The 57,671-nt window shown below is 58.5% G+C and carries 51 protein-coding genes and 1 pseudogene (2 of these 52 running past the window's edge); 19 read left to right on the plus strand and 33 right to left on the minus strand.

Features of this window, described 5'->3' with window-relative positions; all coding sequences use genetic code 11:
- The 10 genes from AC5SEO_RS04745 to AC5SEO_RS04790 form a co-directional block, all read right to left on the minus strand.
- On the minus strand, positions 1–373 hold the 5' end (the start) of the coding sequence (locus AC5SEO_RS04745; RefSeq protein ID WP_035199242.1) for a sugar phosphate isomerase/epimerase family protein. It extends 425 nt beyond the left edge of the window; the window shows 373 of its 798 coding nt (coding positions 1–373); the start codon lies at positions 371–373; the stop codon falls past the left edge of the window.
- Positions 370–1,404: a hydroxyacid dehydrogenase gene (locus tag AC5SEO_RS04750; protein ID WP_035199240.1), complete on the minus strand. Its 1,035-nt coding sequence runs from the start codon at positions 1,402–1,404 to the stop codon at positions 370–372. Before AC5SEO_RS04750 ends, AC5SEO_RS04745 begins: the two co-directional genes overlap by 4 nt.
- Complete coding sequence (locus AC5SEO_RS04755) at positions 1,401–2,570, minus strand: SGNH/GDSL hydrolase family protein (RefSeq protein ID WP_495363758.1); 1,170 nt, start codon at positions 2,568–2,570, stop codon at positions 1,401–1,403. The genes AC5SEO_RS04750 and AC5SEO_RS04755 overlap by 4 nt, the downstream gene beginning before the upstream one ends.
- Before the next feature lie 15 nt (positions 2,571–2,585).
- Positions 2,586–3,335 carry an SDR family NAD(P)-dependent oxidoreductase gene (locus tag AC5SEO_RS04760; protein WP_035199236.1) on the minus strand — a complete coding sequence of 250 codons (750 nt, stop codon included), beginning with the start codon at positions 3,333–3,335 and terminating at the stop codon, positions 2,586–2,588.
- A gap of 18 nt (positions 3,336–3,353) precedes the next feature.
- Positions 3,354–5,684, minus strand: a complete 2,331-nt coding sequence (locus AC5SEO_RS04765) for an alginate lyase (RefSeq protein WP_495363759.1) — start codon at positions 5,682–5,684, stop codon at positions 3,354–3,356.
- A gap of 70 nt (positions 5,685–5,754) precedes the next feature.
- A complete protein-coding gene (locus tag AC5SEO_RS04770) occupies positions 5,755–7,284 on the minus strand; it encodes an extracellular solute-binding protein (RefSeq protein WP_003517573.1) in 1,530 nt (509 codons plus the stop codon).
- A 60-nt stretch (positions 7,285–7,344) separates the two neighbouring features.
- Positions 7,345–8,226, minus strand: a complete 882-nt coding sequence (locus AC5SEO_RS04775; RefSeq protein WP_003517572.1) for a carbohydrate ABC transporter permease — start codon at positions 8,224–8,226, stop codon at positions 7,345–7,347.
- Between the two features lie 11 nt (positions 8,227–8,237).
- Entirely contained in the window at positions 8,238–9,167 is a 930-nt protein-coding gene (locus tag AC5SEO_RS04780) for an ABC transporter permease (RefSeq protein ID WP_060642748.1), read from the minus strand.
- Entirely contained in the window at positions 9,164–10,279 is a 1,116-nt protein-coding gene (locus tag AC5SEO_RS04785) for an ABC transporter ATP-binding protein (RefSeq protein WP_003517568.1), read from the minus strand. Before AC5SEO_RS04785 ends, AC5SEO_RS04780 begins: the two co-directional genes overlap by 4 nt.
- Before the next feature lie 30 nt (positions 10,280–10,309).
- Positions 10,310–11,098, minus strand: coding sequence for a GntR family transcriptional regulator (locus AC5SEO_RS04790; RefSeq protein WP_003517566.1), 789 nt, complete (start codon positions 11,096–11,098; stop codon positions 10,310–10,312).
- A 364-nt stretch (positions 11,099–11,462) separates the two neighbouring features.
- On the opposite strand from AC5SEO_RS04790, the gene AC5SEO_RS04795 reads away from it, so the two are divergent.
- Both AC5SEO_RS04795 and AC5SEO_RS04800 read left to right on the plus strand, forming a co-directional pair.
- Positions 11,463–12,785, plus strand: coding sequence for an NAD(P)/FAD-dependent oxidoreductase (locus AC5SEO_RS04795; protein ID WP_495363760.1), 1,323 nt, complete (start codon positions 11,463–11,465; stop codon positions 12,783–12,785).
- A 15-nt stretch (positions 12,786–12,800) separates the two neighbouring features.
- Positions 12,801–13,502 (plus strand): SDR family NAD(P)-dependent oxidoreductase, encoded by a 702-nt coding sequence (locus AC5SEO_RS04800; RefSeq protein WP_495363761.1) that lies wholly within the window; start codon positions 12,801–12,803, stop codon positions 13,500–13,502.
- Here AC5SEO_RS04800 and AC5SEO_RS04805 read toward each other — a convergent pair.
- On the minus strand, positions 13,496–14,266 hold the full coding sequence (locus AC5SEO_RS04805; protein ID WP_495363762.1) for an IclR family transcriptional regulator: 771 nt from the start codon (positions 14,264–14,266) through the stop codon (positions 13,496–13,498). The genes AC5SEO_RS04800 and AC5SEO_RS04805 overlap by 7 nt on opposite strands.
- A 175-nt stretch (positions 14,267–14,441) precedes the next feature.
- Here AC5SEO_RS04805 and AC5SEO_RS04810 point away from each other — a divergent pair, with 175 nt between their 5' ends.
- From AC5SEO_RS04810 to AC5SEO_RS04840, 7 genes are read left to right on the plus strand one after another with little or no spacing between them, the layout of a single operon-like run.
- Positions 14,442–15,275 carry a transporter substrate-binding domain-containing protein gene (locus AC5SEO_RS04810; RefSeq protein WP_013761261.1) on the plus strand — a complete coding sequence of 278 codons (834 nt, stop codon included), beginning with the start codon at positions 14,442–14,444 and terminating at the stop codon, positions 15,273–15,275.
- 18 nt (positions 15,276–15,293) lie between these two features.
- Positions 15,294–16,010, plus strand: coding sequence for an amino acid ABC transporter permease (locus AC5SEO_RS04815; RefSeq protein ID WP_495363763.1), 717 nt, complete (start codon positions 15,294–15,296; stop codon positions 16,008–16,010).
- Positions 16,011–16,012: 2 nt separating this feature from the next.
- A complete protein-coding gene (locus tag AC5SEO_RS04820; RefSeq protein WP_003517556.1) occupies positions 16,013–16,825 on the plus strand; it encodes an amino acid ABC transporter permease in 813 nt (270 codons plus the stop codon).
- Positions 16,822–17,568, plus strand: a complete 747-nt coding sequence (locus AC5SEO_RS04825; protein ID WP_013761259.1) for an amino acid ABC transporter ATP-binding protein — start codon at positions 16,822–16,824, stop codon at positions 17,566–17,568. The genes AC5SEO_RS04820 and AC5SEO_RS04825 overlap by 4 nt, the downstream gene beginning before the upstream one ends.
- Positions 17,569–17,613: 45 nt before the next feature.
- Positions 17,614–18,930 (plus strand): NAD(P)/FAD-dependent oxidoreductase, encoded by a 1,317-nt coding sequence (locus AC5SEO_RS04830; RefSeq protein ID WP_003517554.1) that lies wholly within the window; start codon positions 17,614–17,616, stop codon positions 18,928–18,930.
- Position 18,931: 1 nt separating this feature from the next.
- Positions 18,932–20,392, plus strand: a complete 1,461-nt coding sequence (locus AC5SEO_RS04835) for an aspartate ammonia-lyase (RefSeq protein WP_495363764.1) — start codon at positions 18,932–18,934, stop codon at positions 20,390–20,392.
- A gap of 3 nt (positions 20,393–20,395) precedes the next feature.
- The gene (locus AC5SEO_RS04840) at positions 20,396–21,724 is read left to right on the plus strand and encodes an NAD(P)/FAD-dependent oxidoreductase (RefSeq protein ID WP_112350655.1); all 1,329 of its coding nucleotides are present in this window, start codon (positions 20,396–20,398) and stop codon (positions 21,722–21,724) included.
- Positions 21,725–21,895: 171 nt separating this feature from the next.
- On the opposite strand, the gene AC5SEO_RS04845 is transcribed toward AC5SEO_RS04840, so the two are convergent.
- From AC5SEO_RS04845 to AC5SEO_RS04860, 4 genes are all read right to left on the minus strand, one after another.
- Positions 21,896–23,719 (minus strand): ABC transporter ATP-binding protein, encoded by a 1,824-nt coding sequence (locus tag AC5SEO_RS04845; protein ID WP_495363765.1) that lies wholly within the window; start codon positions 23,717–23,719, stop codon positions 21,896–21,898.
- Positions 23,720–23,736: 17 nt separating this feature from the next.
- Positions 23,737–24,579 (minus strand): ABC transporter permease, encoded by an 843-nt coding sequence (locus AC5SEO_RS04850; protein WP_173995167.1) that lies wholly within the window; start codon positions 24,577–24,579, stop codon positions 23,737–23,739.
- Positions 24,576–25,523: an ABC transporter permease gene (locus tag AC5SEO_RS04855; RefSeq protein ID WP_013761253.1), complete on the minus strand. Its 948-nt coding sequence runs from the start codon at positions 25,521–25,523 to the stop codon at positions 24,576–24,578. Before AC5SEO_RS04855 ends, AC5SEO_RS04850 begins: the two co-directional genes overlap by 4 nt.
- Before the next feature lie 126 nt (positions 25,524–25,649).
- Complete coding sequence (locus AC5SEO_RS04860; RefSeq protein ID WP_025596081.1) at positions 25,650–27,179, minus strand: ABC transporter substrate-binding protein; 1,530 nt, start codon at positions 27,177–27,179, stop codon at positions 25,650–25,652.
- A 476-nt stretch (positions 27,180–27,655) separates the two neighbouring features.
- Between AC5SEO_RS04860 and AC5SEO_RS04865 the strand changes: the two genes are divergently transcribed.
- From AC5SEO_RS04865 to AC5SEO_RS04875, 3 genes are all read left to right on the plus strand, one after another.
- The gene (locus AC5SEO_RS04865) at positions 27,656–29,707 is read left to right on the plus strand and encodes a hydantoinase/oxoprolinase family protein (RefSeq protein WP_495363766.1); all 2,052 of its coding nucleotides are present in this window, start codon (positions 27,656–27,658) and stop codon (positions 29,705–29,707) included.
- Entirely contained in the window at positions 29,704–31,356 is a 1,653-nt protein-coding gene (locus AC5SEO_RS04870) for a hydantoinase B/oxoprolinase family protein (protein ID WP_495363767.1), read from the plus strand. The genes AC5SEO_RS04865 and AC5SEO_RS04870 overlap by 4 nt, the downstream gene beginning before the upstream one ends.
- 169 nt (positions 31,357–31,525) lie before the next feature.
- Positions 31,526–32,290 (plus strand): IclR family transcriptional regulator, encoded by a 765-nt coding sequence (locus AC5SEO_RS04875; protein WP_111782664.1) that lies wholly within the window; start codon positions 31,526–31,528, stop codon positions 32,288–32,290.
- Here the strand turns inward: AC5SEO_RS04875 and AC5SEO_RS04880 are convergent.
- Entirely contained in the window at positions 32,263–32,937 is a 675-nt protein-coding gene (locus tag AC5SEO_RS04880) for a TetR/AcrR family transcriptional regulator (protein WP_003517531.1), read from the minus strand. The two genes, AC5SEO_RS04875 and AC5SEO_RS04880, sit on opposite strands and share 28 nt — an antisense overlap.
- Before the next feature lie 159 nt (positions 32,938–33,096).
- Here AC5SEO_RS04880 and AC5SEO_RS04885 point away from each other — a divergent pair, with 159 nt between their 5' ends.
- Both AC5SEO_RS04885 and AC5SEO_RS04890 read left to right on the plus strand, forming a co-directional pair.
- The gene (locus AC5SEO_RS04885; RefSeq protein ID WP_495363768.1) at positions 33,097–35,190 is read left to right on the plus strand and encodes a hydantoinase/oxoprolinase family protein; all 2,094 of its coding nucleotides are present in this window, start codon (positions 33,097–33,099) and stop codon (positions 35,188–35,190) included.
- Between the two features lie 2 nt (positions 35,191–35,192).
- Positions 35,193–36,767: a hydantoinase B/oxoprolinase family protein gene (locus AC5SEO_RS04890; protein WP_495363769.1), complete on the plus strand. Its 1,575-nt coding sequence runs from the start codon at positions 35,193–35,195 to the stop codon at positions 36,765–36,767.
- Between the two features lie 165 nt (positions 36,768–36,932).
- Here the strand turns inward: AC5SEO_RS04890 and AC5SEO_RS04895 are convergent, their stop codons facing one another.
- Complete coding sequence (locus AC5SEO_RS04895; RefSeq protein WP_174072752.1) at positions 36,933–37,451, minus strand: Lrp/AsnC family transcriptional regulator; 519 nt, start codon at positions 37,449–37,451, stop codon at positions 36,933–36,935.
- 161 nt (positions 37,452–37,612) lie between these two features.
- Between AC5SEO_RS04895 and AC5SEO_RS04900 the strand changes: the two genes are divergently transcribed.
- Together AC5SEO_RS04900 and AC5SEO_RS04905 are read left to right on the plus strand one after the other, a co-directional pair.
- Positions 37,613–38,179 (plus strand): PPC domain-containing DNA-binding protein, encoded by a 567-nt coding sequence (locus tag AC5SEO_RS04900; RefSeq protein WP_060642750.1) that lies wholly within the window; start codon positions 37,613–37,615, stop codon positions 38,177–38,179.
- Complete coding sequence (locus AC5SEO_RS04905; RefSeq protein ID WP_003508265.1) at positions 38,166–38,573, plus strand: PPC domain-containing DNA-binding protein; 408 nt, start codon at positions 38,166–38,168, stop codon at positions 38,571–38,573. The genes AC5SEO_RS04900 and AC5SEO_RS04905 overlap by 14 nt, the downstream gene beginning before the upstream one ends.
- Before the next feature lie 38 nt (positions 38,574–38,611).
- On the opposite strand, the gene AC5SEO_RS04910 is transcribed toward AC5SEO_RS04905, so the two are convergent.
- The 11 genes from AC5SEO_RS04910 to AC5SEO_RS04960 form a co-directional block, all read right to left on the minus strand.
- Positions 38,612–39,505, minus strand: coding sequence for a PCC domain-containing protein (locus AC5SEO_RS04910; RefSeq protein ID WP_174072750.1), 894 nt, complete (start codon positions 39,503–39,505; stop codon positions 38,612–38,614).
- On the minus strand, positions 39,502–40,281 hold the full coding sequence (locus AC5SEO_RS04915) for an SDR family NAD(P)-dependent oxidoreductase (RefSeq protein ID WP_080866687.1): 780 nt from the start codon (positions 40,279–40,281) through the stop codon (positions 39,502–39,504). The genes AC5SEO_RS04910 and AC5SEO_RS04915 overlap by 4 nt, the downstream gene beginning before the upstream one ends.
- Positions 40,282–40,312: 31 nt before the next feature.
- Positions 40,313–41,953, minus strand: a complete 1,641-nt coding sequence (locus tag AC5SEO_RS04920) for an acyl-CoA synthetase (protein ID WP_495363770.1) — start codon at positions 41,951–41,953, stop codon at positions 40,313–40,315.
- A complete protein-coding gene (locus AC5SEO_RS04925) occupies positions 41,950–43,119 on the minus strand; it encodes an acetyl-CoA acetyltransferase (protein WP_111789152.1) in 1,170 nt (389 codons plus the stop codon). Before AC5SEO_RS04925 ends, AC5SEO_RS04920 begins: the two co-directional genes overlap by 4 nt.
- Positions 43,116–43,979 (minus strand): IclR family transcriptional regulator, encoded by an 864-nt coding sequence (locus tag AC5SEO_RS04930; RefSeq protein ID WP_003508275.1) that lies wholly within the window; start codon positions 43,977–43,979, stop codon positions 43,116–43,118. The genes AC5SEO_RS04925 and AC5SEO_RS04930 overlap by 4 nt, the downstream gene beginning before the upstream one ends.
- Before the next feature lies 1 nt (position 43,980).
- A complete protein-coding gene (locus AC5SEO_RS04935; protein WP_495363771.1) occupies positions 43,981–44,784 on the minus strand; it encodes an SDR family NAD(P)-dependent oxidoreductase in 804 nt (267 codons plus the stop codon).
- A 76-nt stretch (positions 44,785–44,860) separates the two neighbouring features.
- The gene (locus AC5SEO_RS04940) at positions 44,861–45,871 is read right to left on the minus strand and encodes a TRAP transporter substrate-binding protein (protein WP_003517515.1); all 1,011 of its coding nucleotides are present in this window, start codon (positions 45,869–45,871) and stop codon (positions 44,861–44,863) included.
- A gap of 65 nt (positions 45,872–45,936) precedes the next feature.
- Complete coding sequence (locus AC5SEO_RS04945; protein WP_013761236.1) at positions 45,937–47,814, minus strand: TRAP transporter large permease; 1,878 nt, start codon at positions 47,812–47,814, stop codon at positions 45,937–45,939.
- 756 nt (positions 47,815–48,570) lie between these two features.
- The gene (locus AC5SEO_RS04950) at positions 48,571–49,380 is read right to left on the minus strand and encodes a cyclase family protein (RefSeq protein WP_495363772.1); all 810 of its coding nucleotides are present in this window, start codon (positions 49,378–49,380) and stop codon (positions 48,571–48,573) included.
- Between the two features lie 300 nt (positions 49,381–49,680).
- On the minus strand, positions 49,681–49,839 hold the full coding sequence (locus tag AC5SEO_RS04955) for a hypothetical protein (RefSeq protein ID WP_162705506.1): 159 nt from the start codon (positions 49,837–49,839) through the stop codon (positions 49,681–49,683).
- Positions 49,817–50,233, minus strand: coding sequence for an organic hydroperoxide resistance protein (locus tag AC5SEO_RS04960; protein ID WP_065705489.1), 417 nt, complete (start codon positions 50,231–50,233; stop codon positions 49,817–49,819). Before AC5SEO_RS04960 ends, AC5SEO_RS04955 begins: the two co-directional genes overlap by 23 nt.
- Positions 50,234–50,813: 580 nt before the next feature.
- On the opposite strand from AC5SEO_RS04960, the gene AC5SEO_RS04965 reads away from it, so the two are divergent.
- Positions 50,814–51,062 carry a type II toxin-antitoxin system VapB family antitoxin gene (locus AC5SEO_RS04965; RefSeq protein WP_006313527.1) on the plus strand — a complete coding sequence of 83 codons (249 nt, stop codon included), beginning with the start codon at positions 50,814–50,816 and terminating at the stop codon, positions 51,060–51,062.
- A complete protein-coding gene (locus AC5SEO_RS04970) occupies positions 51,059–51,472 on the plus strand; it encodes a type II toxin-antitoxin system VapC family toxin (RefSeq protein ID WP_112401659.1) in 414 nt (137 codons plus the stop codon). The genes AC5SEO_RS04965 and AC5SEO_RS04970 overlap by 4 nt, the downstream gene beginning before the upstream one ends.
- Positions 51,473–51,486: 14 nt before the next feature.
- Here the strand turns inward: AC5SEO_RS04970 and AC5SEO_RS04975 are convergent.
- Positions 51,487–52,313: pseudogene (locus AC5SEO_RS04975) on the minus strand (site-specific integrase).
- Between the two features lie 696 nt (positions 52,314–53,009).
- Here AC5SEO_RS04975 and AC5SEO_RS04980 point away from each other — a divergent pair.
- On the plus strand, positions 53,010–54,113 hold the full coding sequence (locus AC5SEO_RS04980) for a hypothetical protein (protein ID WP_495363773.1): 1,104 nt from the start codon (positions 53,010–53,012) through the stop codon (positions 54,111–54,113).
- A 32-nt stretch (positions 54,114–54,145) separates the two neighbouring features.
- On the opposite strand, the gene AC5SEO_RS04985 is transcribed toward AC5SEO_RS04980, so the two are convergent.
- The 4 genes from AC5SEO_RS04985 to AC5SEO_RS05000 all read right to left on the minus strand — a co-directional run.
- Positions 54,146–55,462, minus strand: a complete 1,317-nt coding sequence (locus AC5SEO_RS04985) for an ATP-binding protein (RefSeq protein WP_174003033.1) — start codon at positions 55,460–55,462, stop codon at positions 54,146–54,148.
- Positions 55,459–56,199 carry a response regulator gene (locus tag AC5SEO_RS04990; RefSeq protein ID WP_495363774.1) on the minus strand — a complete coding sequence of 247 codons (741 nt, stop codon included), beginning with the start codon at positions 56,197–56,199 and terminating at the stop codon, positions 55,459–55,461. Before AC5SEO_RS04990 ends, AC5SEO_RS04985 begins: the two co-directional genes overlap by 4 nt.
- Positions 56,200–56,294: 95 nt before the next feature.
- Positions 56,295–57,341 (minus strand): alpha/beta fold hydrolase, encoded by a 1,047-nt coding sequence (locus AC5SEO_RS04995; protein ID WP_174003027.1) that lies wholly within the window; start codon positions 57,339–57,341, stop codon positions 56,295–56,297.
- A 201-nt stretch (positions 57,342–57,542) separates the two neighbouring features.
- Positions 57,543–57,671 carry the final stretch of an alpha/beta fold hydrolase gene (locus AC5SEO_RS05000; RefSeq protein WP_174037470.1) on the minus strand. Its footprint extends 630 nt past the window's final position, so the window shows 129 of its 759 coding nt (coding positions 631–759); the start codon falls outside the window, past its right edge; it ends in the stop codon at positions 57,543–57,545.

Here is a 57,671-nt window from a genome sequence, read left to right on the forward strand (position 1 = left end):
TGTCCAACAGGCCCGCTGCCTGTGTCATCTCATCCTGTCCCAACTGTTTGCCACCGTCGAAGATGCGCAGATAGGAAATCTTTGCGGCTTCCGCCCAGTCTATAAAGGGCTCGATGGCGGAAAGATCGGTGCTGCCGAACAGCCGAATGGATGTGTTTAGGGCGGCAACCTCGAGATCACTTTCGGCCAGAAAGGCTGCAAATCTGGAAGGAGTGGCAAATTCGGCAGTGAGTGCCGGGATGAGGTCGACCGTACCGGAGAGCGTGCGCAACTCCACATGCACGATGCCATGCCTCTGTGCCAGATCGGCCGCTTCGTGCAGGCTAAGTTCGGAGCAGCCAAGCGTTGAAAAACAATAATCGAAAGCGCTCATGCCATACGCTCCATATCCTGTTTATGGACCGGGTGAAGCGCGGCAAGCCCCGCGACGAAACGTTCGATCTCGGTAATGGCGAGATCGGAAAGCGCCCGCAATTCATTTCCCAGCGCCCCGGCAATGTGGGGGGTAAGCACGACATTGGGCAAATCGTAGAATGGGCTATCCGTCGGCAAGGGTTCCGGCTCCGGAGTATCGATCAGGATACGCAGCCGCCCGGAAAGTGCCTCGGCCAGCAATGCGTCGTGATCGACCAGCCAGCCCCTTGCCGTGTTGATGAAGATCGCATGATCCGCCATCAGCGCCAGTTCGCGGGCACCAATCATGTGGCGGGTTTCAGGCAGGATCGGCGCGTGCAGGGAGACCACATCGGACCAGGCGAGAAGCTCGTCGAGCTCCATTTTCGTAGCACCAAGTGCGGCCGCGTCTTCCACCGAAAGAAAAGGGTCGTAGGCGGCGATCTCGAATTTTCCGCGCGTCAGCATCTCCATGACAAGCCGACCAATCCGTGACGCGCCGACGATGCCGACTTTGCGGAAATGATTGCCGAGATAGGGTAGGCTCATGCCACGTCTGCTGCCAAAACCGCCGGTGCCGCGCTCTACCCGATGCTCGTCTCTCAGACGAAACACATCCTTGCCGCACATGATGATTGCCGCATAGGTAAACTCGGCAACCGGCACGGCCATGGCCGATGCCGCCGTGGTGATAAGAATATCGGATGTTTCCCAGAATTCGGCGGGAGCAACAGCGCGCACCGAGGACGCGGCATAAGCGACCATCCTGAGCTTTGGCGCACGGGCGAGGCGCTCGCGTGTCAGGGATGGCGCGCCCCAGGCGGCGAGGAGAATGTCCGCCTCGGCCAACGCTTCTGCTCCCGCTTCCGTGTCGAAATCCGTGTAGGGGAAACCCGGTATGATGTCGGTTACGGCATTCATGCGTGCCCATTCGCGCGAACCAAAGAAACCTTCGGGAAGCTCGTTCCGCATGGCGATCAACAGCCGTGGTTTGTCTTGAGATGGTCTCATTGGCGTACCGGACTTGAAACAGGTCGAACCTCGATGCGGTTGACGTCGATTTCGATCGGTTGAGAACCGGGCCGCAGGATCACATCGAGAAAAACTTCGGGAGGGGCTTCACCTGGCCTGAGTTTCAGGGGAGGAGTTCTGAGCGCCCCTGTCCATTGGGTGGCAGGGAAAGGAAAAAATGTGCCGTCTTCGGCACGGAAAGGCGCAAGTGCTACCGCCTCCTGTCCTTGGGCTGCAGCATCTTTCAGACGCAGCGATATTCCGAGTACGTCGCTATGCGCCGGCACATCAACATCGCATATGGCCTCCACCCATAAGCCTGTGCCCGGATGGACAAGCCGCCCGCCGAGACGGTGGCTTTGTTCACCTGTTTCCGTGACTGTCAGGGCTGAAAAATCAGCTGCCAGATTGCCTGCTGGATTGTTCACCGGGTCAAAACGATCGTCTGTCGCCAGGATACGGGCCGGCGCGCGCGGCATGATCGCCTCCAGATAGGTGGCAAGCAGCTTTCCTACGGCAAAAGCGCCTGTCACCGCAAAATGGGTGCCGTCGTCGGAATAGCCGGGATTAGGCTCGCCGAATTCACTTTCGGGATCGACCCATGCCGAGTTCCAGTCGAAGACATGGCAATTGGCATTATCTGCGGCAAATTCGATGCTCTGCCGGTTGATCCAGTGCGCTTTTGCCCGCTCTGCACCGCCAGCCGGCCATTTCCCGGTGCCACGGGCGAGGATCGGGAGCAGGATGACGGTTTTGCCTGCGTCGAGCAGAGCCGAAACGATCCGCGCCCGTGTATCGGCAATCGTCTGGCGTGTCTCCACCATCATGTCGTTGGTGCCGGCATCGACGATGACCAGATCGAAATCCGATTTCAGCAGTCGCGGTAGCCGCCGTTCGATCTCGATTGCCTTCTGGCCGGAAACTCCGAAATTGAGGCCGGAAAAGAACCGGCTGACACCCGGTCGATTGCTCGGTTCCCAGCCTGTTGGTGCTGATGGATCATGGTGGACAGGGCAGCAAAGTCTGCCATGCGACAATACCTCGGCCCAGCTCATCCAGCCGCGGGCCGATGTGGCAAGCGAGGACGCGTCGCCAATATGGTTCTGCTGGACGAGCGAAGTGCCGAGAACGGCAATCCGGCTCGCCCTTGGTAACGATACGGACATGGTTTTTACCAGATATCAGGAGAACAGGACGCCGCCATTGATGTCGTAGCAGGCGCCGGTGATATAAGCAGCATCGTCGGACGCAAGAAACGCCACCAGACCGGCAACGTCTTCGCTTGAGCCTTCGCGCTTCAGCGATGTGGCGCCTGCCACCTTTTCACGCACTTCGGGTTTGGTGAAGGTGTCGTGGAAGGTGGTGGAGATCATGCCGGGGCAGACGGCGTTGACGCGAATATTCGGGCCAACTTCCTTGGCAAGTCCTCGGGTAAAGGTCATCACTGCACCCTTGGAAGTGGCATAGGCGAGCGCGCCCGGCCCGCCGCCGTCACGGCCCGCCTGCGACGAGAAGGTTACGATCGCGCCGCCCTTTGCCATTTTGGGCAGTGCGGCCTTGGCTGTCAGGAACAGCGACGTCAGGTTGACGTCGAGGACCTGATGCCAGAAGGCTTCGTCCATGTCAGCGATTGTCTTGCGGGCGATAAGCCCACCCGCAACATGGACAAGGCCATGGATCTCGCCGAATTTGTCTGCGGCAGCAGAAATGGCAGCCTCTACTTCGCTTGCGTTTGTCAGGTCTGCCTTGATCGCCAGAGCCGAACGGCCAAGCTTTTCGATTTCGGCAACGGCCGTGGCCGCACCTTCAGCGGCTCCATTATAGGTGAGGACGACATTGGCGCCTTCCTGCGCAAAACGAATGGCGCATGCCCGGCCGATATCCCGGCCGGCGCCGGCTACAACAACGGTCATGTTGGTAAAACGCTGCATTTGAAGAACCTCGTATGGTTAGAATTGCTTGGGAAGGGAGAGCTTGAAACGCTCGTCGTCGACGTCGCTGAAATAGATGTCGGTCGAAAAACCCTGATCGTCTATGAAGCTGAAGATGCGCTTCGGCTCCTTTAAACTGTAAGGCACCAGAAGGGTGACCAGCCGATGCCGAGTTGCTGCTGGAACCGTGGCGCAGACGTGATGGTGGATATCAAGACCCTCGAACTCCTTGGGATCAATGTCGGGAAAACCTTCGACGGCCGCGATCTGCGGTGTGCCGGCTGACGAGAAGACAAACTGGCCGTAAAAGCCCGCCTTTTGGCCATTGTAGCGAAAGCTCGACTTGCCGGTCTGCGGTGACCCTGTGGTATGGCAAAGCCATTGCAGTTCCTGGGGCTCGGAGCACTCCACCTCATCGACAATCACGAAATAGCTGTCGTTGACGAAGTGCATTTCGCGCTGCGCTTTCATAACCAGCGGGTTCGCGACCTGATAGGCAGACGTCGCATCTCCGAGGATCCGGACATGTCCGGGATTTTCCTCAACCGATACGATACGGCCTGCAGCACGACGCGCGAGTGCCTTGTCCTTTTCCGCATATTGTCCCTTGCCGCCGATCAGGATGGCGTTTTTCGACCGTGTCTGACGGCGCCAGTTCAGATGCATCTGCGAGTTGAACGCCACGTAATAGCCGGACTGGATCGCCAGATCCTCGCCGTAGGCATAGAGGACAAAGGCATTCTGGTCGCCATGGCTGTGGCTTAGCGAACCGTAGGGACTGGATTTGAAGACGAATTGCAGATGCCGTTCCGGGTCTTCCATATGTTGCTGGATGGTCGCCCAACCGATATCATCGAAAACAGCGAGTGCCGGCAAGTCTGCAGGCGAGACTGCTTCCACCTGCTGATAGTCGTGACGATAGACGAGATCGTCGAAGTTCAGGTCCCACCAGCCGTAATTGTAGAAGGCCATTTCTGTGCCCGTCGCATCGGCCTTGATGTGATCGAAATACCATTGGTAATGGCCGTTGCCGGTAACGCCGGCAAATTGCCGAACATTGTAACCTAGTTTCAGGCCGGGAAGATCGCCAAGCGTGGAGTCGTCGCCAAAATTGGCGCGGCGGGTTCCCGGCGCCTTGGTATAAAGCGGGAAACGCCCGGTGTTCTGGAAAAATGGCCGTTGATAGAGGTCGTAGCCGATATAGGAGCGGATCAGATTGGCGGCCTCGATGAGGTAGGCCATACCGGTCATCCAGTAATGCGGCCCTTCCGCCCAGCCACCGTCAGTTCCAGCCCAGGGAGAATAGAGGGTGGCAAGGAATTCAACGGTATAATCGAGCCATTCGCCCGCCTCGTCGCTTTCGTCCTGAAGCGCGATACAGGCCGGCGTCAGTACTGCCGAAAGCGAACGTACGGCATGGCTGTCATAGGGAAACACGTGGATGCGGGCATGCGCAATGACATGGTCGGCGACCTCCCGCGTCCGTTCAAGAAGAACCGAGCGTACGGTCTCGCGCTCGTCTTCGCTCAGATAGTCGTATAGCCAGTCATAGCCCCAGGCGAGTGCCACGACGATACGGAACCCCGCCTCGTCATTATAGGCCCGGGAGGTCGCGCCTTTCGGATCCCAGCCAGCGACGGCCAGCAGCCACTTGCGCGACGCATCGAGTAGATCGTCGCGTCCGAGCACCCGACCGGCAATGGCCAGGTGCCGGATCGCATAGATCACTTCCTGGCAGTCGATATACATCTGTCGCCAGAGTCCTGCGACGCGCATATTGTTGGGATAAGGCTGAGGTTCCGGCATGACCGGCCGCTCAAGCCAGGGTTTTACCGATTTCTCGTAGAACTCGGACCAACTGCAATGATTGGGGTCCTTTGCCACCGCCTCCGAGAAGCAGCGCAACTGTTCCGGATTGAGCCAGAGCCGTGGATGGCTGGCATGCGCGGCTGCATGACGGGCCTGCCTGCTTGGTAGCGGCGTTTTCGGCAGCGAAGCGTCGATCTCGAAGCTGCGCACGGTACTCCAGTTGGAATCCGGCGTCGCGGACGTCGGGCCCCACAACGCATAACACCAGTGATAGCGGCCTTCCGGAAGGGCTTCGTCCGGCGTGAAGAAATTCCACGCGAGATCTTCAAAGACGAGCGTCTTTTTGTCTGCAAAACCGGGATCGGACGAAATCCGCAATACGTAGCTCGCACCGTCGTCGATGTCGGGCAGCCATGAAAAGCGCGGAGGGTTCTCCGTCGGCGGTACTTCTTCGCTCGGCTCGTAGCCAATGGTCAATGAACCCGGCCGGGGTTCATCGAGAAGTGTCTGTCGGGAGATTGCCGGGGCAGAGGGACACATTGCGCTCTAACTCCTATGAAAACATAAGGGAAAGGATGGCGGCGACAAAGCCGCCATCACGGTCGAAGGTTTATTGCGCGGCCTTGTACTGGCGGTCATAGGCCGATTGCATCATCTTGATGACCTCGTCGTAACCGAGTGCCGTGAGGCGCTTCTTGTAGGCATCCCAGCCGGCATCGACGTCCTGGGCACCCAGTATCCAGGTCTGCTGCATCTCGGTCATGTAGGTGAGGATACTTGGCCAGTAGCGGTCGAATGTCGCCTTTTCCTCTGCGTTCAGGGAAACGCCCATGAACTCATCCTTGAGGCAGTTGCACTTGTCGTACATATCGATGCCTTCAAGCGCGATCTTGTTTGTCCACTGGCGCTCATATTCGTAGTCCATCCAGTATCCGCGCGGGATCGCCGCACCGACCGCCCACAACTGGGCATTCACCGGGTCCTTGTTGTCGAGGATTTCCTTCTTGAATTGCGGCTTGCCATCGACCATCTCGTAGGTCAGGCCTTCGACGCCGAAATTCGACAGGATGCGCCCCTGTTGAGAGAACCAGAAATCGAAATACTTGATTGTTTCGACCGGGTGTTCGTTGGTCGCCGAAATAGCCCAGCCGACGGGCTGGACACGCAGCCGACGGGAATCCTCAAACCGTTGGCCCGAGACCGTCTTTGGCGGCAGCATCGGCTTTAGCGCGAAACCGTTGATCTTTGGCGACAGGGCGTCGTTGTAGGTCGAGGTACTGGCGAACCAGTCATGCGTCATGCCGCCGAGATTGTTGCCCAGCAGATATTCACGCGAGCGAGCACCGCGGGTGAAAATCTCCTTGTCGATCAGGCCTTCCTTGTACCATTTGGCCACGTTGGAAATCCCGGTCTTGTAGTTTTCCTCCGCCCAGGGATGACGAAGTTGTCCGTCATAAACGGCAAAGTCGCCATAACGCTCGGATCCGGACACGCGCGCATCCCACAGATTGATAAGGCGGACCGCATCGATTTCCTCACGGGCAAAGTAGGGAACTTCATCCTTGAGACCGTTGCCGTTCGGGTCCTTGTCACGGAAGGCTTTCAGAACTTCGTAGACCTCTTCCGGTGTTTCCGGCTGCTTCAGCCCAAGCTTGTCGAGCCAATCCTGGCGGATGAACCAACCGCGCGAGAACTTGCCATCAGGGACGTAAGGGATGAAATAGAGCTTGCCGTCCGGTCCGGAGATGGCGTTGCGGATTTCCTTGTGGCTGTCGAAGAATGCCTTGAGGTTGGGGGCGTTTTCCTCGATCAGGTCATCGAGTGGAATGAATGCGCCCTCCAACCCGTAGCGAATGAAGTCTTCCTTCAGCCCGCCCGTGGCGTCGCCGCCGACGATGTCGGGAAGGTTGCCCGAGGCGATCAGAAGGTTGAATGCATCGCGGCTGCTGGTGGTCGCCAGCGACGCCACGTTGCGGACATGAATGTTGGTGATCTCGGCGGCCTTTTGCTCCACCGGCCATTTTTCCGAGTAGACGTATTTGTCCCGGAAGTGGAAGTGGATCGTAAGCTCCAGCGGATCCTTGGAAATTTTCCCTGAATCCTGCGCCGATGCCGGCAAGGCCAGGGTTGCGGCTGTCATCAACGCCAGTAGGGGCGTGCCTTTTCGTAGTGCTCTCACAGGTTCTCCTCCCTTGTGCTGCTACTCTTTGACTCCGCCCAGCAGAATTCCTTTGGTGAAATACTTCTGCGCGTAGGGGTAAATGATGAGGACGGGAATGATGGAAGCGATCATGATCGCGGATGTTACCGTCTCGAACGAATAGTGGGCGGTGAGCAGGCTCGATGCGAATTCGTCATTCGAGTTAAGATCGACGATCACGCGCTTCAGATAGACCTGAAGCGGGATCTTCTCCTCGCCGCGCAGCAAGACCATCGCCCAGAAGTAACCGTTCCACCGCGAAACGATGCAGAACAGCGCAACGGTGACGATTGCGGGCTTGGAAAGCGGAATGAACACCTTCCACAGCAGCTGCAACTCGCTTGCACCGTCCATTTTGGCGGCTTCTTCGAAGGACTTTGGCACCGCTTCGAAGAAGTTGCGCAGCAGAATGACGTTGAAGGCGTTTGCCGCAAATCCGAGGATGATGCCGAAGCGGCTGTCGAGAAGTCCAAGATCACGCATGTTCAGAAAGAAAGGGATCATGCCGGCGTTGAACCACAGCGTAAAAGCGATGGCGATGTTGAAGAAAGTGCGGCCGCGCAGGCGTTTGCGCGAAAGGGCGTAGGCTCCGGGGATCATGATCAGCAGGCTCATCAGCGTGCCGCCGAAGGTGTAGATGAACGTGTTGCCATAGGCGACCCAGAACATCCTGTCGGACAATACCCTGTCGTAAGCGGCAAGGGTCACATCAACCGGCCATAGCGTGACACGGCCAGCCGTGACGGCGGCCCCCGAAGATAGCGAGACCGAAAGCACATAGATGAAGGGATAAAGCGTCGACAGAACGAACAGACCCAGAAGAATGGCATTTGCCCAGCCAAAAATCCTGTCGCCGCGGGAATAAAGATTGAAGTTTGCCATCTTTCAGCTCCTCACCAAAGCGATGTCGACGAGACTTTTCGGCTGATGCGATTTGCCGAATAGACGAGGACGAAAGCGATAACCGCATTGAACAGTCCGGCGGCCGTCGCGAGATCGTATTGGGTACCCTGCAAGCCGGTGCGGTAAATGAAGGTGGAAACGACATCTGCCGTCTCATAGGTGGATGGCCGATAGAGCAGAATGATATATTCGAACCCGACCTCGACCAGATTGCCGATGCGGATGATCAGCATGATCACGATTGTCGGCAGGATGCAGGGCAGGGTGATCCGCCACATCATCTGCCAGCGCGATGCCCCGTCCACACGGGCAGATTCATAAAGCGTCGGGCTCACGCCAGCGATGGCGGCGAGATAGACGATGGATTCGAAGCCCGCTTCCTTCCAGACCGACGAGCCGATATAAATCGGACGAAACCATTCCGGCTGGGTCAGGAAGTATATCGGCTCGAATCCAAGGCCTTTCAGCAGAAGATTGACGATGCCTATCGACGGCGACAGGAAGTTGATGACGATGCCGGCCACGATCACCACCGAAATGAAATGCGGCAGGTAAACGATCGTCTGGGCCCAGCTTCGGGCAACGCTGTTTTGAACCTCGTTGAACATCAAGGCCAGGATGATCGGTACCGGAAACGCGAAGATCAGGCCGAGAGCGCTGATTTTTAGGGTGTTCCAGAAGGCGCGGATGAACATGTCATTGTGAAAGAGTTCCGCGAAGTTTTCAAAACCGACCCACGGGCTCTTTGCAATGCCGCGAAAAATCGAGAAGTCCTGAAACGCGATGACCAGCCCGTACATGGGCTTATAGAGAAAGACGGCGAACCAGATAATCATCGGAGCGAGAAGCAGGTAGAGCTGCCAGTCGCGGCGAACATCTTCCTGGAGATCGTGAAGGCGTCCCTGAAAACCCTTTTTCATGGTCGCGCCCCGCTTGGGGTTTTCAGCGACCTTCCGGTTGCCGCATCGAAGACATGGATGCGTGTGATATCGATGCCAAGTCGGGTGACGCCGTTGAGAGTATGATCGCCGTAAAGTGTTTCCGCCTTGGCGATAAATGGCTGGCCATCAGCCCTGCCGTGGAGCAGAGCCTCCGCGCCCAAGGGTTCCACGAGGTCGATGCTGCAATTGAGGTTTTCACGACTGTCTTCGGTCTCTACCGACATGATTTCGGGTCGCAGGCCGAGTTTGACCTGCTGCCCTTCCGTCGCATTTTTCGCAAATGCTTCCGGGACGCTGAAGCGTTGTCCGGCACTACCCGTGATTTTGACCTTTACGGTGCCATCCTGCTTTTCGATCGTCCCGTCCAGAAGGTTCATGGGCGGTGAGCCGATAAAACTTGCGACGAACGTGTTGGCCGGTTCGAGGAAAACTTCCATCGGCGAACCGACCTGCTCGATATGGCCGCCATTCATGATGACGATGCGGTCCGCAAGTGTCATTGCCTCGACCTGATCGTGCGTCACGTAGATGCTGGTGGCGTTCATCCGCTTGTGCAGCAGTTTAATCTCGGCCCGCATGTGGGTGCGCAGCTTTGCGTCGAGGTTCGAGAGAGGTTCATCGAACAGGAAGATTTTCGGCCTGCGCACGATGGCACGACCCATGGCGACACGTTGGCGCTGGCCACCGGAAAGATCCGCCGGCTTGCGGCCCAGATATTCGGTGAGCCCGAGGACCTGTGCAGCTTCTGCCACCGCCTTGTCGATAACCGCTCGCTTTTCGCCCCTCACTCGCAGGCCAAAAGCGATGTTATCGGCCACGCTCAGATGCGGATAAAGCGCGTAGTTCTGAAACACCATCGCGACATCGCGGTCTTTGGGCGCGATCTTGTTGACCACTCGGCCGTCCATTGAAACGGTGCCGTCCGAAATGTCTTCCAGCCCGGCGAGCATGCGCAGCGTGGTGGATTTTCCGCATCCCGAAGGACCTACGAGGACAACGAATTCCTGCGGCTGTATGGAAAGATTGATACCGTGGACGACTTCAAGGGCACCATAGCGCTTGACGACGTCGTTGATTTGAACTGCGGACATGAAAGGCCCCTCCTCAAAAGCCTTGAATGTTCAGTCAGGCGTCTTCTGCCCCCGTGAAGCGCGCTTCCTCGTGACGCGCGTGTTGACCTGCTCGATGAAGGTCCAGATCTTCGGGTTCTTGGAGAGTTCTGCGATTTTGGTTTCGAGTGATCCGAGGTGGCGCTGTACGGCCTCTCTTGCGGCTTCGACATCGCCGGATTCGATTGAGTTCACGATTGCTTCGTGCTCTTCGATAACCTTCTCGGTGCGACGGACTGCAAAAACGCGCTTCAGGTGTCGCATTCGGTCCATTTCGCCTTTCGCCTGATTTACCACGCTCCAGGCTCCAGGAAGGCGAGCTGCTGAAAAGATCGTGCGGTGGAATTCCTCGTCGAGCAGGAAAAAGTTGGTGAATTCCTCATCCGCGGCAGCAGTGCGCTGCTGCGACAGACAGGTTTTCAGCCGTGCGATGTCTTCCAGCGAATGCCGCTTGGTTGCCTCGATCACAGCGCCTTCTTCCAGTTTGAACCGGATGAAACAGGCCTCCATGTACCGCTGAACGTCGATCGGCGAGATGTAGGTGCCACCTTGCGGCACGACAGTCACGAAACCTTCTTCGGAAAGGCGAATGATCGCCTCGCGGACGGGCGTTTTGCTGACATGCAGCAGTGTCGCGATCTCCTTTTCCGACAGCGCCCGCCCTGGGAGCAGCTTCACCTCGACAATCAGTTTGCGAAGTAAGGCATGGATCCTGTTGGTCATGTTTCCGTCAGCCGGCAGGTCTTGGGGGGTGACGAGTTCGGACAGCGGTAACGATGGGAATTCAAGGGTAACAGACATATCAAATGCCTAACTGATATATTAGAATTGAAAGTGACATATCTTTTGATTTTCCGCGAGTCAAGCCCTGGGCAGTCTCGTGTTGGCGGTTGAATAATCGGGTCCGACCTCAATGCGTCCGGCAGTGGCCGGTGTTGTCTCGGCTATCTGGCGATCCATGCTTGCCGCTCGTCGCACGGCAAAAAATCACTATATGAAAAAACAACACTTTGACGGTCGTAATATGAGATCGCGATTGACGATTTGCTGTAAAATCTGGCACGCATAGAAAATCAGCAGTGCTCATCTGTATCCATGTCGAGACATCTTTTCCCGGAACTGTGCTGTTCCCGGATTACCTTCGTGTGCCTTGAGGAGAACGAATTTGGGAAAATTTTCACCTTTTGACCAAACCTTGTGGTTTGCAACCGCAGCGCCCGCACCGAAAACCGCGAGGCTCGAAGGCCGTGTCGATGTGGACGTCTGTGTCGTGGGCGCGGGATATACCGGACTGACGACGGCGCTGGAGCTAGCGCGCAGGGGCGTCAAGGTTGCTTTGGTCGAAGCGCAAGAGGCAGGTTTTGGCGGTTCGGGCCGCAATGCCGGCCACTGCACCCCGACCTTCAGCTATTACAGCCTGCCGTCGCTCGGGAAAATTCTGGGCGAGCCTTGGGCGGAGCGCCTTATTCACCGCCAGACGCGGGCCAATGATCGCGTCGTTGAGATGATCTCGACCTACGGAATCGACTGCGAATGGGTCCAGAATGGTTATGTTATGGGCGCATTGCGTCCCGGCGCCATGTCCACGCTGCAGATGAAGTCTGATGCATATGCCGGCGCTGGCGCGCGCTGCCGGGTGATTGGCAGGGACGAGGTCGAAGCGTTGACAGGCAGCCCTCGTTTTTATGGCGCCTGGTATCACGAGGAGGGCGGTCATTTGAACCCGCTTTCATACGCACGTGGCCTTGCGCGCGCCGTTATCGCAGAGGGCGGGCAGGTGTTTACCGCGTCCCCGGTCGAGGATGTCCAACCAGAGGCCGGGAAATGGTCCGTGCGAACGCCCGGTGGCACTGTGCTTGCTGAAAAGGTGATCTTCGCGACCGGCGCCTACACCGTCGGTGGCTGGAAAAACCTCGATAAAAGCTTCCGCATCAAGAAAGTGTTTCTCGCGGCCACCCAGCCGCTCGATCCGGAAACGCGCGCAAAAGTCCTGCCCCACAATACGACCATGCATGATGGGCGCGGCGATATCTATGTCTACAAATACAACCGTGAAGGTCGCATTGTTGCCTCCATGTTCCCCATGGGCCAGCGTGGCGCCGACCCTGACTATACCCGGCAGGTTCTCACAGACCGGCTGAAATTCCTTCATCCGCAGATCAGCGAGGAAATCCGTTGGGAATATTTCTGGTTCGGCGAACTGGACATGCAGATGCGCACTGTCCCGAGGCTTTATGATCTGGCGCCCGGCATCGTTGCCTGTACGGGACTTTCTGGCCGCGGCGTGCCAACCGGCTCCATGCTTGGCGGTGTCTTGTCAGAATGGGCGCTGGGCGTGCCGGACAAGGATCTCTCCCTGAAAATCGAACCGCTTCACAAGGCGCCGTTGCTGATGTCCTTCGCGCCCGGTCTGCGCCTTCGTTATTTTCGCATGCAGGAAAACCGTGCAACCCGCAAGGAAGGCGCCACCCTTCTGCCCCATGCCTGAGAAAGGAAAACCTATATGACCGACAGGAAAACCGTCCTCATTTCCGGAGGCAATCGCGGTATCGGTGCTGCCACCGGCAGGGCCTTTATGGAGGCCGGCTGGAAGGTCTCGCTTGGAATGCGCACGCCGCTACTGCCGGAATGGGCAGATCCAGCGTTAGTCCACGTGCAGGCCTATGACGCGCTCGCCCCGCAATCGCCTGTCGACTGGGCGGCTGCCGTTCTGGCACGGTTCGGCCGCATCGATGCTGTTGTTGCCAACGCCGGCGTCATGGTGCGCAAGACCGTGGTGGAAGCGACTGACGAGGAGTTCGCCTCATTGATGGACGTCAACGTCAATGGCCCGCGGCGCCTTGTGCAGGCCTGCTGGGACCCGCTAATCGCGTCCGGAGCAGGTCGCGTGGCGATTGTCGCCTCGCTATCGGGGAAAAGGGTCAAATCGGCAGTGTCTGGCGCCTACTCGGTCTCGAAATTCGCAGCCCTTGGCCTGTCGCATGCAATCCGTCATGCCGGTTTCGACAAGGGTGTGAGGGCGACCGCCATATGTCCGGGTTTCGTTGCGACTGATATGGGGCTGCCTCTGGCAGGCGCGACGCCGTCGGACACCCTGACCCAACCTGAAGATATTGCCAGCTCCATCCTGCATGTCGTCCGTTTGCCGAACCGCGCGAGTGTTTCGGAATTCTGGGTCAACTGCCTGCTCGATGACAGCTATTGATCGACGATCGCCGAGATTTCGTCCTTCAGCAGCATCGCATATTGCTCCAATGTGCCGGGCTCCAGCTTGGCACTTAAAAGTGTGAAGCCCAAGGAAGCGTTTGGCGTTGTACCATCCGAAAAAATCGGCACGGAAACGCCGGCAATCCCGGGGATAAGCTCGCCGACGTCGATTGCATAACCGCGTTCGCGTGTTTCAGCGATCAGTTGGCGCACTTTGTCGGCGGTGAGATCGCGGTAGGCGGCATAGCGCTCGACATTGGCGCGGATGATGAATTCCTGCTCGTCCTCTTCGAGGAAGGCGAGCATGGCAATTGAGCCTGGACCGACGCCAAGCGGGACCGAACCACCGATCGAGCCGGTCAGTGTCGGCACCACGCATTCTCCGTCGCGTCTGTCGAGGCAAACGGAATCGTGGTTCAGCCGGGCCATCAGGTGGATGGTATCGCCGGTTCGGCGCCGAATGCGGGTCAGCGCCATTTCGCAGCGGCTGATGATGCCAGGTCCACGTGCGGCGCGCGCACCGTAAATCGCCATACGCGCGCCCAGCCGGTAACAGCGCTTCCTGTCGTCACGGGCGAGGAGCTTGTGGCCGACCAGCGTGTTGAGGATGCGGTGGCAGGTAGCCGTGTTGAGTCCGGATCTGTTCGTCAGTTCCTTGAGCGTGACGCCTTGTACGCCGCCGTCTGCAACAAGATCGAGAAGAGCTACCGCTCGATCCAGAAGCTGCGCGCCACCAGAGGAGGATTGGGTGGATTTGGCCATATCTTCTCACATTATGAAAATAAAATCTCAATAACTTGTATAATGAGAAAACTGCGTATTCAATGACCAAAATTGAGCAGATTAAATAAGTGAATATTTTGTAGGCAGCTTGATTTTGAAGACGACCTGCGGGTTTCGAGAACGCCAGACCCGCTTGAACAAACAGGGGAACAAAATGAAGAAAAAAGCAGCAAACATTCTCGCAACTACCGCCCTGGCGGCCTTGGGCATGCTGGCGGCCAGTGCCGCGCTCGCCGGTACGCTTGATGACGTCAAGGCCCGCGACAAGCTGATCGTCGGCGTCAAGAACGATTATCCACCTTATGGGTATCTCAACGACAAGGGTGAGATCATCGGCTTCGAAGTCGAACTGGCGAAATACGTCGCCAAGGAACTTCTGGGGTCTTCAGACAAGATCGAATTTGTGCCGGTCGTTGCCGCCAATCGTATCGAGTTCCTGACCGCTGGTCGTATCGATGCGATTTTCGCGACGCTTGGCGTCACGCCGGAGCGCGACAAGGTCATCGATTTCACCACCGCTTACGTATCGTCGCCAGGCCCGGCGGTCATGATGGCTAAAGAAGCGACCACCAGCAAATGGGAGGAACTGAAGGGTAAGCCGGTCTGCGGCATTCAGGGATCCTATTATAACAAGAAGATGACCGAGGAATTCGGAATCCAGCTCGTTGCCTTCAAGACCCAACCGGAGGCCATGCGCGCTTTGCGCGACAATCGTTGCGTAGGTTTTGTCTTCGACCAGATGACCCTTGACCTCAAGGTTCAGGAAGCGGACTGGAAGGGCTACAAGGTCGCCGTCCCCACCTATGAGTATCTGCCGATGGCAGGTGGTATCCGCGAAGGCGACAAGGCGTTCCAGGAGGCCGTGGACAAGGCCATTACCAAGGCGGAAGCCGAAGGCAAGATGATCGCCTGGGAAACCGAGTTCAATATTCCCCACGCCGATTACATTGCCGAGCGCGCCAAGGCTGCCAAAGCAAAACTGAACTGATAGGGTCTGGAGCAGCTATTGTTCGGTCTTGATTATTCCTGGCTTACGGATCCAGCCTATCAGCAATGGCTGCTCACCGGGGTCCTCAACACACTCAAGCTTGCGGCACTGTCATCCAGTGCCGCGATCATCATCGGCCTTCTCGGCGCGCTTGCGCTGACTTTGCGGATTTTCTGGCTGGATGCCATCATCGAGCTGTTCGTGGAGGTGTTCCGCAACACGCCGCCACTGCTGCAGATGCTTTTTGCCTATTTCACGCTGTCGACGCTGGGGTTGAAAGTCACCGATCCCTCCACCGGCCTGCAGATGCCGCTACTGAGTGCATTCGCCTGCGCCTCGATTTCGCTCAGCCTGTTCGGCGGAGCGCTGGCGATCGAGGCTTTCAGGTCCGGTATCGAAACCATGCCGCGGTCGATCATAGAAGCGGCCCGGTCGCTCGGATACCGCCGGTGGTCGCGTTTCTGGAAAGTTGAGGCGCCGATCGCTGTGCGCATCAGCCTGCCGGCGATTACCAACATTCTCACCAACCTGTTCAAAACAACCTCTCAGGCTTCGGTCATTACGGTGCCGGAACTGATGTATTACGCCGGCCAGATCTACAACGACACGTTTCGCACACTCGAGGTCATGATCCTCGTGCTCGTCATCTATGTGGGACTCGTATCCATCCTGACATTTGCAATGTCCAGGCTCGAAGCCTGGATGGCTTTCCCCGGTTATGGAAAGGGACACTGACCATGGTCTCCACCATGACTTACGAAAACAAGAAACGCGCCGTCCTGCTTTTCATCGCGCTTGCGGTGGCAATCTGGATTGCGATCGATGCACTCGCCGGCGGTGCGCAACACTGGAACCGCGTCGCCGTGCGCCTGCCACTGCTCCTGACAGGCTCCGGCTCCGGCTGGCCGATTAGCGGCGGCTTCATCCTCAACATCCTGCTGTCGATTGCCTCCATGGCGGTGGCGACTACCCTTGGCACAGTGATGGGGCTTGCGACGCTCGCAAAATCGCCCTTCATTCGCCTGCCGGCATTTTTCGTCATGAATTTCCTGCGAAACTCGCCTTGGCTCGTCCTGCTTTTCGCCATGCTTTACATTCTGCCTTTCGAGATGAAGATCTTCGGCTTCGTCGTTCCCTTCCCGCCTTTCGTAAAGGCGGTCATCGGGCTGGCGTTACCGACGGCGGCGAACTTCTCCGAAGTCATTCGCGGCGCAGTGCAGTCGATCCATAGCGGTCAATGGGAGGCGTCCCGTTCGCTCGGTTACACCCAGCTGCAGATCTATCGTTACGTCATCCTTCCCCAGGCCTTGCGCCGGATGATACCTGGCTGGATGAACCTCTATGCCCTGCTGATGATTGCAACCGCGCTTGCCACGGTCACAGGTATTCAGGACGTTTTGACCATCCTCAACACCTCACTGGCGATGGAGAGCGAACGGGCGCTCGTCTATTTTTATCTGACCATCCTCTTCCTGTTTTTTGCCTATTGCTACCCGATCGCGATCTTCGCGCGGCGCCTGGAGCATGCGGTTAAAGGAGACAATCTATGAACCGCTCCAACGCCCTGATCGAGATCGATGGCATCCGGAAATCTTTCGGCACGTTCGAGGTCCTGAAAGGAATTTCCCTCAGCGTCGGCAAGGGGGAGGCTGTCTGCATCATCGGACCGTCCGGTTCCGGAAAGTCGACCATTTTGCGCTGCATCAACGGCCTGATTCCGGTCAATGAGGGTTTTATCCGGGTGGGAAATCACAAGGTGCACGAGATGCGCACCGAGAAGGCAATGCGGCCATTGCGTCACCAGGTGGCGATGGTGTTCCAGCAGTACAATCTCTTTCCGCATCGCACCGCCCTGGAAAACATCATGATGGCGCCGATCCAAGTGCTCGGCCATGACAAGGCAGAGGTCGCGGATCGCGCTCGGAAGCTTCTCGCCAAGGTGCGCCTGTCGGAAAAGGCCGACAGCTATCCTGGCCAGCTTTCCGGCGGCCAGCAGCAACGCGTGGCTATTGCCCGCGCGCTTGCCATGCAGCCGGAAGTCATTCTTTTCGATGAGGTGACTGCTGCCCTGGACCCGGAAACGGTCAAGGAGGTTCTCGTTACAATCCGCGAGCTTGTTGAGGAAGGGCTGACCTGTGTCCTCGTCACCCACGAAATGAAATTCGCGCGTGAGGTTTCACACCGCGTCTGCTTCACCGACCGGGGGTTGATTGTTGAAAGTGCCCCACCCGTCGAGCTGTTCGACCATCCAAAAGATCCGCGCACACGCGAGTTTCTTGGCCAGGTTCTGTGATTGCCCAAAACTCCTGAAAGGCGGGCCTCAGCGGCCCGGTATGCAATGCGTAAGTTTGACGATATCTACGCCGCCGATTTCAAGGAAGCTCCCTATTGGTGGGAGGAGGCCGAGCCGGAGACGAATCTCGATCCCGTTCCCGAGTATGCCGACGTCGTGGTGGTCGGCTCCGGCTATGCCGGTCTTGCTGCCGCAACCCACCTTGCGCGTGCCGGACGCTCCGTTGTCGTGCTGGACAGTGACCGGCTCGGTTCCGGCTGCTCGACGAGGTCCGGCGGAATGGTGTCCAGCGGCCAGAAGCTCGTCGTTGGCGGCGCGATCAAGGGCATTGACCCGGAGTTGATCAACCGGCTTATCGGCGAAAGTAACGAAAGCTTCGAATATCTGAAAATGTTAATCGACACGGAGAAGCTCGATGCCGGGCTGAAGCTGACTGGTCGCTTCTTTGGCGCCCACACCGCCACAGACTACGTGACGCTGAAGCGCCACGGCGCTCTGCTTGCCGAAAAGACTGGCGTGAAGGTCAGCTTCCTTGATCGAGATCAGCAGCGCGCGGCCATCGGTTCGGATTATTATCACGGGGGTATGCTGATAGATGACTATGGCGGCCTGCATCCGGGACTTTACCACAAGGCGCTGCGCGGGCGGGCCAAGGCTGCCGGTGTCATGCTGCGTTCCCACGCCCGTGCAGGCGTCGTTGAGGACGGGCCAAACCGCGATAAGATTGTGCCAACGGCGCGTGGGACGATCCGCACGAAGGATGTGATCGTCGCGACCAATGGCTATACGGCGGATGATGCGACGCCGGAATTGGCGCGCCGGCTCGTGCCCGTAAAGAGCTATCAGATCGCTACCGAGCCGTTGCCGGCCGATCTGATGGCTGAGCTTATCCCGCAGGGCCGCATGATTTCGGACACCCGCCGGGATCTCATCTTCAGCCGACCGTCGACGGACGGGACGCGGCTGCTGTTCGGTTCGCGCCCGGGAGTGTTCGAAATGTCGGAAAGGCGCGCCGCAAAACACATCTATGCCAGGATGCTGGCTGTTTGGCCCCAGCTCGCTGGCGTCAAGATCACCCATTCCTGGGTCGGAAGTGTCGCCATGACGGTTGACAAGCTCGCTCATATCGGTGAGCGCGATGGTGCGAATTTTGCGGTGGGATGCAATGGCAACGGTGTCGCGCTGATGACCTATCTCGGTTATCAGACGGCGCGAAAGATCTTGGGCGAGCAAAACGCCAAATCGGCGTTCGACCGGCAAAAATTCACCGCCGTTCCTTTCTATTCCGGCAAGCCATGGTTCCTGCCTGCCTTTACCGGATGGTATCGTCTGCGCGATTTCCTCGACCGGCCGGGGCGTTGAGATGGATGAAGGGCAAGCGGAAATGCGCCTGGAAGAAGATGCGCTCGGAACACGGCTGATGCCGGCCGCCCTGGCCTATGGCATCCAGACGGCGCGCGCGGTCGAGAATTTCTCGATTTCCGGCCGGACGATCGCCGATATCGAAGGCTTCATCCCGGCGATTATTGCCATAAAGCAGGCTGCCGCACGGGCCAATTGCAGGGCCGGCGACCTTGATCCGCAGATCGCCGGGGCAATCGAAGTGGCTGCGAGCGAATACGCCGTAATGCCAGGCAGGCAGGATTTTCCTGTCGATATCTATCATGGCGGCGGCGGCACTGCGGCCAATATGAATGTCAACGAAGTCCTGGCCAACAGGGCAAGTGAAATTCTGACCGGCAGGAAGGGACAGGATCCCGTTCATGCCAATACCCATGTCAACATGGCGCAATCCACTAACGATGTCATTCCCTCGGCAATGAAAATGGCGGTCGGGGGTGAACTTGCTGGCCTCCGCGCAGGTCTGGGCTCTCTCGTCGATGCTCTTCGGGTCAAGGAGAATGCCTTTCGCGACGTGGTCAAGCTTGGTCGAACCTGCTTGCAGGATGCGCTCCCTGTCACTTTCGGTCAGCAGTTTTCAGGTTATTCAGCCGCCTTTGAGCGACAGATGGCGGGGATGTCTGGTCTGGAAGACGTTTGTCTGCGGCTGCCGCTTGGCGCCACTGCCGTCGGCACTGCCTTTGGCGCCTCGCAAGCCTATCGCCGCTTCGTCTTCGAAGAATTGCAGGCACTAACCGGCAAATCTTATCAGCCGGAGGAGAATTTTTTCGACGCGCTGCAAAATGCCGACGATTGGGTGAGGATTTCAGCCGCATTGAAAGCAATCGCCCTGACCCTGTCGAAATTTGCGGCCGATCTGCGCCTGATGTCATCAGGACCGCGGGCGGGGCTTGCCGAGGTCACCCTTCCGGCGGTGCAGCCGGGTTCGTCGATCATGCCGGGCAAAGTCAATCCGGTTATGCCTGAAATGATGATGCAGGTCTCCTTCCGTGTGATCGGTAATGATGCCACAGTCACCCGCGCCGCCGAGGGTGAACTTGACCTCAATGTATGGGAATCGATCATTCTCGAAGCCATCAGCGAAAGCATTCGTTTGATGCGACGCGCGATCCCGCTTTTTGTCTCCCATTGTATCTCGGGGATAAACGTCAATACGGAGCGCGGCCTCAGCGATGCATCCGGATCGCTCGCCCTGTCGACAGCACTCGTGGCGATCTACGGCTATCCGGCGGCATCTGCCGTCGCCAAGCATGCGGCCACCAAGGGCCTTTCCGTCCGGGAGGCTTCCGTGGCTTGCGGACTGATGACGCGAGCGGAGGCCGACCTGCTTTTTTCCGATGTTGCAGCATTCGCAGACCCGGACCGGACCGAGCAACGGATCGCCAGCTTCCGCAACCGCACATCCACCCTCAACAGGCGCTAAAAAATGTCCAGAATAATCCCTGATGCCGTCTTGTCGTCGAAGACCCTGCCTGCGCACGTGGATGTCGTGGTTATCGGTGGCGGCATCATCGGCGTATCGACAGCGTTGTCGCTGGTCGAGCGTGGCATCAGCGTTGCCGTCTGTGAAAAGGGGCTGATCGCTGGTGAGCAATCGTCCCGGAACTGGGGCTGGGTGCGCCAGATGGGGCGTGATCCGGCCGAGTTGCCGCTTTCCATGGAAAGCTTGAGGCTCTGGAGAGGCATGAACGAGCGGGTCGGCGCCGAAACCGGGTTGCGCCAGTGCGGCATTGCCTATCTGTGCGAGACGGACGCTGACGTCGCCTTTTACGAGGAGTGGCTCCAACATGCCGCCGCAGTGGGTCTCGACTCGCGCATTGTGCGCGGTGAGGCAATGCACGCGCTGGTGCCGGGCATGGGCAGGCAGTTCAAGGCCGTGATGCACACTCCGAGCGATTGCAAGGCCGAACCGTTCATGGCGGTTCCCGCCATGGCACGCGGTGCTGCCGCAAAGGGTGCCCATATCCTCACGGGCTGTGCGGTCCGGTCAATCGAACGCTCCGCCGGGAAGGTAAGCAGTGTGGTGACGGAACATGGCGAAATCCGCTGCTCTTCCGTCGTGCTGGCGGGCGGCGCCTGGTCCAGGCTTTTTGCGGGCAATATGGGAATTGATATTCCGATCCTCAAAATCCTGGGCAGCGTCGCGCGTCTGTCGGGTGTTGATGGCATGACGGATATGCCGGTGGGCGGTAACGATTTCGCCTTCCGTCGCCGTCATGATGGCGGCTTTACGGTAGCGCAGCGCAACGCGGATATCGCGCCCGTCACTCCGGATAGCTTCCGTCTGTTCGCCGACTACCTGCCGTCGCTCGTTAAAAACTGGCGGGCATTACGCTTTCGGACAGGCGGGCAGTTCCTGCGGGAAATGGCGATGCCCCGCCAATGGAAAAGTGACGCTGTGACGCCGTTCGAGCAGATCCGCATTCTCGATCCCGTTCCGTCATCGAAGCTCATTTCCCAAGGTATCGACAAGTTGTCCAAGTCCTTCCCGGCATTTGCAAATGCCCGCATCACGGCTACCTGGGGCGGCCTCATGGATGTCACGCCGGATGCCGTTCCGGTGATCTCTGCTGCCAGTGCCATTCCCGGCCTTTATCTGGCCGTCGGATTTTCCGGCCATGGATTCGGTATCGGCCCCGGTGCCGGAGCGCTCACGGCTGATCTGGTGACAGGCTCCAAGCCATGCGTCGATCCGGCGCCGTTCCGCCTGGAGCGTTTCGGGCGACTGCACCGCTCGCTGGAGAATTTGCGGTAAGATTTTTAAAGATCAAGAGATGGCGCCCGGTGCGCGGCCCCGCTTCTGCGAGACGCGCTACAGGCGGGCTGGTACTTGCCGCGCCGGTCATCCCGCAGACATCTTACGGCTCGGAAAACGTCCAGGTTTCCCGTCAGGTCGTCCAGGCTGATACGGACGCCCAGGGCCAGATCAGGCCCACTCCTCATTCCACACCTGAACCATGTGGCCGGGTGTAACTTCGCGATATTCGCGTTTTGGCGGCGTGAAGGTTTTCGGCCGGATTGGGCTGCGCAATTCTGTATCAGCGAATTTGCGCCGCATATGCCTGCGTGAGGGATCTGGTAGCGGCACGGCCGATAGCAAGCGCCTGGTATAGGGATGTTGCGGATTGGAGAAAACAGCTTCGCGCGGTCCGGTCTCAACGATTTCGCCGAGATACATTACAGCTATGCGATGGCTCATGCGCTCGACAACTGCCATGTCGTGGGAAATGAACAGCAGGCCGAGTTTCAGTCGTTCCTGAAGGTCCAGCAACAAGTTTACCACCTGAGCCTTGACTGAAACGTCGAGTGCCGAAACCGCCTCATCGGCAATGATGAGTTCGGGTTGGAGCGCCAGCGCTCTTGCGATGCAAATGCGCTGGCGTTGCCCGCCGGAAAACTCATGCGGATAACGGCTCGCCATCGCCCCAGCCAGACCGACTTCGCCAAGCAGATCACGCGCAAGCTTTCGGGCATTGCGGGGCGTTTCCAACCCATGGATCAAAAGAGGCTCCGCGATGGCGTTTTCAACCGTCAGGCGGGGATTGAGGCTGGCGAATGGGTCCTGAAAGATCATCTGAACTTGACGGGACAGGTCCGATCTGGTGAAGGAGCCAACATCCGCGCCGTGGATCTGGATTGAGCCGGAATGCGGCCGGTTAAGCCCGGCCAGCAAGCGGCCAGTGGTCGATTTTCCGCAGCCAGATTCACCTACCAGCGCAAGTGTTTCACCCCGCGACAGCGAAAAGCTGACATTCTCGACCGCATGCACGCGCGAGTGCACCATCCGGGTGAAGGCGGATCGCATCTCGAACCGCGCCGACAGGTTCCTGACCTCGAGAAGCTTGCCACTCGCCGCGTCGATGGTATCGGGCCGCTTCTTCTGTGGCAGTGCCTGTCCTGTTTCCATGTCGATAATCGGGAAAGGACTGGGGCCATCCTCGCCGGCCGAACCGAGTTGCGGCACCGCGGAAAGCAGGGCGCGCGTATAGGGCTTTTGCGGGCTGGCAAAGACTTCTGGTGTCGTGCCGGTCTCAATCTGGTCGCCACGATACATCACCAGCGTACGGTCGGCGATTTCAGCGACGACACCCATATCATGGGTGATGAAAAGCACAGCGGTGCCTTCCTCTTCCTGCAGGGTTTTGATGAGGTCGAGGATCTGCGCCTGAATGGTTACGTCAAGCGCCGTGGTCGGTTCGTCGGCAATCAGAAGGGCGGGGCGACAGGCAAGTGCTATCGCAATCATCACGCGCTGGCGCATGCCTCCGGAAAACTGGTGCGGGTAATCGTCGATACGTTTGGCAGAGGAGGGAATCCGCACTTTCTCCATCAGTTTCAAAGTTTCCGTCCGTGCCACGCTTTTCGAAATACCGTTATGGGCAATCAGGGCTTCCGCGATCTGTTCCCCGACGGTCAGTACCGGATTGAGGCTCGTCATCGGTTCCTGGAAGATCATCGCCACCCGGTTGCCACGGATTTCACGCATGCGAGCAGGGGAAGCGCCGATCAGCTCTTCGTCGTCGAGCTTGATCGAGCCTTCGATGCGGCTCGTCTTTTCCGGCAGAAGCTGCATCACGGACAGTGCCGTAACACTCTTGCCGGAACCGCTTTCTCCAACAATCGCAAGTGTTTCCCCGGCACGGATGTCTAGGTTCAGCTCGCGAACCACCGGGTTGAACGTGCCGTCGCGCAGGAATGAGACCTTGAGATTGCGGATGGAGAGGACAGGATGAGGCGTGGTTTCGGTCATTGTCACTTTTTCCTGTTTCATACGCCGCTCTTGCCGCCGCCCGCAAGGATGGCTCCTGCCGCCGAACGCGGATCGAGCCAGTCGCGCAGCAGATCGCAGACCCCGTTGAGCACGAGGATCATCACGACCAGCGCCAGACAGGGCCAGACAAGCAGCATGGGCTGATGAGCGATGGCCGCCCGGCCGGTTCCGATCATCAGCCCGAGTGAGGGTGAGGGAGGAACGACGCCGAGACCAAGGAAGGACAGGCCCGATTCAAGCACAACCGCCGCCGCCGTGACGAAGCTGGCCTGAACCAGAAGAGGTCCCATGATGTTGGGTAAAATGGTTTTCAACATGATGCGAATGTTACTGGCACCCATGGCCTGTACCGCCTCGACATAATCCTGCGAGCGAACGGTAAGCACGCTGGCATAGGCGATGCGGGTGAAGCCGGGAACGAACACTGCGGCAAGCACGGGGATCAGTGTCATCGGGCCTGGCCCATAAAGGGTTACGGCGAGCATGGCGAGGAGAAGCGGGGGGAAACAGAGCACGACATCCATGGCCCTGAGCGTCAGGATTTCCGGAAAACCTCGCATGTAACCGCCGATAATGCCGAATGCGGTACCGATGACGCCAGAAAGGATGGAGGTCGAGAGGGCGATAAACAGCGAGATACGGATGCCGAAGACCAGCCGGGAGAGAATGTCGCGGCCCATTTCATCCTGCCCGAGCGGGAAAGCTGAAGATGGCCCGGCGAACCGCTGACCCATGGTCATCTTCAGGGGATCTGAAAGGGGCAGTACTGGAGCAAGCAGGCATATCAGTGCGATGAGCGCGAGCAGCAGCGGCCAGACGAGACGAAGCGAGCGCGTCATTTGCGAATCCTCGGATCGGTGACACCGTAGACAATATCGACGATGAGGTTGAGCGTGATGAACAGGGCCGAAATGACCAGGATGACCGCAGTAACTGTGGGGTAGTCGCGTGAATTGACGGCGCTGACCAGCATGCCGGACAAGCCCGGCCAGTTGAAGACGTATTCCACCAGCACTGTGCCGCCGAACAGGCCGCCAAGATTGAGCGCGAAGACCGTGATGACCGGCATCAGCGCGTTGCGCAGCACGTGGCGGGCAATGATGCGCCGTTGCGGCAGCCCCTTGGCGCGTGCGGTTCGGACATAATCCAGCGGCAGAACATCGAGCACTGAGGCACGCGCGATGCGCACGACGATCGCCGCAAGACCGAGCGCGATAGCGAAGGCGGGCATCGCCAGCAGGATCAGATGCTTGCCGGGGTCGTCTGAAATATTGACATATCCACCGGCTGGCACCAGCTTCCACATCTGGGCAAAGACCAGAATTATCAATGTACCGGCGACGAAAACGGGGATGCCCTGGGCAAAACCGGCAAGAAAATTCGAGACGCGATCGAAACTGCCGCCCTGTCGCAAGGCTGCGACAACGCCGACCGGTAAGCCGATGATCAAACTGAGGATCGCGGCGGCTGCGATCAGCTCAAGTGTACGCGGCAGGCGTTTGGCAATTTCGGGTGCGACCGGTGAACCGTCGATCATCGAGTTGCCGAGATCAAAGCGAATGAGGCCGGACATCCGATCGACATATTGCGTCAGTATCGGCCGGTCGAGGCCCAGATCGTTGCGCAACTGCGCAACCGAAGCCGCGTCGGGCGTCGAACCTTCTCCTGAAAGCAGCAGTTCAGCCGGATCGCCTGGCACCATATAAATGGAAAGAAAGACGAGGCTGGTAACGACCCAGAGCAGCGCCAGAGAAATGGCAATTCGCTGCAGGAACCAGAACATGAAGACCCTCCGGCAGTCAGCCGTGCAACGTCAGCCTGAAAATACTTGCCTTTCAGGCCTCTTCCGCACGGAAGATGAGAAACGGGTGCCCGGACAGGCGAGTGCCGACCGGGCTAATTCCAGATGTTACGACAGCGAAAGCTCGTCGAAAAGGCGACCGGAGAAGGGAGAAATCTGGTCCGGAAGCATATGGAAATTGTTGACGCGCTTCAGGTGGGCAAAGCCGGTGGCGCGGTAGGAAAGACCGCAAAAAGGCGTGTATTCGATGACGAGCTTGTCGACTTCGGCATATATCGCCTTGCGCTTTTCCAGGTCGAACTCCGCACGGCCCTTGGCGAGCAGCTCGGTCAGGCCTGGAACCTCGAAATTGCGTGAGCGGAAGAAGGTCGGCGACAGCGTCGGGTCAATAAGGGCGCTGGTCGCATCCGGATCGAAGGTGTCGAGGCCGAGACCCTGAATGGCGAAATCGCCCTGGCCACGGTTACCCATGGTAACGCGGGTGGACCAGTCGGGCATCGTCAGTGTCACGTTGATGCCGACTTCGGCCAGATGGCCCTGGACGATGACGGCGGTATCGCGGTGCATGCCGTACTGCGCGGTCGAGAGCAAATTGACGGTCACACCTTCTGCACCGGCCTCCTTAATCAGCGCCTTGGCGCGGTCGGGGTCGTAGCTCTGCCCCTTGGCGAGTTCGGCGTTGTAGAACGGCGTCGCGGACGAGCGCGGCACGCCTTCGAGCACTGCGCCACGACCGAAGAACACGCCCTTGACGATCTCTTCGCGGCGAATGGCGAGGGAAACGGCGCGCCGCAGGCGCTGGTCCTTGAATGCACCAGCTCCATTGAACGACAGGAACATGAAAGCGCCTGTGGCAGCTGTCTCAAGCGCAACACTGGCGTCCTTGTCGAGCTGGTCCATTGCGCTCCACGGAACGTAATCGATCACATCGACATCGCCCGCAGTGATCGCTGCAACACGTAGGTTTTCGTCGGCGTAGGCTGTGACGCGAACCTTCTTGAAATGCGGCAAGCCGTCCTTGAAATAATGCGGGGAGGCTTCGAAATCGAGGCCTACGCCCTTTTCTGCATTGGCCAGCGTGAACGGGCCCGCGCCTATGCCATGGTCCTGTTTGTCGGTCGAACCCTTGGCGATGATCTGCAGGAAGGGGTTGGCGAAGAGCGCCGGCAGCGCCGCGTTCGGTGATTTCGTCAGGAGCTTGAAGGTGCGGTCATCGACAATCTCGACCTTTTCGACTTCGAGCATCGCATCACGGGTATAGGCACCGGAGCCCTCCGCCTTGATCTTCTCGATATTCCATTCGATGTCGGCCGAGGTGACGGGCTGGCCGTCGGAGAATTTAACATCCTTCAGCTTGATCACCCAGGCGCGGTCGCCGTCTCTGTCGAAGCTTTCGGCCAATTCACCCACAAGTTTGCCTTCTGGCGTGTAGGCCATGAGGAAACGGTTGATCAGCGAAGAAACGAGTTGGCCGGCATAGCCGACATTCACCCACGGTTTCAGATGAGCGGGATAGGTGGAAAGGCCGATGCGCAATGTGTCGGAAGGGGCCTGCGCAAAGGTTCTGGACGCTCCGATGGCAAATGCGGCACCTGAAGCGGCGGTCAATTTCAGAAGGGTACGGCGATCGAGTATCATGGTTAGTTCCCCATTATGTGTTGATACATGCTTGCCAGCCGGCGTGGACGATTTCGGCGCGCCACCTTTCCGGAAAAGTGTCGGTCCCGGTGGGCGTGATCTGGTCCCGTCGATATCGAAAACAATAAAGAGAGCCTTTTCCGGGTGTCAAGCGAAATTCCATTAATTAATTCATTGGGAAATCCTTGTGTCAAATAACGGAATAAGACCACAAAATTTTCAATCTCCGGCGTAATTTTCGCTGATAATCTAATTATAGGAATAGCAGAAATAATATGGTCGTAATAATGGAATTGAGATTGACAAGGGAATGAAGCCGATCATAGGGTCTGAACAACTGGCCCGGATTGCCCGGCAGCCGTTTCTTCGGGGCCGAAGGCTTGGCTTTCGCTGCGGGCGGCGCATGCAATCAAGGCAGTGTCGCACGACCTCCAGATGAGGCGTTGCCTTATGACATCCAGAAGAAGGAGCGAGCCATGGCATGGCGGATTGGCGTGGATTCCGGTGGTACTTTTACCGACGTTTGTCTGTTTGAGGATGAGACGGGCGAGGTGGTGATCTGGAAGGTTTCATCGACACCGGATGACCCTTCGCGCGGGATCACGCAGGGTGTGGCCGATGGCATCGAGCGCGTGGGCATCAAGGCCGAGGACGTTTCTTATGTCGGTCACGGTACAACGGTTGCCACAAACGCGCTCATTCAGGGTCGTGGCGCAAAAACAGGGCTTCTGACGACCGGTGGTTTCCGCGATCTGCTGGAAATCGGCCGTCAGAAACGCCCGGACCTCTATGATCTCCAGGCAGATAAGCCTGAACTTCTGGTCGAGCGTCACCTGCGCTTCGGTATTGAAGAGCGTGTTTTGGCCACTGGCACTGTTGAAACACCACTGGACGAGACTGCATTGCGCGAAGCGGTGCGGGCTCTGAAGGCCGATGGCGTAAAGGCGGTCGCAGTCAATTTTCTGTATTCTTTCATGCACACCGAGCATGAGAAGATCGCGGCCCGCATTCTGGAAGATGAGTTTCCTGAAGCCTTCCATTCGCTGTCACACCGTATCGCGCCGGAATTCCGTGAGTTCGAGCGATTGTCGACCACGGTCGTCAATGCCTATCTTGGCCCCGTCATGCAGGGTTATGTGAAAGCGCTGTCCGGCAAGCTCACCGATCTCGGCATCACGGTTGCGCCGCAGCTCACCCAGTCGAATGGCGGCGTTATCGGCTTTGATGCTGCTGCCGAAATGCCGGTACGCACGGTTCTGTCCGGTCCCTCGACCGGTGTTGTCGCTGCCCAGGCGGTTGGTCGGATGACCGGCATCGACAACCTCATCACGTTTGACATGGGCGGTACCAGCTCTGACGTTGCACTGCTTGCTGATGGTCAGTGCCGAGTGGTGAACGAGTCGGTGGTCCACGGTTATCCGATCAAGGCTCCGATGCTCGATATACACACGGTCGGGGCCGGTGGTGGCTCGATCGCCTATATCGATTCCGGCAATCACCTGAAAGTCGGTCCACGTTCTGCAGGCGCCAATCCTGGTCCGGCCTGCTACGGCCTTGGCAATGACGAGCCGACGGTCACTGACGCCAATGTCGTACTTCAGACACAGAACCCGGAATATCTGCTCAACGGCCGAATGAAGATTGACCGTTCGCTGTCGGTAAAGGCCGTCGAGCGGCTTGCGGAAAAGCTCGATATGGGCGTTCTGGAAACCGCGAACGGCATTCTCGACATCGTGACGGCCAACATGGCCAAGGCCATTCGCGTGATTTCCGTCCAGCGTGGCCATGATCCGCGTGACTACGCGCTGGTCGCCTTCGGCGGAGCGGGTCCGGTGCATGCCGTGCGGCTGGCCCGTGAGCTGGGCATGAAGCGCATCGTCGTGCCGAAGACGCCGGGCGTCTTATGCGCTCTTGGCCTTTTGATGACGGATCTGAGAACGGACTTCTCTGCGACTGTCCTGCATCGCCTCGACCAGGTGGCGTCGGAAACGATCTCCACGCTTTATGATGGCCTTTCAGCTCAAGCCAATGCCTGGTTCGAGCGTGAGAAAATCGCACCAGCCGCCCGCGTTGTCACCCGCACTGTCGATTGCCGCTACGCCGGCCAGAATTACGAGATCGCAGTCGCCTTGCCGGAAGGACCGATCACCGAGGAAACCTTCCGCCTTGTTAAGGAGCGTTTCGAGCAGGCGCATCGCCAGCTCTATGGCTTCATCGCCGAAGGCGAGCCGGTGCAGCTTGTTACCTATCGTTTGGTCGCAAGCGGCGTCGTCGAAAAAGCAGCGTTCAAGGCCCGCGAGATGGAGGGCGAGGATTCCTCTGCTGCGATCTCCGGCAAGCGTGATGTTTGGATGGCCGAAGCCGGCGGTTTTACTGCGGCGACGCTCTATAACCGCGATCTGCTGAAACCCGGTAACGTCGTCGCCGGTCCTGCCATTATCGACCAGATGGATTCGACCACGGTTCTGCCGCCTGGATATGTCGCCACGGTCGATGCCTATCTCAACCTCATCGTGGAGGGAAAATGATGACGAATGCAGCCATCGCACAGAACACTGCTGCAGCACTCAATCCGATAACTGTCGAGGTCATCGGCAGCGCATTTGCCTCCACCGTCGAGGAAATGGGAGAGGCGCTCGTTCGTGCCAGCTATTCCACCAATATCAAGGAACGCCGCGATTGCTCGACGGCACTGTTCGACGCCAGGGGGGCAATGCTTTGCCAGGCCGAACATATCCCGATGCATCTCGGCTCGTTTATCGGCTTTATTCCCTATATTCTGGAGCATGTGGGCGCGGATAGTCTAACGCCCGGCGACGTGTTTATCGGCAACGACGCCTATGAGGGTGGCGGCACCCATCTTCCGGATATCGTTCTGGCGGAGCCGATTTTCCAGGACGGCAAGTTGATCGCCTGGGCGATCAATACAGCGCATCATTCCGACTTCGCAGATCGCGGCCATGCCCACATATATCAGGAAGGCCTGCGCATTCCCCCGGTTCGCCTCTATCGAAAGGGCATTCTTCAGGAAGACATCCAGAAGCTGTTTCTCCTGAACTGCCAGGTGCCGCATGAGCGAATGTCGGACCTGCGCGCCCAGATGGCAGCGAACCGCCTTGGCGTGACGCGCCTCAAGGAACTCTGCGACAAGTATTCCACCGGAACGGTTCTCGCTGCTGGTCGCGAACTGATGGACTATGCCGAACGCAAGATGCGCGCCGGCATCGCTTCCATTCCGGATGGCACCTACAGCTTTTCGGATATGTTCGATGCGGAATCGCTGCGGGACGAGCTCGAATTTTCGGTGACAATTACAGTCAAGGGTGACGAGATGCATCTTGATTTCGTCAGCCCGCCGCAGGTTCGCGCGGGTCTGAACGTGGTCTATACCGCGCTCCTTTCCACAGTCTATTATGCGGTGAAGACCGTTGTTGATCCAACCGTCCTGCCGAATGCCGGTCTGGCCCGGCCCATCCATGTGACGGCGAAAAAGGGCACATTGCTCAATTGCGCTCACCCGGCCGCAGTCGATGGCCGCATTGCCGCATGCCAGCGTGTGGTCGATCTCATCCATGGCGCACTCGCGAAGGTGGTTCCGCACCGCGTGACCGCTGCCTGCAACGGATCTGTCGCGGTTGCGAGCTTCTCTGGTACACGCGCGGACGGCAGCCTCTGGGTCTATCTCGAAACTATCGGCGGCGGCTTCGGGGCTCGGCATAACAAGGATGGTCTGGACGGCGTGCATGTCCACATGACAAATACGTCCAACCTGCCACTGGAATCGCTTGAAACCGAATATCCGCTAACGCTGGTTGCCTATGAATTGGTCGACGGTTCCGGTGGTGGCGGACAGTTCAGGGGTGGCATGGGTCTTCGCCGCGTATATCGCGCAGAAGCAGATTGCCGGGTCTCCATCGGTGGCTCCCGCTTCGTCTCGCGCCCCTGGGGTCTGGATGGTGGCCTTGCAGGTGGTCTTGGCTCCTTTACCATTCTCGGTGCGCCCGAGCGGCTGGTGAATGGTGCCGGCGACATCTTCAAGGGTGATATTCTCGAGATCGTAACGCCCGGTGCCGGCGGCTATGGCGAGCCCTCCATGCGCGACCCGGCATCCATTGCAGCCGACGTCCGTGACGGACGCATTTCCTCCGAAGCGGCCAAATCCGTTTACGGGCTCTGATTTCCCAAGCTGGCCCGGTTTCCCTCCATAGGGAGCCGGGTCTTTTTTGGGCGAGCGGCTTGAGGTTCCAATTTTTTAACCCGCTTGACTACCCATGCCATATTGCCTAATCCAGTTCCAATTATCGGATTTTAATGAATGATATATTCACCGAAACCCAGGGGACAGCATGGCAAAGCAATCGTCCAGCAATGTCGAACGCGGTGCGGAAATTCTTCTGGCGCTAGGCAATGCGGGTGTCGGCGGCATGAGCCTTGCTGAAATCGCAGATGGGATCGGTGATGCTAAATCGGCGGTGCATCGGGCTCTGACGGGACTGTCTCATTACGGTTTTGTTGAGCAGAGCGGTCGGCGCGGCAACTACAGGCTGGGTAGCGCGATTTATGCGCTGGCGCAGCGCGTGCCAGGTATTGGTGATCTGGTCGATCTTTTCCGTCCGGCGCTTATTTCCATCACCGCCGGCACAAACATATCAAGTTTTCTCATGGCGCGGTCGGGTTTCGAATCCGTTTGCCTCGATTTCCAGCTCAGCGCGGCGCCGGTCCAACCCTTGCTTTCGGGCGTGGGCGGGCGTCTGCCGCTCGGTATCGGCCATGCCGGGGTTTGCATGATGGCGCGGCTGGACAGGGAATCCCGCGAACGCATCCTCGAAATCAACGCCCCACATTACGAACAATGGCTGATCGAAACGGATACCATCCGCGCCGAGATCGAGATGTTCCTCGAAAAAGGCTATGTGATCGGCACGCGCAAGGCGGCGGGGTACGAGGTCTGGACGCTTTCCTTTGCGCCCGCGCCCGGTGACAATCGTTATGGCGAAACCGGGGTTTCTCTGCTTGCGCTTGCCAACAGCGTTTCGGATGACGAGGCACAGCGCTGCGTCGCGCTGATGTCTGACGCACTGCCCTACAAGTGGTCCGGCCTCAACGCGTAACGCCGGATCATTTCCTGGATATGGGCAAGGCGCGCGCTGCGCGCCGGTTCAGCAAGAACGTCCCGCCCGAAGGTAAAGCGGATGGTGTGTGCCGTGGAGACCGTGGCCCAGCACAGATTCGAGATTGACAGCCATAACTCGACAGGGTCCAACCGAGGGCGAAACACGCCAGCTGTGACGCCACGCTCCAGAATGCCCGCCACCATCCGGGAAATATTCCCCGCATATACCGTTTCGGGCTCCGATTCGCGGATGTTCTCGCCACCGTGCAGGTTCTCAATGCCGACAAGCGTCAGGAAGCCCTGATTGTTCCGGTAGTAGTCAAAGGTGAACTCCACAAGCCGGTCGAGCGCAGCAACCGGATCCGAAGGCATCGCCAGCGATTCCTCTGCATCGCGCATCGCCCGGTAAGCGTCTTCCAGCACATGCCGGAACAACACTTCCTTGCGGGAAAAATGCCGATAGACAAGTGCCTTGTTAACGCCAGCCGAATGGGCGATAGCCTCGATATTTGCACCTTCCAGACCGTGGGCAACGAATTCGCCTGCCGCAGCCACAAGAATGGCCTTGCGGGTGCGCGAAGTGCGCGCCGCGTGTGATCCTGGCGGCTTTTCCTTCACCTTTGTTGCCTGCGGCCTGTCGTTCATTCATGTCGTCCTTCCGTGGCCGGTGAATATCATCTTTGCCTCGTCTTGTCCTCTCTTCGGCAGGGAACGAATTTTGCAGCGTTGTCGCCAACACCTCTTTACAGCTACCGTTGCTTCTGTTTTTGTAACGACAACGTTACTGTTACACAAGAGGCAGTTATGACCCCGCATATACGTGTCGCATCCGACGTCGGCGGAACTTTCACCGACAGCATTGCCTATGACGAGACGACGAGAAAAATTACGGTCTCGAAGGTATCGACCACGCCGGTCAACCGTGCGCTCGGCACGGTTGAAGGCCTGCGCACGGCCCTGGGCCTGCAGGGCGCGAGCGGTGCGGATGTTGCGTATGTCGGCCATGGCATGACAACGGCAACCAATGCCGTGATCCAGCGCAATGGCGCAAAGACGGCATTTCTCACCAATCACGGCTTTCGCGATCTCCTTGAAATCGGCCGCCAGAACCGACCGACGCTGTTCGATCTGACCAGGGTGAAGCCTGAACCGTTGGTGCCGCGCGAACTTTGTTTTACGGCGCGGTGCCGTATTCTGCCGACAGGTGAGGAGTTGCAGCCGCTCGACGAGGCCGATGTGCGCGCGGCTGGTGAAGCGATGAAGGCGGCTGGCGTCGAGGCCGTCGCCATCCTTTTTCTCCACTCTTACGCCAATCCCTCCCATGAGTTGCGGGCGCGCGATATTCTGACTGAAGTCCTCCCAGATGTGGCAATTTCCGCTTCGGTCGAGGTGAATGCTGAATTCCGCGAATACGAGCGCGGCTCGACGGCGGTGCTCAATGCCTATCTTCGTCCGGTCATGGACCGTTATCTGTCTTCGCTCTCCGGTATGTTGCAGGATGAGAAGGAAGGGCTGGGCCTTGGCCGCGACCGTCCGGTTATGGTGATGGATGCGGCCGGTGGACTGATGAGCCTCGAAGGAGCGCGCCTCAAGCCCGTCCATACCGTTCTATCCGGCCCCGCCGGTGGGGTGGTCGCCAGCGCGCATGTGGCTATGCTGGCAGGTATTCCCGATATCATCACCATGGATATTGGTGGAACGTCCACGGATATCAGTCTCATCCGGGCTGGACGGCCGGAAATTACCCGTTCGGCCAGTCTCGAAACCGTGCCGATCCGCCTGCCGGTTATCGATATCAATGCTATCGGTGCGGGCGGTGGTTCCATTGCCTGGATTGATGACGGTGGGGCGTTGCGTGCGGGGCCGATGAGCGCCGAGGCGGTGCCGGGTCCCGTTTGCTATCGTCGCGGTGGAACGTTGCCGACAGTCACCGATGCCAATCTTGTGCTGGGGCGGTTCTCGCCGCAATCGCGTCTGGGCGGTTCGATGACACTTGATCTGGATGGGGCCCATAAAGCCATCAACGATGTCATTGCCCAACCACTTGGTCTTGATGTCTATGAGGCGGCGGCAGGAATATTGCGCGTAGCCCATGCCAACATTGTTAGGGGCATCCGCGTTGTTTCCGTGGAACGTGGTTATGATCCACGTGATTTTGCGCTTGTGCCATTCGGCGGTGCGGGACCGATGCATGGCAGCCCCGTAGCCCGCGAACTCAAGATGCCGCGTGTAATGGTGCCGCCGACCCCTGGCATTCTCTGTGCGCTGGGACAGCTGATTTCAGACCTGCGCCACGATTTCGTCGAAACACACGTCGTCCCCTATGCCGCCAATGGCGAAGCTGAAGCGGCTTTGCGCATCATGCGCCTGACTGACCGCGCCGACGGCCATCTCGATCATGATGGCGTCGCGCCGGACCGGCGCGACGTGGAAATACGCATCGACATGCGCTATCAGGGCCAGTCGTTTGAACTGTCAGTGACGGTGAATCCCGGCGAACCCTGTTGGTGGGCCGACCTTCCTCGCCGGTTTCACGCCGCGCACCGGGCCCGCTTCGGTCATGCTGACGAAAACGCCGCAATCGAGATCGCTGGCTTCGGCGTCACAGGTATCGGCCGCATCAAAACGCCGGTGCTTCCCGAACTCGACGACGGAGGCCCTGTGCCCGAGGGCGATGCCCGGACCGGCGAACGCCCGGTCTATTACGAGCCTGGCGATACCGGCGCGCGTGGCGCCTTCCATAGGGCGGCGGTCTACGCCCGGGAAAAGCTCAAGGCTGGCAACATGATATTCGGCCCCGCCATTATCGAGGAAGTTTCTTCGACCACCGTTCTTTATCCTGCCGACCGTCTCACGGTTCATAAATCAGGCAGTCTGATCGTTGAGGTAGCAGAATGACCATGTTTGATCCGATCCGTCTCGAAGTTTTGCGAAATGCCCTGGAAGCAACCGCGCAGGAAATGGGCGTCGTGCTGAAATGCACTGCCTTTTCGCCCAACATTAAAGAACGCATGGACGCATCCTGCGCAATCTTCAACGCGAATGCGGAGCTGGTCGCGCAGGCAGAGCACGTACCGGTGCATCTTGGTTCCATGCTGAGGGCCGTTGCGCCGACACTTGCACAGTTGCCACCGCTCAAGGAAGGCGATGTCGTCATCGTCAACGACCCTTTCGTTGCCGGCGCGCATCTGCCCGACATCACGTTGATAGCTCCCGTTTTCGCCGCAGGTGAACTCGTTGCGCACGTGGCAAGCCGCGCGCACCATTCGGATGTCGGAGGCATGGAGCCCGGTTCGATGCCCGGCAGCTCAACAGAGATTTTCCAGGAGGGACTGATCATTCCGCCAGTCCTACTTTACGACGGAGGTGCGGAACAGGCCGGTATCATGCGCATGGTGCTTGCCAATGTGCGCACGCCGGAAGAGAGGCGCGGTGATCTCAATGCCCAGTTGGCGGCTCTCAGAATCGGGGAGACCCGCCTGCAGGAAATGGTGGGGCGTTTCGGTGTCGATGGGCTGAAACAGGGCCTGTCGGCCATTCTTGACTATTCCGAGCGGCGCATGCTGAAGCGCCTCGCTGAGTTGCCGCCCGGCCGCTACGAGGCCGAAGACTGGCTGGATGACGATGGATCAAGCCCGGAGAAAGTCCTGATCAGGGTTGCCGTCGATGTTGCGCCCGACCGTCTGGTATTCGATTTTGCAGGAACCGCGCCGCAGCGGCGTGGCAATGTCAATGCGGTCAAGCCGATGACCCATTCGGCGGTGTTCTACGCCATCAAGATACTGACCGACGCAACACTTCCGCCAAATGCCGGCGTGTTGCGTCCAGTCGAAATTCACATTCCGCAGGGCTGTTTCCTCGATGCCCAGCCGCCGGCCGCCGTCTGCGCGGGCAATACTGAAACCACGCAACGCGTGGCAGACACGGTACTGCGCGCCTTTGCGCTTATCGCGCCCGATCGCATCGCTGCCGCCAGTCAGGGGACGATGAACCTGATCGGCATTGGTGGACGTGATCCCCGAAGCGGAAGGCCCTATACCTATATCGAAACGATTGGCGGGGGGCAGGGCGGCCGTCCCTATGGTGCAGGCATGCATGGCGTGCACGCCAATATGTCGAACACGCTCAACACCCCGATCGAGGCGCTTGAAATCAGCTATCCGCTGCGTATCGAACGTTACGAGCTGCGCCAGGGATCGGGCGGGACGGGGCACCATGCCGGCGGCGAAGGCCTGATACGCGCCATTACAGCGGTGGATCACGAGGCGCGTGTTTCACTTCAATCCGACCGTCGGATCACTGGTCCTTACGGTCTGCATGGCGGTGACGCCGGCGCGACGGGACAAAACTCGGTCATCGATGCGGCCGGCGTTGCGACACCCCTAGCCGGCAAAGGCTCGGTAACGCTTTCGTCTGGAGAAACGGTCGTCGTGGAAACGCCCGGCGGCGGTGGCTGGGGGAGGGTTCGGGTTTAGATCGAATAGAGACGCTACAGTCTCCCGCATACCTTGGACATCTGCGATCTTCTGCGGCACGCCATTGCGCCGAAACGACAATTTCAAGTCGGTTCAGCCACCGGCTGAGGAACGAAAGGGGGGCGCAGACGCGACTACCACCTTTTTATCCGCAATCCGCTGCCGCTATCTTACCGGCACGCGGCCGGTGCCAGTCGCTTCCATTGATGGAGGTTCGGAATCTGGTACGACTGATAATGTGTGTTTGAGACATTTAAGTGCGAAACAGGATCGGGAGTGGCGTACACCCTCGATCTTGTAGAGCTTCCGGCGCAGAAACTGCTCGTAGCCTGCGGTTCCTGCCACCGCCACCTTGATGAGATAATCATACTCACCTGTCGTCAGATAGGCTTCCAGCACCTCCGGAAGAGCGGCCATCGCTTCCCCGAAGCGTTCCAGAACCTCGTCGTCGTGGCGCTCCAGCATCACCTCGATGATAACAGTTTCGCTCAGTCCAAGCTTGGCCTGATCGAGAATGGCGGTATAGCCGCGAATGACCCCTTCGTCTTCCAGCCGCTTGACACGCTGCCAGCAGGGACTGGGCGACAACCCCACCTTTTCCGAAAGCTCCGCATTGCTCAACCTGCCGTTCTCCAGCAGGGTGCGCAATATCTTGCGGTCAATTCTGTCCAGCGGTTTCGTCATCCCCTGTCTCCACACAATACGTTGCAAAAAACCTGCCGTCACTGCGGCAGACTGCGAAAGAAATGTTTTCAGACGGGCGGTTTGGCGCTGGCATTCGAAAGCACCTTCCGCTGATTTTTAAGTACCGTACTGCAAGGTACAGGCAGCAGGGAGGAGCAGGCGTGGCACCCGTAGAACAACATCATTTTCCAAGGCCTAGAACGTTGATCCACCCCGGCATTTCCTCGCCCGTGCGCATCAACAGCCTGCACTCGCCATCCGCGCGCCACGTGCGGCTGTTCATCGCGGCGGGCCGCAGTCTTTATGATGGAATCGTGCAGCCGCTTTTTGAAAACGGCATTGAGAATGCCTCGCTCACCATTCTTGGCGGCTATTTCGACATATTGTCCTATTGCGTCGCTCCGCCCGACCCTTCCGGCAAGGCGGTCATTGCCTATACGAAACCGATCGACGCCGGTGCGGCCTGGCTTGTGTTCGGCAATGCTACGCTCGGGCGCAGCATGAAGGGCGAGCCGATCGTCCATTGCCATGCCGCCATGCGCACCGCGGCGGGTGTGGTCAAGGGCGGCCATCTGCTGACTGAATCCTGTATTGTTGGCGAGAGCGGCGTTTCCGCCCTGGTGACGTCACTCGACAGTTTCGTGCTGCAGCAGTCCTTCGACCCCGAAACCAACATTCCCCTTCTTCAACCCAGGAACCGTTCGGAGCGCGCCGATGAACACGCATAACACTGTCGAAATCGGATCCATGGGGCGTGTGGCCTATGCCCGCATCGCACCCAATGAAGACCTTGTTCTCGGTGTCGAAAAGCTGTGTCTTGCCGAAGGTTTCAGAAATGCCTTTGTGCGCGGCGCGCTGGGTAGTCTTGTCGATGCCTGTCTCGGCACCCGAAGCGGCGCGTTCTTGCAGATACGCGGTCCCGCTGTGGAAATCGTCTCCATTGCCGGCGAAGTGCGTGCCCAGCCGGACGGCTCGCTGCGCGCCTCGCTGACCGGTGTCGTCGCCGATACCGAAGGCTCGGTTTATGGCGGTCCCTTTATCGCCGGAGCTAACCCGGTTTGCATGACTTTTGAAGTGACGCTGGAAGAGTGGTTGCCTGCGGAAAAGCCGCAGGCGGCGTGAGTTGTCGTCAGGCGGGCCGGTGAGTTGCTCAGCGCAACTCATGCGGCGCGCCCCTGTCTTTCGGTCAGAAGTAGCTCGAAAGTAACGCAGACCGGGTTCTTGCCGCGCACCAGCCGCCCGCCGCTGATATGTGTGGTGAGGTCCACCATCGCAATATCCAGCATTGCTTGTCGGTCTCCCGACGCGGCCGTGGCGATACGGCCGTTTCTTATGAGGATTTCGCTCGCGTAGGCAGTGAGGCTTGTTCCGTCTTCATAATCCGCACCGACCAGGCTGCCAATTCCATTGACTTCGGCTTCTCGCAGGCCAAACTGGGTAGAGACCTCTTCGAGTGCCGTGCATATATCGGTATTGGGGCGCACTGTGCATAAAAGTGCCCGAAGACCCGAACCCTTCTGGCGGCGCTGCTGCGCGATGGGTGTGAAAAGGGGGAAATTGGTTTCCTCATCCTTTTGCACATCGAGGATCGCTCCATCCAGCGCCAGAGCTTCAAGCGGTGTTTCTACAGCAAATTCGGTCTCTAAAGGCAGCAGATGCCCCATGGAGACAACGCCGTCGGCACTCTTCCATGAACCATGGCAATGCAGAAACGGCGCGCTATCACGCCGGCCCATATGCAGGCCGGCATCGATGATTGTGCCACCCGGCATGGAAAAGGTTTCGCTATACCATGCGGCATGTGCGTCATCCGGTGCGGCTGCCGGCATGACATAATGCAGCCGTTTCATCGGTACGTTCTTCAGTCTGACGTAACCACCTTCGAACCCCAACTCCGCGAAGGCATTAGCAATCGCTTCATTGGCGCTTACGCCGGGCCGGACCGTCAGAGTAACAGGATAGGCATGGCAGCCGACGGCGCGAAAGCGTTCAGGCGTTATCGGTCCGGGATGGACGATGTGGCGGGGAAGCTCTTGCGTGCCTGTCTCCGTCATACCGCAAGCCCCGCGGTAATGAAGCCCCCATCCACGGCGAGCACCTGTCCGTTGATGTAGCTTGCGTCATCCGACACGAGGAAAGCCACGGCAGAGGCGATCTCGTCCGTCCTGCCATAGCGATGCATCGGAACGCGGCTATGCCATTGGTCGCGAACATTTTCAGTATGAACCGCCTGGGTGAGGGGGGTATCGACCGGACCGGGAGCAATTGCATTGACACGAATGCCCGATTGCCCCAGCTCGTTTGCCATTACCATCGTCAGAAGATTGACGCCGCCTTTCGAAGCGCCATAGGCGCTGCGGCCACGATTTCCACACATGCCGGAAACAGAGCTGATATTCACGATCGAGCCGGCAATATCGCGCTCCAGCCAGTAACGTGCGGCAGTGCGCGCTACTGCGAAGCTGCCGACGAGATTGACATCAACGATACGGCGAAATTCTTCGACGCTTGTGTCGACGGACAGCTTGTCGATACCGATGCCGGCGCTGTTGACGACGGCGACCAGATCAACCGCATGATCGGCACCGTTAGCCGTCAAGGCGGCGAATGCCCTCTCTATCGATGCCTCGTCCGCAACATTGCAGACGATGCCGCGCGAGAGATCGATACCGAGCTTTTCGCAGGCTATATCCAGCGCCTCGCGCTTGAGATCCAGCAACCATGGTTGCCAGCCGCGCGCCATCAGGAGCTGTGCAGTGGAGAAACCGATGCCGGATGCGCCGCCGGTGATCGCGACGGCCCCTTTTGTCCCTGTTTTCTCTTGTGTCATACCGTCTCCTCCCGATTGAATGTCACGCCTGTCAGCCTGTCCGCTTTTCTTCGAAAGCCGGCATCTGACCGCGTTTCTCCAGTTCCTCGCGGATCATTTTCTTGGTGATCTTGCCGTAGGCGGATTTCGGCATGGCATCCCAGAACACCACTGATTTCGGCAGCTTGTAGCGGGCCATCTTGCCTTCCAGGTAGGCCTTCAGATTGATGGCGGCGATATCCGCGCCCTCGCGGGCCACGCAAACGGCCACACCGACTTCGCCCCACACCGCGTCCGGCACACCCAGAACCGCAGTCTCGCTGATGTCAGGATGCATGAGGATTTTTTCTTCGATTTCACGCGGATAGATGTTCGAGCCGCCGGAAATATACATGTCGGAGGCGCGCCCGGTGATGTAGAGGAAGCCGTTCTCATCGCGATGACCAAGGTCGCCCGTGCGGAACCAGCCATTGCGGAAGGCTTTGGCATTTGCCTCGGGATTATCGTAGTAGCCGGCGAAAACGGCGGGACCAATCACGCAGATTTCGCCGGTTACACCGGCGTCAACTTCCTCGCCCGCATCGTTCTGGATCTGCACTTCCATGCCGGTGCGGTCGAAGCCGCAGGTGCCGATGCGCGTTTCCGGACCGTCCTCGGCGTTATGAAAAGAGGGCGGCAGCACGGTGATGTTCCCGGTGACTTCACCCAGGCCGAAATATTGCACCAGCACCGGGCCGAGCTTTGCAAGCGCACGTTTCTGGTCCGCGCGATACATCGGCGCGCCGGCATAGATGACATAGCGCAGCGAGGAGTGATCGAAACGATCCACAGAGGGGTCTTCAACGAGCATTTTAAGGATGGTCGGTACAGTGAAGGCGTTGGTGATACGCCATTTTTCGATCAGCGCCCAGACGGCGGGCACATCGAGCTTTTCCGCCGCCGGAAGCACTGTTTTCGCGCCATGCGCCACCTGCACCAGCTGGTGAATGCCCGCACCGTGTGAAAGCGGGGCAACGACGATGGAGGCGTCGTCCGGTCCGGTGCCGGGCATCAGATCGCAGAGATGGTTGGTGATGACGAACGCCATCTGGCCATGGGTAAGCACTGCAGCCTTGGGCCGGCCGGTGGTGCCTGAGGTGAAGAAGAACCAACACGGGTCATCCCGATCCACTGCCTGGCTTTTGACTTTGTGCCCCATATGACGGGCCACGATGGCATCGTAATCCTCACCGAACTCAGCCGTACCGATGGCGATGCTGAAATCGATCGTGCTTGCCTCGTGGCTGGCTTTTGCATGATCGGGAAAAGCACTGGCACAAATCATGCCGCGTGCGCCGCTGGCCTTCGCCAGATAGGCAACTTCATCGGGCGATTGACGGTAATTGGTCGGCACCCACACCGCACCCACGCGGAAGCATGCGAACATGGATTCGAACATCTGGTTGTTGTTGGAGGACTGCACAAGAATGCGGTCCCCCTTTCTGACGCCGAATTCAGTCTCCAGCGCATGGGCCATTGCGTCGACGCGGGCTTCCATTTGAGCCCAGCTCCAAGTCTTTTCACCCCAGACGAAACCGATATGGTCCGGGTTGCGGCGTGCCGCCTGCGTCAGGAAATGCGAGAGGTTCATCACCCGCGTGGTGGAGGGCGCAACCCCGCCCGCGGGATGCTGCACGGCACTTTGCATCGTCATTTCACACGCTCCATGATCGAGACGTAATTGGCAACCGCCGTGCCACCCATGTTGAACACGCCAGCCAGGGAGGCATTGGGAATTTGCATGTCGCCTGCCTCTCCCATCAATTGCATCGCCGCCATGACATGCATGGAAACGCCGGTCGCCCCGACGGGGTGACCTTTCGATTTCAATCCACCCGATGGGTTGATTGGCAGGCGTCCGGTCTTGAGCGCCGTTCCATCCTGGACAACGCGATATCCTTCACCGGGATTCGCAAGCCCCATGGCCTCATATTCGATAAGTTCGGCAATGGTGAAGCAGTCGTGCGTTTCAACGAAAGAGAGGTCGTCGAGCGTTGCGCCGGCAAGTTCCAGCGAGCCGGCCCAGGCGCGGCGCGCGCCTTCGAAGGCCAACGGATCGCGACGGCTCAATGCCATGATGTCGTTGACATGCTTGCGGCCCCGGAAGCCGATGGCGCGGTTGAGTGTGGCTGCCGTTTCCTCGTCGGCCAAAATGATCGCGGCAGCGCCATCCGAAATCAGCGAGCAGTCGGTGCGGCGCAGCGGGCCTGCGACGTAGGGGTTCTTGTCCGAAACCGTATTGCAGAAATCGAAGCCGAAATCCTTGCGCATATGGGCATAGGGATTGACCGCGCCATTGGCGTGGTTCTTTGCGGCAATCATCGCCAGCTCTTCCGAGCGGTCGCCATAACGTTGAAAATATGCCTGTGCGATGCGGCCGAACTGGCCGGCAAACCCGCCGGGAATATTGGCCTCCTCCGCACGGTAACAGGCGGAGAGCAGGATTTCGCCCACCTCTGCGGTCGGCAGCGCCGTCATTTTTTCGGCGCCGACAACGAGTGCGATGCGGCCGCGCCCGGCTTCGATGAAATCCATGGCGCTGTAGAGGGCGGCCGATCCTGTTGAGCAGGCATTTTCGAAACGCACTGCCGGCGTATAGGCGAGGCGCTCATCGCCCATCGCTACCAGGGCGCCCTGAAAATCCTGTTTCGAGAAGCCATTGTTCATCACGCCGACGAAAATGCCGTCGATATCGCTGACATCGACGCCCGCATGGTCTATGGCCGGCGCCACGACAGAAGCCATCAGTTGCTCGGTATTTTCAAGGGCCGACTTGCCGAAAGGCGAATGCGCCCAGCCGACGATCTGCGCTTTGCTCATTTGCTCGTTCTCCTCGTTTGCCGTTTCGTGTCGCCTTCACCGCGCGTGCGGGCGCGGCTGGCCATCATTTCTGCGATACGTGTCTCGATGCGGGTTACTTCCTCGCGCAGCAGCGCTGCCAGTTCCGGCTGGCGCTCCGGCCGCATGCGGCTGTCCACAGCGGCAATGCTCAGCGCTCCCGCTACCGCGCCATCAGGCGCGCGGATGGCAACGCCAATACCCCAGGAATTAGAAAGGATCAGGCCGGGGTTGAGCGAATAGCCATTGGCTCTCGTCAGCTCGACATCACGGCGCAGGCCCTCAAGCGTTATGCCGGGATAATTAGCGGCAATCAGCCCGCTATTGGCCGCAATGATACTTTCCACCTCGGCGTCTGGCAGCGCCGCCAGCATGGCGAGCGAACCCGCACCAATACCCAAGGGGTGTTCGAAACCGGCCTGAAGTGCATGGGTGCGCACCGGCCAGGTGCCTTCTTCGCGGTAAAGGCACAGGGCAAATGTATCACGGCGCACGGAAAGGAAGCTCGAATCCTCCGAGCGGCGGGAAATGCGCGTCAGGCCGTCCTGCGCCATTTGAAGAAGGCCAAACCGGCGCGATGACAGGCTGCCCAGCACATAGGTTTCTTCGCCGAGGTAATAACGCCGCGTTTCCTCATCCTGCTCCACAAGGCCGGCACGGATCAGAGCCAGCAGCAGGCGGCGGGCCGTGGGTTTGTTCAGTCCGCTTTCTGTCACGATGACCGAAAGCGCCACGCCGCGTTCCGCGTGCCTCCCGACCATGGAGAGCAGCGCCAGAGCCCGGTCCACCGCGCGCGCGCCCGTCAGATCTTTTTCAACCGGGATCGTTGTTGTTGTTGCCATCTCAGGAAAACGCCCCCACCGCACAGCTTTGCCCGCCATCGACCGGCAAACAGACGCCGGTGATGAACTTAGCCTCATCAGATGCGAGAAAAACGGCGGCGCGGGCAATATCGAAGGCATCGCCCATGCGACCCACCGGGACAGCCGCATTGCGCGCCGCCACCATCTCCTCGACAGACGCATATTGATTGCTGATCTGCTTGTAGATCAGTGGGGTGTCGATCATTCCCGGAAGAATGCAATTGGCGCGAATGCCCTGCCGGGCATATTGCATGGCCAGCGCCACAGTCGCCTGGTTTACAGCTGCCTTCATGGCGTAATAGGCAAAATAGGGATAGCCGGTCCAGCGAATGGAGGCGAGTGACGAGATATTGACGATGGCTCCGCCGCCCTGCGTCAACATCACCGGCAACACAGCCTTGGAGGTGCGATAAACGGAGCCGATATTGAGATCGACCGAGGCGCGAAAGCTTTCCTCATCCAGCTCAACCGGCCCGCCCATATGGGTCACGCCGACATTATTGTGCAGAATATCGATGCCACCAAAGGCCTTGCAGGTGCGGTCAACGGTGGCCGATACGGACTGTAGTTCAGTGACATCGGCGGCAACCGCAATCGCCTCCAAGCCTTCTCCGCGAATAATCTCAGCCGTCTCTTCGGCTGCGTCAGCGGAGAGGTCGACACAGGCTACCCGCGCGCCTTCGCGGGCAAATTGCACGGCCGCAGCCTTGCCGTTGCCAAAACCCGGCCCCGATGATCCTGCGCCAAACACAAGCGCGCGTTTTCCCGTCAGGCGACCTGTCAAAGCAGTCTCCATTCCAATCGTCAGACATAGTCGGGTTGGCCCCGCTACGGGCGGGGCCAGTTATTCAACAGGCCGGTCAGGTCAGGCTTGCACCAACGGCCTTTTCGAGAATGGCCCAGGCTTCATCGCCGTATTTGCCCTTCCACTCGGAATAGAAGCCTGCCTCTTTCAGCGCGGCGCGGAAAAGCGTCGCATCCGTGTCGTTGAAGGTCATGCCCTTGGAAATCAGATCTTCCTTGACCGAGGCATTGAGCTTCGCCACATCGGCGCGTTCATCCTTGCCCGACTGGTTGAGGTTTTTGGCGACGATGGCGCGCAGGTCATCCGGCAAACGCTCCCAGGCGCGCTTGTTGGCCAGGAACCAGAACCCGTCCCACATATGATTGGTGACCGAGCAGAATTTCTGCACTTCGAACAGCTTTGCGGTGGAAATGATCGCCAGCGGATTTTCCTGGCCATCGACCACACCGGTCTGCAGCGCAGTATAGACCTCGGCGAAATTGATCGAGGCAGGGGCAGACTTGAATGCCTTGAACATAGAGGTCCAGAGCGGGCTCACTGGCACGCGGATCTTGAAGCTTTCGAGATCGGCAGGCGTGGCGATGGGCTTGGAAGCGCTGGTGATCTGGCGGAAGCCGTTGTCCCAGATTGTGTCCATGGCAACGAGATTCTGCTTGGCAATTTCGCCACGGACATATTTACCGAGATCGCCATCCATGGCCGCCCATACGGACTCGTAGTTCGGAAAGGCGAAACCGATGCCGCTGATGGAGGCGTTCGGTACCAGCGTCGACAGGATCAGCGGCGAAAGCGTGAAGAATTCAACGCCTCCAGAGCGCACCTGGCTCAAAACGTCTGTGTCGGCACCCAGCTGGCTGCTGGGGAAGATGCTGATATTGACCTGCCCATCGGTCTCTTTGGCGATGCGCTCGGCGGCCTCCTTGGCGCGAATGTTCATCGGGTGCGCTGCAGGCAAATTGTTGGCATATTTATAATTGTATTGGGCAGCGCGGGCGCGCGACACGAAGGCGGTGGCCAGTACGGCGGAACCGGCGCCGGCGAGTATGGTACGTCTGTTGATATTCATTGCTTTCTCCTCCCAAAATAAAGCAGTTATCATTCATCGGCGTGGCGGGCGTAGCCGCCACGGTCTCAGAGCAGAATGGTCGAAAATCCGGGGATTGCTGCAATCAGCAGCAGGCCGATGATCATGGCTGCAAGATAGGGCCAGATGGCACCCATGGCTTCGTCCGGCGACACGTTGCCGATCTTGCAGGCGATGTAAAAGCCGATACCGATGGGCGGCGCCATCAGGCCGATATTCATGGCGACCACCACGACCATCGAATAATGGATGTCATTGATGCCAAGCGTGCGGGCGATCGGGAACATGATCGGCGCGAGCAGAACGATTGCTGGCAGTCCTTCCAGGACGCAGCCCAGGATCATGAAAATCAGGATCGACACGACCATGTAGGTCATCCAGCCGCCCGGAAGATCGGTAATCATCGCGGTCAGCTGGAAAGCAAAGCCGCTCTGCGTCAGCCCCCAGGCCATGGCCGATGCACAGCCGAGGATCAGCAGGATCGCCCCTGAAAGGGCTGCCGTCTCGACCAGCATCGAATAAAGCTTCCTGAGGCTGATGCCGCCATAAAGCACTGCGCCGACGATCATGGCGTAGAGCACGGCAATAGTGGATACTTCGGTTGCCGTGGCGACACCGCCGCCCACCAGGCTGCGGATGAGGAAGGGCAGAACAAGCGCCGGTGCGGCAATCAGGGCTGCCTTGCCGACCTGCGGCCATGGCGTGCGCTTTGCGCCTTCCATGTTTTCATCCCGCGCCTTCCAGCGGGCCAGAACGGCCAGCACCAGAAGCAGTACCATTGCAATCATGAAACCGGAGGTGAAGAGGCCGGCAATAGACACACCTGCCGCCGAACCCAGAACGATCAGCACGATTGAGGGCGGAACCGTATCGGCCATGGCGGCGCCGGTGGCCAGAAGCGCGATCATTTCCTTGGGTTTGTGGCCACGGCGCTTCATTTCCGGAAACAGCGCCGGTGCGACGGTTGCCATATCAGAAACCTTGGAGCCGGAAATGCCGGAGACAAGAAACAGAGAACCGAGCAGAACATAGGACATGCCCGCGCGAATGTGGCCAAACATCGAGGACAGAAGCTCGACAATCGCCTTACCCATACCGGTTGCATCGAGCACGCAGCCGAGTAGCACGAAGACTGGCACTGACAACAGAATGATGCCGGACATGCCCTCATCCATACGTCCGATCATCACAATGGTCGGAACCCAGGTGGTGAAGGTCAGATAGGCGAGGGTTCCAAGGCCGAAGCAGAAGGCAATCGGAACACCCAGCACCAGAAATACCGCAACGAACAGGCCGAGGAAGATCGCCAGATTAAAATTGCCGAGGGATTCCAGCATCGGCGATGCCAGATAGAGCAGGCCTGAGGCAACCGCGACCGTTACAAGGGCCGCAATGATATCGCGCAGATTTTCTCGTCGGAAGAGATTGTTGAGCACCAAAAGCAGCATAAGACAGGCGCCGACCGGCAGCGCCGCAGCGCGAAACGACATCGGAATATTCAGCGCCGCTGACGTGACCACCCACTCCTCGATGGCGTATTCCATGGCGGGCTTGATGATTGCGGCAAGAAATGTAGCCACCAGCACCAGTGCCAGGGAATTGATATAGCCCAGAACACGTTGCGGGAACATGTTAAGAAACAGCGTGAGGCGCAGGTGTTCACTGCGATCGATGGCGATTGCCGCGCCCAGCATGGCAAACCACAGAAAGCACAAGGACGCCGTTTCATCGATCCAGACAATCGGCAGATGCAGGGCATAACGTGACGTCACGCCCAGCAGAAGCAGGCCGATCATCACCGCCAGCAGCACCGCCGCCACGGCCTCGATGGGGCGCATGAACCAGGAGCCTGTTACCTGTCCGGTGTGCAACAGTTCGCCATCGAGTACAAATACGTCGTCATTCGCGTTTGCGGTCATGGTCATCGGGGCCTCCTCTCCCACAGAACAACCTTCGCAATGAACATGTCTGCAAAACAGGATGTCCGTGCCACGACCGCGACATCAGGATAGCTGTGGTTGCCAGACAGGCCAGACCCCTCCAAAGGTCTGAATGTATCGGGATATTGCCTCCACAATATGGACCGTTACAAAATCATGTATTCGGGATACACAGGAAAATTCATGAAATCAACAGTAAATAGACGGATTTATGCAGTTAATTTGTGCGTCTATAAGGTCCATATAGTGGATCATACTTGATGGGAACCCTCATTCCTGATGATCGCCTTGCAGCGCGGCACCTCGTTCAAAGGCCAGTCAGTGCAAATCGTGCCTACCGATTGGAGCAGGTCGCCGGACATCCGGGACGCCTGCGTCGCGTTACAGAGAGCCGGAAAACATGTCTGCCTGTCCTCAAACTGGCGGGGGTTGGAAAAGCCGCGAAGTGACGACCGCTGGGCGCAATGGGAAAAATGACGGTGGCGCGGCTGAGCGCTCCCTGAACGGCAATACAGGCGTTGATTATCTATCGAAACCTTCCCTTGCGGTGGTTTCTTGACCTAACGTTATGCGGCAAGAAACTATGTTCTTTGCGACGTCACCGCTTGGAATTCTTCCTGTCAAGCGCGGGGCGACGCGTCGCCCAGCCTTTCCTTGAAGACTGCGGCGAATGCTGAGCGGACTGATCTGATGCGGCAGGTAAGCGGTTGCTGCATGCGGGGGCGCCCCGGCGTACTACGTTCAGACCAGAGCCAGAATCCGGGCCGGACCACCCGTTCCGCCTCGATGTGCAGGCGCACCGACGACGATTGTCGCGCCCTTTACCGGCAAAGCCTCAAGGTTGTTGAGGCCTTCGATGCCGTAGCGCCCTGCCGGGAGCCAGGAATTGTGAACTGCGAAATCGGCAGAGTTGCCAGGATCAAGCGAGAGCGTGTCGACACCGATTGCGAGCGTATCGTGCTTGAGCAGAAGGTCGGTTGCCGACTTGCCGAAACCGGGGAAGGCAAATTTTCCGGCGTCGTCATTGCGGAAGGAGGGGCTCTTTACTCTGGTTGCCCAGCCGGAGCGCAGAGCGACGATCGAACCTGCCGGGATGTCGCCATTTGCTGATATCCAGCGCTCGATGTCTTCGGCCTCGATCGTGGAATTGGCATCCTCTTTTGCGCGGTCTGTGATGTCTATGACGACCAGCGGCGCGACAAGTTTCTGCGGTTCCAACTGATCGACACTCGCCCCGTCGGCGCTGAAGTGGAAAGGTGCGTCAATATGCGTTCCGGTATGTTCGTAGATCGTGAGTTTATGGAGCTGATAACCATCCTTGGCGATCTGAGCTGCCCATTCATATTCTATGCCCGGTTTGCCATCGAATGTAGGGAATGTGGAATCATATGTATGTGTGAGATCGATGACCTGTCTGGGTGTTTGCGCAAGCACCGGGGCCGCGAGGCTGCCAGCCGTCATCGCCGTTACACCGGCCACGGCGCCCTTGAACAACAAGCGTCGCGACAGCATGTTCTTTTTCACGTTCTCGATCACGCAATGGTTGCACATACCTTAGTCCCTCCAGTGAAAATCCCTTATCGCAACCGTAGCGCAACGATGGAGTGAAGCAAGACATGACCTTCCCTGATTTTTGACCCGTGTCCAGATGGCGGTTTCGGCAACCCGCCGTCCATAGGCAGTACCCGCTTGCCCACCGGCAGGCCGGTCTCCAATATCGTGAAAGGGTGGTGGACAGATTATCCGCTTGCAGCAGGGCGTTGCGCAACGCCATGGTGTTGTCAAAAGGAATGGAAGGAAGAGGTGAATGCGAAAACGGCCGCGGCGGGGCGCCGAGCCGTTTCCTTGAGGTCAGATCGATGAAACCGCACCCAGAAGTCCCGCAAGCGGCGAGGGCTCGTCGGATGTAGCGTCATATACGCATGGCACTGCAAATATCGCCGCAAACACGATGGTGATGACAAGCGCGCGGGCGGAAACCATCGTCTTAAGCGAGAATGAGCGTAACATCGATGTTCCCCCTGGTTGCCTTCGAATAGGGGCAGATTTGGTGGGCATCCTCTATTATCGTCTGCGCGATGGGACGATCGATACCGGGCAGGCTGACAGTGAGGCGAGCCTGCAGAAAGAATTCGCCACCCGTCGTGCCGAGGTCAACCTCCGCATCGACAGTGGTGTCGGCTGGAAGCCGGAGCTGGTGTTTTGCCGCCGCCTTTGTCATGGCGCCGATGAAACATGCCGACCAGCCTGCCGCAAAAAGCTGCTCGGGATTCGTGCCCGGCTTTCCGCTGCCCGGAGGGGAAAGCTTGATGCCAAGCGCGCCATCATCGCTTTGCGCCGATCCGTCGCGCCCACCGGTCGTGTGGGTCTTGCCGGTATAAAGAACAGTCTCGATCTTGGTCACGGGAGGCTCCCTTCATTGTGCCGCTGCTGCGGCGTTTCGTGATAGGAGCTTTGTGACGGATCGGCGTATCCGGTATGTTTCCGGAAACTGCAAAACTGTATCGAAAAGTATCGTTGTTACTGGTCTTCAGACGCCGCCTTTTCGATATTTTGGTGGGAGTTCTGCGGTGGCCAGGCCGGAGGCCCGTTTGGGCGCCTGCGATGGATTGGCGGCTTGCCGTTTTGCCATGGTTTTTTCGCGCATTTTTCAGGTGCTTTGTACCGATAAGGAATGCGTGAGAAAATGACCGGTTGTAAGCGTGTATGAGCTAAGTACAACGTCATCAGGCTCGAAATGGGGCGTTCTTCGGTGCAGCTATGACATAACCTGCATCAAATGCACTTTGGCGGCCGTCTACAGCAGAAGTTGCTTAAAGCATGGCGTTTAGGGGAGGAGATGTGTTGTCTCCACGCGGAACGAACATGCATTGATGGCCAAAACACAGGGTGCGAGAAACACCAAGTAGCCATCAAGATGGCAAGTGCCATCTTGATGGCTACCTTAAATTAAGCTAGATTGGATCCAGACGAAGGAGCACTCAATGGTAACCCCGCAACTATCTGTCCGCAGTTCCAAAGCGCGCGACCTTGCACACAAGCTCGCCCGCCGAGAAAATCGCACGATTGCCGATATCGTCGAGCGCGCGCTCGAAACCTATGAGGCTCGCGAGGCAGGACGTGAACCTGCTGCGAAATTCTATAGTCGTCTTTCATCGCAGTCGGGTACGGATATCGATTTCGACAGTATCATCGATGAAAACAGACGCGCTCACAAAGGCGTCGAGCTTTGATTTTTCTCGACACGAATGTGATGTCGGAGACTTTCAAGAAAGCTCCCGATTCTGCGGTCATAGCATGGCTGGTTCGTCACGACGCCGAATTGGCATTGCCGACGGTTGCAGTTGCTGAGATCGCTTTTGGTATTCAAAAGATCAGGCCAGATCAGCGCGCCGATCGCCTGGAAGAGGGACTTGTGAGCTGGCGTCGCCGGTTCTCCGACAAGATGTTTGCCTTCACGGAAGAAGCAGCATTGGCCTATGGCGATATCATGGGAGACGCTGCGCGGCAGGGGAGGGGGATGTCGGCTCCGGACGGCATGATCGCGGCGATAGCGCGGATCAATGGTGGCCGGTTGGCGACCCGAAACCTCAAAGATTTCGAGACAACAGGGCTCGAATTGATCTCGCCCTGGCAATTCTGACAGTGAGACCCGATCTACAACAATCGGGCCGCTCGCCTGCTTCTCCGTGTAGCACTGTTATAATAGCTGGATGCCTGCTGGACCGATCGGTGGCGTGATTGCTCCATGGCTTCTGGCAAGGGAATTCCGCGGTTGGCAGCCTCGGTCAGATAACCGGACCGCAGGCCGTGCTCCGAAAACTCAGCCGCATCCAATCCCGCCATCTCCGCCCGCTGTTGATGATCGCATTGACCGAGTGCGGATCGAGCGCGCGCTTCGACACGGTGCCCCATCGCCCGCCCGCCCCCCCCCCGAAACATGCCGCGCTCTTGCAACCCCGGGTTCGCGGAGCGGGGCGTGCTGCAAGGCGTATGGCCGACTTGAGGGCAGGGAGGTGAAGGCGACATTGAGGCCGCGCCACTTGATCAGCGTCGACCAGTTCGCCAGCCGCCGGCGCAACGTAGACGGCGCGTGCGTGCCAACGGATTTCAGAAAGCCCTGACGCCGGAGGTTTTCATCGACCGTAGCTGGCATGCCGTGGTCGGGATCTGTTGCGCGTTTTTCCGTGTTCCAGAGGTGATGGCGACAAATTTCAGCAGTAGTGCTTCCGGTGCAGCCCAGGGAAGAGAATTGCCAGTGATCGCCAGCCCCTAGACTTCAAGATAGGCAAGATCGAGGATCAGCGCCCGCAGCGTGTTGTCGCCCATGCCTTGGTTTACGAGATGGCGCAGCGTCTCGACGTCCTGATCAGTAAGCAGCTCGGCGAGCTCGTCGCGACGCTCGAGCGGCAGGACGGACGCGATGGTGTCGAGTTCTTCGGCGGCCGCTCGACGGAGGTTTGTGATGTCGTCGCTCTAGTCACGAGAGGCTCCAGAATCGCGGGTTTCGACGGTCGCTGGGACCGTGATTTGCCCCGATCTGCACGCTGTGAGAATGCTGAGACAGGTTGGCCATGGCCAACGCTCAACCAATTAGCCGAGTCGGTAAGCAGTAACCCACAGGCAGTAGGAACGGGGAACTATGTCCGACACCGTGACGGCAAAGAACGGCAAGTAAAGTCGATCCTATCATTAGGGTTTGGAACGAGGTCACTTGGATTTCACGGCAAATCTTTGTCGTGTCGAGCGAGGGCTGGTTTCCGGGAGATCGCGGCCGCTCATCCGGATAGACATTCGGTCACTTGAACTGCTCTTCGACGCGACGGGTAGAAATCGCTCCGGCCTCGCACTGGGGGAGGTCGAAGCTTCGCGGTGAAATCCAAGATGACATCGGGCGCCTCCAGCGGAATACCTCCTCGTTGTCCTCCCCAGCGATTTCGAAAGTCCATAAATCGGGTCGCTGCCTCAGCACCGCGCTGCGGCATAGAAGCCCGATTATTGCAGCCGTTCTCATGTAGGCTTTTTGCTCGCAGATATTGTGGTCCAAGCACGTCTGTGGTCGCATATAAATCGGTTGCAAACCTGCGGGAACCCGGATCATTACACCTTTTAGATGAATTGCGGGCTAACATCCAGAGTAGTAATTTTGCCCTTAATCGAACTCATTTGGAGGATTCAAAATGACTCGATGGCTTTTTTTATTTGTGTCACTGCTTCTCGGCTTCTCCGCCTTATCGAGTCCTGCTTCGGCCAACAATTGTGGAGAAGTCCTAGTTGATGGCACTAAACAGGTGTCTCAATACAGATACGGAATGTTTTTTCAGCAAATCTTGGCCGCGGAATATACCAGAAAGTCTAGCGCGGAAATTGCCCGGGACCTTGCCGCCAGTGGAGGCTTTGGCTACGGAGGTTTCTCTCTCACCGGCAGCAATGACGAAAAGGATTTTCAACGGTATATCGACGAGATTGGCTCAAAGTTGAACATTTCAACCATCGTCAAGAACGAAAGTTCAATTCTGTTAGCCTCAGGCGACAAGGAAATTTTGAAAAGATGGGCTGAATGTGTAAGGAATGGCGGCTTCACAGCGCGGTTTGAAGTCTACGATGTTGATGATGCCGCCCTTATTTTGGAGTGGCATACATATCCGGTTAAGAAGGGCGTAGACACTACTACGGCGCTTACCGAAGACATCACAATCCCCAAAGGTATTAATGTGACAAGTGGGGATTCATGCAGGAAGAAGGGGACTGTGTTCGAGTCTGGAAAGACTTGCACGATCACGGTCACGCTTCCGAACGGCGCAACGGACTGGCTTGTATCCGTTAACGTAGAGCACGGTTCGGCTCAAGCGTATCTACCAAAACGTCAGGTGCTGCAGCCAGAGGAGGAGACTTGGGTGCCTAGCCCAGGCACGAATGAGGTAGCAATGGTCGGAGTGTATTCCTATGATAATAGCACGGACAGCCCGACAGTCTGTGCGGATCCTAAGAGTGGTTGGGCTTTCCTGTTGTCGACTGTGCAAGCGACACCATGGTATCGAACGGGAAGGTCAGATCCCAGTGGATGCAAGGCCATCGTGGATCCTAAGCTTCACAATCACGTCTGCTGGAGGTCGTCAATGAGAGTGACGGCTGCGAGCGATAATAGCTGCTATGCGACTCTCCACGGGAAGCTCATTCGCTGGAACGTCGTCGATGGTATGGCGCACACACCATCTGGCGAAGTGCTTACTTCGGCTAAGGCCCAAGCCGTAGTTATTCCGGAGCCAGTGGTGATCAAATGATAAGGGATACTTATCGTTGACCTGCGTCCCTCTCAGGCAAAAGCCACCTCGGCTGCAAGCCCGCCGCCTTGCCTGTTATAGAGGCGCACTGAGCCGCCGATTGTTCCGGCGAGCTGCTGCGCGATCGCAAGTCCGAGTCCTGTTCCGCCGGTGTCGCGGTTTCTCGATGTTTCAATCCGGAAAAAGGGCTGCATGGCATTTTGCAGCATCTCGTCGGGGATGCCCGGCCCACGATCGAGCACCGTGATGACCACGGTGCCTTCAGTGCGCCGGTCGACCTTGATTTCCGCACTGCCCCCGAATTTGAGTGCGTTATCTATCAAGTTCGTCAGGATTCTTCGCAGGGCATGTGGCTTTGTCGATACTGTGCCGCGCACCATACCGTCAACCGTGACTGCTTTTCCGGTATCCTGATAGTCGTAAGCTATGCTGTCGATGAAAGAGGCCAGATCGATACGTGAGGATTTCTCGCCATTGCCATGAGCGCTGCGTGCATAAGCGATACCATCCTGTACTAGACGTTCGATTTCACGCAGGTCACTGACCAGCTTTTCCTTTTCCGGCGTATCGTCTGCCATGTCGGCCCGCAACCGCATCCGGGTGATGGGCGTCTGCAGGTCGTGCGAAATCGCCGCAAGAATCTGGACCCGCTCCTCGAGATATTGGGCGACGCGATCGCGCATCGCGTTGAAGGCGCGGGCGGCGTGGACAACTTCGCTTGGGCCGCTCTCACTCATCGGCAACCCCTTTTCCCCCGGATCCAACGCTTCGGCTGCCGCAGCCAGCGCGCTGAGCGGTCTGGTCGTCTGTCGCACTGCAAACCAGGTGCACAGAAGAAGAAGCGCCATCTGCGCGGCGAAGACATAAGGCAGCCACTCCGCTAGCGGCATCACGCCGCGCGGTGTCACGTCAATTGTGAGGGGCGAGCCGTCCGATAGCGTCAGATGCGCCTGAAGCCGCTTGCCGTCGCCGGGAATGGACTCGACCTTGACGGGGAAACGGTGTCCTGCGGCCTCCTCGATCCTCTGCGCAATTTCAGCGCCGCGGCCGGACATGTCGGAAACACCTGGAACACCCGGGCCGAGGACGAGTTGATAATTGCTGCGGCTCAGGCGATGGACCCATTGCGCCCGCTCTTCCGCAGGCAGGCGGTCGATTATTGCGATCGATACAGCCAGATCCTGCTCAAGAGTGCCGAGCATGACCGCCTTTGCCGACATATATCGTTCGGCAAAGAGGATGCTGAACGACAGACCGTAGGCAATGGCGAGGCCCGCAAACAGGATGATGAAAAGTCTGGACCGCAACGAGCGCGGCCACCAGCCGGCGAGCAGGCGTGGGCCGTTCATATCCGCGGCTCCGAAATCTCCACGGGGACCGCAAAGACATAGCCTTCCGCCCGCACCGTCTTGATGTAGACGGGTTCGCGCGCGTCATCCCCCAGCCTTTGGCGCACGCGGCTCACGAGAAGATCGATCGACCGATCGAAAAGTTCGGCACCGCGGCCCTGAGTTAGATTTAACAGCTGGTCCCGGTTGAGGACGCGCTGGGGATGATCGATGAAGACCCTGAGGAGCCGGTATTCGGCGCCGCTCAAGGCCACGGTCGTGCCCTCCCTGTCGAGCAGGTGACGGCCCACCGTGTCGAGGCGCCACTCACCAAAGGTCAGGAGTTGCCCGGCCTCGCTGATCTGCAGATTGGGAGGCAGCATCCGCGTGCGGCGCAGGATGGCTTTGATCCGCGCAAGAAGCTCACGGGCAGCGAAGGGCTTCGACAGATAGTCGTCGGCGCCCATTTCGAGCCCGATAATGCGATCCATCTCGTCATCGCGGGCCGTCAGCATCAGCACCGGCGTGGCTTTGTGTTTCCCCGCCCGCAGCTCTCGGCATAAAACTAGCCCGTCATCGCCAGGCATCATCACGTCGAGCACGATGAGATCGACGGTATTGCCGTCGAGAAAACTTCTCATCTGCCGTCCATCGGCCGCCACGCTCGTACGTAGGCCGTTCTTCTTCAGGTAGCTGGAGACCAGCTCCCGGATTTCCCTGTCGTCGTCCACGACGAGAATATGGTCGATATGGTCCATTGGATGCCTTCGTCGTCCGGACGGTTCGAGTGGCCCGCTACCGCGCGCCCCGCTGTCACATGCAGTAAGACAACGGTTCGCGGGCTTCGGCAAGTTTAAAGCTTTGCGACGTCCAGAACAGCCCTGGCAAAAGCCTCTGGCGCTTCCTGAGGCAGGTTATGGCCGATGCCGCCGCTGATGTTGCGGTGCTGGTATTTGCCGGAAAACTTCGATGCATAGGCGGAAGGGTCCGGATGCGGAGCACCGTTGGCGTCGCCTTCCAAGGTTATCGTCGGCACGGTGATGACGGGAAGTTTCGCAAGCTGGCGCTCGTATTTATCGTACTTGGCTTCCCCGTCTGCCAGTGCCAACCGCCAGCGGTAGTTATGGATGGTGATGGCCACATGGTCGGGATTGTCGAATGCGGTGGCCGAACGATTGAAGGTCTCGTTACTGAATTTCCAGGTCGGAGATGCCGTCTGCCAGATCAGGCGCACGAAGTCGCGGGTGTTCGCTGCGTAACCCGCACGGCCGCGTTCAGTCGCGAAATAGAACTGATACCACCAGGAGAGTTCCGCCTTGGGCGGAAGCGGCTTCCTGTTGATCTCCTGGCTGCCGATGAGATAGCCGCTGACCGACACGAGCCCGGTGCAACGTTCGGGCCAGAGTGCGGCCATGATGTCGGCGGTGCGAGCGCCCCAGTCATAACCGGCCACGACGGCCTGCTTGACGCCTAGTGCGTCGAGAAAGGCGATCATGTCGACCGCAAGCGCCGCCTGCTGTCCATTGCGTGCCGTGTCGTCCGAGAGAAAACGGGTCGTGCCATATCCGCGCAGATAGGGGATGAGCACCCGATATCCAGCCGATGCAAGGATGGGCGCGACATCGACATAGCTGTAGATGTCGTAGGGCCATCCGTGCAGCAGCAGCGCGACCGGGCCGTCTGCGGGGCCAGCTTCTGCGTAACCGACGCTGAGTACACCCGCTTCAACCTGCTTCAGGGCGCCAAAGGAGGTGGCTCCGTCGCGTCCGGTTGACGGCTGAGGCGAAGGCGCTTCGCCCTTGGCATGAGCAAGGCCTACTGAAGCGAATTCGACGGCGGCAACCGTCATTGCGGCAATGCCAAAGAAGCGGCGGCGCTGGAAATTGATCTCGGAAGTCATTGGCTGTCTCTCCTGTCCGTGTTGGATGCCGGGCAGGTAACAGGGTGCGTGTATCGTCGATGTGTCCCAAGGGAGGCGACTGTGAATGGTTTTGTAGCAGGGTGCATTCCGGATACAGACTGATACATTTGTCTCGCCCTTCCAACGCAAACAGCCGCCCCAGCATCCGGGGCGGCTGCATTTGATCTTACCGAGGTGCGCTTACTTTGAGGATTGCCGGGCGGCCTGTTCGATGACGTCTGCAACCTTATCGGGCTGGGAGGCGAAGACCGCATGGCTTGCCGCAATTTCGGTCACCGCGCTGCCGGCGCGCTTTGCCATGTCACGCTC

It is taken from the genome of Agrobacterium sp. K11 (assembly GCF_059429395.1).

Bases quoted from the DNA above. Each gene is read 5' to 3' on its own strand.
- AC5SEO_RS04750 (WP_035199240.1), bottom strand. From the start codon at position 1,404: ATGAGACCATCTCAAGACAAACCACGGCTGTTGATCGCCATGCGGAAC.
- AC5SEO_RS04755 (WP_495363758.1), bottom strand. From the start codon at position 2,570: ATGTCCGTATCGTTACCAAGGGCGAGCCGGATTGCCGTTCTCGGCACT.
- AC5SEO_RS04760 (WP_035199236.1), bottom strand. From the start codon at position 3,335: ATGCAGCGTTTTACCAACATGACCGTTGTTGTAGCCGGCGCCGGCCGG.
- AC5SEO_RS04765 (WP_495363759.1), bottom strand. From the start codon at position 5,684: ATGTGTCCCTCTGCCCCGGCAATCTCCCGACAGACACTTCTCGATGAA.
- AC5SEO_RS04770 (WP_003517573.1), bottom strand. From the start codon at position 7,284: ATGACAGCCGCAACCCTGGCCTTGCCGGCATCGGCGCAGGATTCAGGG.
- AC5SEO_RS04775 (WP_003517572.1), bottom strand. From the start codon at position 8,226: ATGGCAAACTTCAATCTTTATTCCCGCGGCGACAGGATTTTTGGCTGG.
- AC5SEO_RS04780 (WP_060642748.1), bottom strand. From the start codon at position 9,167: ATGAAAAAGGGTTTTCAGGGACGCCTTCACGATCTCCAGGAAGATGTT.
- AC5SEO_RS04785 (WP_003517568.1), bottom strand. From the start codon at position 10,279: ATGTCCGCAGTTCAAATCAACGACGTCGTCAAGCGCTATGGTGCCCTT.
- AC5SEO_RS04790 (WP_003517566.1), bottom strand. From the start codon at position 11,098: ATGTCTGTTACCCTTGAATTCCCATCGTTACCGCTGTCCGAACTCGTC.
- AC5SEO_RS04800 (WP_495363761.1), top strand. From the start codon at position 12,801: ATGACCGACAGGAAAACCGTCCTCATTTCCGGAGGCAATCGCGGTATC.
- AC5SEO_RS04805 (WP_495363762.1), bottom strand. From the start codon at position 14,266: ATGGCCAAATCCACCCAATCCTCCTCTGGTGGCGCGCAGCTTCTGGAT.
- AC5SEO_RS04810 (WP_013761261.1), top strand. From the start codon at position 14,442: ATGAAGAAAAAAGCAGCAAACATTCTCGCAACTACCGCCCTGGCGGCC.
- AC5SEO_RS04820 (WP_003517556.1), top strand. From the start codon at position 16,013: ATGGTCTCCACCATGACTTACGAAAACAAGAAACGCGCCGTCCTGCTT.
- AC5SEO_RS04825 (WP_013761259.1), top strand. From the start codon at position 16,822: ATGAACCGCTCCAACGCCCTGATCGAGATCGATGGCATCCGGAAATCT.
- AC5SEO_RS04830 (WP_003517554.1), top strand. From the start codon at position 17,614: ATGCGTAAGTTTGACGATATCTACGCCGCCGATTTCAAGGAAGCTCCC.
- AC5SEO_RS04835 (WP_495363764.1), top strand. From the start codon at position 18,932: ATGGATGAAGGGCAAGCGGAAATGCGCCTGGAAGAAGATGCGCTCGGA.
- AC5SEO_RS04840 (WP_112350655.1), top strand. From the start codon at position 20,396: ATGTCCAGAATAATCCCTGATGCCGTCTTGTCGTCGAAGACCCTGCCT.
- AC5SEO_RS04845 (WP_495363765.1), bottom strand. From the start codon at position 23,719: ATGACCGAAACCACGCCTCATCCTGTCCTCTCCATCCGCAATCTCAAG.
- AC5SEO_RS04850 (WP_173995167.1), bottom strand. From the start codon at position 24,579: ATGACGCGCTCGCTTCGTCTCGTCTGGCCGCTGCTGCTCGCGCTCATC.
- AC5SEO_RS04855 (WP_013761253.1), bottom strand. From the start codon at position 25,523: ATGTTCTGGTTCCTGCAGCGAATTGCCATTTCTCTGGCGCTGCTCTGG.
- AC5SEO_RS04860 (WP_025596081.1), bottom strand. From the start codon at position 27,179: ATGATACTCGATCGCCGTACCCTTCTGAAATTGACCGCCGCTTCAGGT.
- AC5SEO_RS04865 (WP_495363766.1), top strand. From the start codon at position 27,656: ATGGCATGGCGGATTGGCGTGGATTCCGGTGGTACTTTTACCGACGTT.
- AC5SEO_RS04870 (WP_495363767.1), top strand. From the start codon at position 29,704: ATGATGACGAATGCAGCCATCGCACAGAACACTGCTGCAGCACTCAAT.
- AC5SEO_RS04875 (WP_111782664.1), top strand. From the start codon at position 31,526: ATGGCAAAGCAATCGTCCAGCAATGTCGAACGCGGTGCGGAAATTCTT.
- AC5SEO_RS04880 (WP_003517531.1), bottom strand. From the start codon at position 32,937: ATGAACGACAGGCCGCAGGCAACAAAGGTGAAGGAAAAGCCGCCAGGA.
- AC5SEO_RS04885 (WP_495363768.1), top strand. From the start codon at position 33,097: ATGACCCCGCATATACGTGTCGCATCCGACGTCGGCGGAACTTTCACC.
- AC5SEO_RS04890 (WP_495363769.1), top strand. From the start codon at position 35,193: ATGTTTGATCCGATCCGTCTCGAAGTTTTGCGAAATGCCCTGGAAGCA.
- AC5SEO_RS04895 (WP_174072752.1), bottom strand. From the start codon at position 37,451: ATGACGAAACCGCTGGACAGAATTGACCGCAAGATATTGCGCACCCTG.
- AC5SEO_RS04905 (WP_003508265.1), top strand. From the start codon at position 38,166: ATGAACACGCATAACACTGTCGAAATCGGATCCATGGGGCGTGTGGCC.
- AC5SEO_RS04910 (WP_174072750.1), bottom strand. From the start codon at position 39,505: ATGACGGAGACAGGCACGCAAGAGCTTCCCCGCCACATCGTCCATCCC.
- AC5SEO_RS04915 (WP_080866687.1), bottom strand. From the start codon at position 40,281: ATGACACAAGAGAAAACAGGGACAAAAGGGGCCGTCGCGATCACCGGC.
- AC5SEO_RS04920 (WP_495363770.1), bottom strand. From the start codon at position 41,953: ATGACGATGCAAAGTGCCGTGCAGCATCCCGCGGGCGGGGTTGCGCCC.
- AC5SEO_RS04925 (WP_111789152.1), bottom strand. From the start codon at position 43,119: ATGAGCAAAGCGCAGATCGTCGGCTGGGCGCATTCGCCTTTCGGCAAG.
- AC5SEO_RS04930 (WP_003508275.1), bottom strand. From the start codon at position 43,979: ATGGCAACAACAACAACGATCCCGGTTGAAAAAGATCTGACGGGCGCG.
- AC5SEO_RS04940 (WP_003517515.1), bottom strand. From the start codon at position 45,871: ATGAATATCAACAGACGTACCATACTCGCCGGCGCCGGTTCCGCCGTA.
- AC5SEO_RS04945 (WP_013761236.1), bottom strand. From the start codon at position 47,814: ATGACCATGACCGCAAACGCGAATGACGACGTATTTGTACTCGATGGC.
- AC5SEO_RS04950 (WP_495363772.1), bottom strand. From the start codon at position 49,380: ATGTGCAACCATTGCGTGATCGAGAACGTGAAAAAGAACATGCTGTCG.
- AC5SEO_RS04955 (WP_162705506.1), bottom strand. From the start codon at position 49,839: ATGTTACGCTCATTCTCGCTTAAGACGATGGTTTCCGCCCGCGCGCTT.
- AC5SEO_RS04965 (WP_006313527.1), top strand. From the start codon at position 50,814: ATGGTAACCCCGCAACTATCTGTCCGCAGTTCCAAAGCGCGCGACCTT.
- AC5SEO_RS04980 (WP_495363773.1), top strand. From the start codon at position 53,010: ATGACTCGATGGCTTTTTTTATTTGTGTCACTGCTTCTCGGCTTCTCC.
- AC5SEO_RS04985 (WP_174003033.1), bottom strand. From the start codon at position 55,462: ATGAACGGCCCACGCCTGCTCGCCGGCTGGTGGCCGCGCTCGTTGCGG.
- AC5SEO_RS04990 (WP_495363774.1), bottom strand. From the start codon at position 56,199: ATGGACCATATCGACCATATTCTCGTCGTGGACGACGACAGGGAAATC.
- AC5SEO_RS04995 (WP_174003027.1), bottom strand. From the start codon at position 57,341: ATGACTTCCGAGATCAATTTCCAGCGCCGCCGCTTCTTTGGCATTGCC.